Origin of the sequence: Hyphomonas chukchiensis (assembly GCF_000682695.1) — a bacterium.
GTDB classification, from domain to species: domain Bacteria; phylum Pseudomonadota; class Alphaproteobacteria; order Caulobacterales; family Hyphomonadaceae; genus Hyphomonas; species Hyphomonas chukchiensis.
This window is the reverse complement of the sequence record NZ_AWFG01000052.1, coordinates 1-55,934: the sequence shown is the minus strand read 5'-3', so window position 1 is coordinate 55,934 and position 55,934 is coordinate 1. Positions and strand designations below refer to the sequence as shown.

At 57.7% G+C, this 55,934-nt stretch carries 54 protein-coding genes, 2 tRNA genes and 1 pseudogene; 37 read left to right on the top strand and 20 right to left on the bottom strand.

Annotated elements, in window-relative coordinates:
- Positions 1 to 41: 41 nt before the first annotated feature.
- The 4 genes from HY30_RS14400 to HY30_RS14385 all read left to right on the top strand — a co-directional run bounded on the left by HY30_RS14400 (position 42) and on the right by HY30_RS14385 (position 4,537).
- Positions 42 to 332, top strand: a complete 291-nt coding sequence (locus HY30_RS14400) for a putative quinol monooxygenase (RefSeq protein ID WP_034742136.1) — start codon at positions 42 to 44, stop codon at positions 330 to 332.
- Positions 333 to 348: 16 nt separating this feature from the next.
- A complete protein-coding gene (locus tag HY30_RS14395; RefSeq protein ID WP_034742132.1) occupies positions 349 to 1,572 on the top strand; it encodes an acyl-CoA dehydrogenase family protein in 1,224 nt (407 codons plus the stop codon).
- A 27-nt stretch (positions 1,573 to 1,599) separates the two neighbouring features.
- Positions 1,600 to 3,057, top strand: coding sequence for an MFS transporter (locus HY30_RS14390; RefSeq protein WP_034742130.1), 1,458 nt, complete (start codon positions 1,600 to 1,602; stop codon positions 3,055 to 3,057).
- Positions 3,058 to 3,130: 73 nt separating this feature from the next.
- Complete coding sequence (locus tag HY30_RS14385) at positions 3,131 to 4,537, top strand: Do family serine endopeptidase (RefSeq protein WP_034742126.1); 1,407 nt, start codon at positions 3,131 to 3,133, stop codon at positions 4,535 to 4,537.
- Between the two features lie 5 nt (positions 4,538 to 4,542).
- On the opposite strand, the gene HY30_RS14380 is transcribed toward HY30_RS14385, so the two are convergent.
- Positions 4,543 to 5,796, bottom strand: coding sequence for a cytochrome P450 (locus HY30_RS14380; RefSeq protein WP_034742124.1), 1,254 nt, complete (start codon positions 5,794 to 5,796; stop codon positions 4,543 to 4,545).
- Positions 5,797 to 5,866: 70 nt separating this feature from the next.
- Positions 5,867 to 6,709: a TauD/TfdA dioxygenase family protein gene (locus tag HY30_RS14375; protein WP_034742121.1), complete on the bottom strand. Its 843-nt coding sequence runs from the start codon at positions 6,707 to 6,709 to the stop codon at positions 5,867 to 5,869.
- A gap of 57 nt (positions 6,710 to 6,766) precedes the next feature.
- Here HY30_RS14375 and HY30_RS14370 point away from each other — a divergent pair, with 57 nt between their 5' ends.
- The gene (locus HY30_RS14370; RefSeq protein WP_034742120.1) at positions 6,767 to 8,080 is read left to right on the top strand and encodes a replication-associated recombination protein A; all 1,314 of its coding nucleotides are present in this window, start codon (positions 6,767 to 6,769) and stop codon (positions 8,078 to 8,080) included.
- Positions 8,077 to 8,814, top strand: a complete 738-nt coding sequence (locus HY30_RS14365) for an RluA family pseudouridine synthase (protein ID WP_034742118.1) — start codon at positions 8,077 to 8,079, stop codon at positions 8,812 to 8,814. The genes HY30_RS14370 and HY30_RS14365 overlap by 4 nt, the downstream gene beginning before the upstream one ends.
- On the opposite strand, the gene HY30_RS14360 is transcribed toward HY30_RS14365, so the two are convergent.
- Positions 8,799 to 9,803, bottom strand: a complete 1,005-nt coding sequence (locus HY30_RS14360) for an NAD-dependent epimerase/dehydratase family protein (RefSeq protein WP_034742116.1) — start codon at positions 9,801 to 9,803, stop codon at positions 8,799 to 8,801. The two genes, HY30_RS14365 and HY30_RS14360, sit on opposite strands and share 16 nt — an antisense overlap.
- A gap of 159 nt (positions 9,804 to 9,962) precedes the next feature.
- The gene (gene sppA / locus HY30_RS14355) at positions 9,963 to 11,735 is read right to left on the bottom strand and encodes a signal peptide peptidase SppA (RefSeq protein WP_034742114.1); all 1,773 of its coding nucleotides are present in this window, start codon (positions 11,733 to 11,735) and stop codon (positions 9,963 to 9,965) included.
- A 198-nt stretch (positions 11,736 to 11,933) separates the two neighbouring features.
- On the opposite strand from sppA, the gene HY30_RS14350 reads away from it, so the two are divergent.
- The 8 genes from HY30_RS14350 (at position 11,934) to HY30_RS14315 (ending at position 18,556) form a co-directional block, all read left to right on the top strand.
- Positions 11,934 to 12,008 (top strand) — tRNA-Gln (locus HY30_RS14350).
- A 382-nt stretch (positions 12,009 to 12,390) separates the two neighbouring features.
- A complete protein-coding gene (locus HY30_RS14345) occupies positions 12,391 to 13,158 on the top strand; it encodes a DUF3450 domain-containing protein (protein WP_034742112.1) in 768 nt (255 codons plus the stop codon).
- A gap of 33 nt (positions 13,159 to 13,191) precedes the next feature.
- On the top strand, positions 13,192 to 14,592 hold the full coding sequence (locus HY30_RS14340) for a MotA/TolQ/ExbB proton channel family protein (protein ID WP_034742108.1): 1,401 nt from the start codon (positions 13,192 to 13,194) through the stop codon (positions 14,590 to 14,592).
- A gap of 40 nt (positions 14,593 to 14,632) precedes the next feature.
- Entirely contained in the window at positions 14,633 to 15,142 is a 510-nt protein-coding gene (locus HY30_RS14335) for a MotA/TolQ/ExbB proton channel family protein (protein WP_034742104.1), read from the top strand.
- The gene (locus HY30_RS14330) at positions 15,142 to 15,558 is read left to right on the top strand and encodes an ExbD/TolR family protein (protein WP_034742101.1); all 417 of its coding nucleotides are present in this window, start codon (positions 15,142 to 15,144) and stop codon (positions 15,556 to 15,558) included. The genes HY30_RS14335 and HY30_RS14330 overlap by 1 nt, the downstream gene beginning before the upstream one ends.
- A 13-nt stretch (positions 15,559 to 15,571) precedes the next feature.
- A complete protein-coding gene (locus HY30_RS14325; RefSeq protein ID WP_034742098.1) occupies positions 15,572 to 15,991 on the top strand; it encodes an ExbD/TolR family protein in 420 nt (139 codons plus the stop codon).
- An 11-nt stretch (positions 15,992 to 16,002) separates the two neighbouring features.
- Positions 16,003 to 16,626 carry an energy transducer TonB gene (locus HY30_RS14320; RefSeq protein WP_034742096.1) on the top strand — a complete coding sequence of 208 codons (624 nt, stop codon included), beginning with the start codon at positions 16,003 to 16,005 and terminating at the stop codon, positions 16,624 to 16,626.
- A 529-nt stretch (positions 16,627 to 17,155) separates the two neighbouring features.
- Positions 17,156 to 18,556, top strand: a complete 1,401-nt coding sequence (locus tag HY30_RS14315) for a tetratricopeptide repeat protein (RefSeq protein ID WP_034742093.1) — start codon at positions 17,156 to 17,158, stop codon at positions 18,554 to 18,556.
- A 242-nt stretch (positions 18,557 to 18,798) separates the two neighbouring features.
- Here the strand turns inward: HY30_RS14315 and HY30_RS14310 are convergent, their stop codons facing one another.
- The 3 genes from HY30_RS14310 to HY30_RS14300 all read right to left on the bottom strand — a co-directional run bounded on the left by HY30_RS14310 (position 18,799) and on the right by HY30_RS14300 (position 21,203).
- A complete protein-coding gene (locus tag HY30_RS14310; protein ID WP_034742089.1) occupies positions 18,799 to 19,323 on the bottom strand; it encodes a bactofilin family protein in 525 nt (174 codons plus the stop codon).
- Entirely contained in the window at positions 19,313 to 20,530 is a 1,218-nt protein-coding gene (locus HY30_RS14305; protein ID WP_034742086.1) for a M23 family metallopeptidase, read from the bottom strand. The genes HY30_RS14310 and HY30_RS14305 overlap by 11 nt, the downstream gene beginning before the upstream one ends.
- Positions 20,531 to 20,738: 208 nt before the next feature.
- Positions 20,739 to 21,203 carry a peroxiredoxin gene (locus HY30_RS14300; protein ID WP_034742084.1) on the bottom strand — a complete coding sequence of 155 codons (465 nt, stop codon included), beginning with the start codon at positions 21,201 to 21,203 and terminating at the stop codon, positions 20,739 to 20,741.
- A 99-nt stretch (positions 21,204 to 21,302) separates the two neighbouring features.
- Here HY30_RS14300 and HY30_RS14295 point away from each other — a divergent pair, with 99 nt between their 5' ends.
- Positions 21,303 to 24,689: a YhdP family protein gene (locus tag HY30_RS14295; protein WP_034742081.1), complete on the top strand. Its 3,387-nt coding sequence runs from the start codon at positions 21,303 to 21,305 to the stop codon at positions 24,687 to 24,689.
- A 7-nt stretch (positions 24,690 to 24,696) separates the two neighbouring features.
- Here the strand turns inward: HY30_RS14295 and tyrS are convergent, their stop codons facing one another.
- Entirely contained in the window at positions 24,697 to 25,947 is a 1,251-nt protein-coding gene (tyrS, locus tag HY30_RS14290; RefSeq protein WP_034742078.1) for a tyrosine--tRNA ligase, read from the bottom strand.
- 85 nt (positions 25,948 to 26,032) lie between these two features.
- On the opposite strand from tyrS, the gene HY30_RS14285 reads away from it, so the two are divergent.
- Positions 26,033 to 27,127 carry an anhydro-N-acetylmuramic acid kinase gene (locus tag HY30_RS14285; RefSeq protein ID WP_277812982.1) on the top strand — a complete coding sequence of 365 codons (1,095 nt, stop codon included), beginning with the start codon at positions 26,033 to 26,035 and terminating at the stop codon, positions 27,125 to 27,127.
- Here the strand turns inward: HY30_RS14285 and HY30_RS14280 are convergent.
- Positions 27,124 to 27,801 carry an alpha/beta hydrolase gene (locus tag HY30_RS14280; RefSeq protein WP_034742076.1) on the bottom strand — a complete coding sequence of 226 codons (678 nt, stop codon included), beginning with the start codon at positions 27,799 to 27,801 and terminating at the stop codon, positions 27,124 to 27,126. The genes HY30_RS14285 and HY30_RS14280 overlap by 4 nt on opposite strands.
- A 113-nt stretch (positions 27,802 to 27,914) precedes the next feature.
- Here HY30_RS14280 and HY30_RS14275 point away from each other — a divergent pair, with 113 nt between their 5' ends.
- The 8 genes from HY30_RS14275 (at position 27,915) to HY30_RS14240 (ending at position 35,240) form a co-directional block, all read left to right on the top strand.
- Positions 27,915 to 29,060, top strand: a complete 1,146-nt coding sequence (locus tag HY30_RS14275) for a cysteine desulfurase family protein (RefSeq protein ID WP_034742073.1) — start codon at positions 27,915 to 27,917, stop codon at positions 29,058 to 29,060.
- Positions 29,060 to 30,622, top strand: coding sequence for a Fe-S cluster assembly protein SufB (sufB, locus tag HY30_RS14270; protein WP_081812257.1), 1,563 nt, complete (start codon positions 29,060 to 29,062; stop codon positions 30,620 to 30,622). Before HY30_RS14275 ends, sufB begins: the two co-directional genes overlap by 1 nt.
- 99 nt (positions 30,623 to 30,721) lie before the next feature.
- Positions 30,722 to 31,483 (top strand): Fe-S cluster assembly ATPase SufC, encoded by a 762-nt coding sequence (gene sufC / locus HY30_RS14265; protein ID WP_034742071.1) that lies wholly within the window; start codon positions 30,722 to 30,724, stop codon positions 31,481 to 31,483.
- Positions 31,480 to 32,706: a SufB/SufD family protein gene (locus tag HY30_RS14260; protein ID WP_034742067.1), complete on the top strand. Its 1,227-nt coding sequence runs from the start codon at positions 31,480 to 31,482 to the stop codon at positions 32,704 to 32,706. Before sufC ends, HY30_RS14260 begins: the two co-directional genes overlap by 4 nt.
- Positions 32,703 to 33,926, top strand: a complete 1,224-nt coding sequence (locus HY30_RS14255; protein ID WP_034742065.1) for an aminotransferase class V-fold PLP-dependent enzyme — start codon at positions 32,703 to 32,705, stop codon at positions 33,924 to 33,926. Before HY30_RS14260 ends, HY30_RS14255 begins: the two co-directional genes overlap by 4 nt.
- A 10-nt stretch (positions 33,927 to 33,936) precedes the next feature.
- Positions 33,937 to 34,326 carry an SUF system Fe-S cluster assembly protein gene (locus HY30_RS14250; protein WP_034742062.1) on the top strand — a complete coding sequence of 130 codons (390 nt, stop codon included), beginning with the start codon at positions 33,937 to 33,939 and terminating at the stop codon, positions 34,324 to 34,326.
- 35 nt (positions 34,327 to 34,361) lie between these two features.
- Entirely contained in the window at positions 34,362 to 34,721 is a 360-nt protein-coding gene (locus HY30_RS14245; RefSeq protein WP_034742059.1) for a HesB/IscA family protein, read from the top strand.
- Between the two features lie 30 nt (positions 34,722 to 34,751).
- Entirely contained in the window at positions 34,752 to 35,240 is a 489-nt protein-coding gene (locus tag HY30_RS14240) for a DNA-deoxyinosine glycosylase (RefSeq protein WP_034742056.1), read from the top strand.
- An 11-nt stretch (positions 35,241 to 35,251) separates the two neighbouring features.
- Here HY30_RS14240 and HY30_RS14235 read toward each other — a convergent pair whose 3' ends face one another.
- The 5 genes from HY30_RS14235 to purC all read right to left on the bottom strand — a co-directional run bounded on the left by HY30_RS14235 (position 35,252) and on the right by purC (position 38,662).
- A complete protein-coding gene (locus HY30_RS14235; RefSeq protein ID WP_034742052.1) occupies positions 35,252 to 36,058 on the bottom strand; it encodes a lysophospholipid acyltransferase family protein in 807 nt (268 codons plus the stop codon).
- 38 nt (positions 36,059 to 36,096) lie between these two features.
- A complete protein-coding gene (locus HY30_RS14230; protein ID WP_051615514.1) occupies positions 36,097 to 36,705 on the bottom strand; it encodes a TetR/AcrR family transcriptional regulator in 609 nt (202 codons plus the stop codon).
- Positions 36,706 to 36,848: 143 nt separating this feature from the next.
- A complete protein-coding gene (gene purS, locus HY30_RS14225; protein WP_034742049.1) occupies positions 36,849 to 37,094 on the bottom strand; it encodes a phosphoribosylformylglycinamidine synthase subunit PurS in 246 nt (81 codons plus the stop codon).
- 52 nt (positions 37,095 to 37,146) lie between these two features.
- Positions 37,147 to 37,857 (bottom strand): sulfotransferase family protein, encoded by a 711-nt coding sequence (locus tag HY30_RS14220; RefSeq protein WP_034742045.1) that lies wholly within the window; start codon positions 37,855 to 37,857, stop codon positions 37,147 to 37,149.
- A gap of 31 nt (positions 37,858 to 37,888) precedes the next feature.
- Positions 37,889 to 38,662 carry a phosphoribosylaminoimidazolesuccinocarboxamide synthase gene (gene purC, locus HY30_RS14215; protein ID WP_034742042.1) on the bottom strand — a complete coding sequence of 258 codons (774 nt, stop codon included), beginning with the start codon at positions 38,660 to 38,662 and terminating at the stop codon, positions 37,889 to 37,891.
- Positions 38,663 to 38,836: 174 nt separating this feature from the next.
- Here purC and HY30_RS14210 point away from each other — a divergent pair, with 174 nt between their 5' ends.
- A complete protein-coding gene (locus tag HY30_RS14210; RefSeq protein ID WP_034742038.1) occupies positions 38,837 to 39,166 on the top strand; it encodes a DUF1476 domain-containing protein in 330 nt (109 codons plus the stop codon).
- Here the strand turns inward: HY30_RS14210 and HY30_RS14205 are convergent.
- The 4 genes from HY30_RS14205 to HY30_RS14190 form a co-directional block, all read right to left on the bottom strand.
- A complete protein-coding gene (locus HY30_RS14205; RefSeq protein ID WP_034742035.1) occupies positions 39,156 to 39,662 on the bottom strand; it encodes a thioredoxin domain-containing protein in 507 nt (168 codons plus the stop codon). The genes HY30_RS14210 and HY30_RS14205 overlap by 11 nt on opposite strands.
- A gap of 50 nt (positions 39,663 to 39,712) precedes the next feature.
- On the bottom strand, positions 39,713 to 40,711 hold the full coding sequence (locus HY30_RS14200) for a family 16 glycosylhydrolase (RefSeq protein ID WP_051615513.1): 999 nt from the start codon (positions 40,709 to 40,711) through the stop codon (positions 39,713 to 39,715).
- Between the two features lie 136 nt (positions 40,712 to 40,847).
- Positions 40,848 to 41,471: a 5-formyltetrahydrofolate cyclo-ligase gene (locus HY30_RS14195; protein ID WP_034742031.1), complete on the bottom strand. Its 624-nt coding sequence runs from the start codon at positions 41,469 to 41,471 to the stop codon at positions 40,848 to 40,850.
- 257 nt (positions 41,472 to 41,728) lie between these two features.
- The gene (locus tag HY30_RS14190) at positions 41,729 to 42,796 is read right to left on the bottom strand and encodes an esterase-like activity of phytase family protein (RefSeq protein ID WP_162176955.1); all 1,068 of its coding nucleotides are present in this window, start codon (positions 42,794 to 42,796) and stop codon (positions 41,729 to 41,731) included.
- A 142-nt stretch (positions 42,797 to 42,938) separates the two neighbouring features.
- On the opposite strand from HY30_RS14190, the gene HY30_RS14185 reads away from it, so the two are divergent.
- The 11 genes from HY30_RS14185 to HY30_RS14135 all read left to right on the top strand — a co-directional run bounded on the left by HY30_RS14185 (position 42,939) and on the right by HY30_RS14135 (position 52,952).
- The gene (locus tag HY30_RS14185) at positions 42,939 to 43,403 is read left to right on the top strand and encodes a winged helix-turn-helix transcriptional regulator (RefSeq protein ID WP_051615512.1); all 465 of its coding nucleotides are present in this window, start codon (positions 42,939 to 42,941) and stop codon (positions 43,401 to 43,403) included.
- A 171-nt stretch (positions 43,404 to 43,574) separates the two neighbouring features.
- Positions 43,575 to 43,649: transfer RNA gene (locus HY30_RS14180), tRNA-Gly, on the top strand.
- A 125-nt stretch (positions 43,650 to 43,774) separates the two neighbouring features.
- A complete protein-coding gene (locus tag HY30_RS14175) occupies positions 43,775 to 45,172 on the top strand; it encodes an integrase (RefSeq protein WP_034742024.1) in 1,398 nt (465 codons plus the stop codon).
- 477 nt (positions 45,173 to 45,649) lie between these two features.
- Positions 45,650 to 46,651 carry a lipid A deacylase LpxR family protein gene (locus tag HY30_RS14170; protein WP_034742022.1) on the top strand — a complete coding sequence of 334 codons (1,002 nt, stop codon included), beginning with the start codon at positions 45,650 to 45,652 and terminating at the stop codon, positions 46,649 to 46,651.
- Positions 46,652 to 46,685: 34 nt separating this feature from the next.
- A complete protein-coding gene (locus tag HY30_RS14165) occupies positions 46,686 to 47,426 on the top strand; it encodes a TetR/AcrR family transcriptional regulator (protein WP_081812256.1) in 741 nt (246 codons plus the stop codon).
- Positions 47,423 to 48,184, top strand: a complete 762-nt coding sequence (locus tag HY30_RS14160; protein WP_034742017.1) for an outer membrane lipoprotein-sorting protein — start codon at positions 47,423 to 47,425, stop codon at positions 48,182 to 48,184. The genes HY30_RS14165 and HY30_RS14160 overlap by 4 nt, the downstream gene beginning before the upstream one ends.
- A complete protein-coding gene (locus HY30_RS14155; protein WP_034742014.1) occupies positions 48,181 to 49,395 on the top strand; it encodes an ABC transporter permease in 1,215 nt (404 codons plus the stop codon). Before HY30_RS14160 ends, HY30_RS14155 begins: the two co-directional genes overlap by 4 nt.
- A complete protein-coding gene (locus HY30_RS14150; RefSeq protein ID WP_034742012.1) occupies positions 49,395 to 50,624 on the top strand; it encodes an ABC transporter permease in 1,230 nt (409 codons plus the stop codon). The genes HY30_RS14155 and HY30_RS14150 overlap by 1 nt, the downstream gene beginning before the upstream one ends.
- A 9-nt stretch (positions 50,625 to 50,633) precedes the next feature.
- Positions 50,634 to 51,314, top strand: coding sequence for an ABC transporter ATP-binding protein (locus HY30_RS14145; protein ID WP_034742009.1), 681 nt, complete (start codon positions 50,634 to 50,636; stop codon positions 51,312 to 51,314).
- On the top strand, positions 51,289 to 52,509 hold the full coding sequence (locus tag HY30_RS14140) for a hypothetical protein (RefSeq protein ID WP_034742006.1): 1,221 nt from the start codon (positions 51,289 to 51,291) through the stop codon (positions 52,507 to 52,509). Before HY30_RS14145 ends, HY30_RS14140 begins: the two co-directional genes overlap by 26 nt.
- Positions 52,510 to 52,511: 2 nt before the next feature.
- Positions 52,512 to 52,952: a hypothetical protein gene (locus tag HY30_RS14135; protein WP_034742003.1), complete on the top strand. Its 441-nt coding sequence runs from the start codon at positions 52,512 to 52,514 to the stop codon at positions 52,950 to 52,952.
- A gap of 76 nt (positions 52,953 to 53,028) precedes the next feature.
- Here HY30_RS14135 and HY30_RS14130 read toward each other — a convergent pair whose 3' ends face one another.
- Positions 53,029 to 54,216, bottom strand: a complete 1,188-nt coding sequence (locus HY30_RS14130) for an FAD-binding domain (RefSeq protein ID WP_034742000.1) — start codon at positions 54,214 to 54,216, stop codon at positions 53,029 to 53,031.
- 21 nt (positions 54,217 to 54,237) lie between these two features.
- On the opposite strand from HY30_RS14130, the gene HY30_RS14125 reads away from it, so the two are divergent.
- Positions 54,238 to 54,912, top strand: a complete 675-nt coding sequence (locus HY30_RS14125; protein ID WP_034741997.1) for a TetR/AcrR family transcriptional regulator — start codon at positions 54,238 to 54,240, stop codon at positions 54,910 to 54,912.
- A gap of 49 nt (positions 54,913 to 54,961) precedes the next feature.
- Here the strand turns inward: HY30_RS14125 and HY30_RS20690 are convergent.
- Positions 54,962 to 55,198, bottom strand: a pseudogene (locus HY30_RS20690) (IS66 family transposase); the annotation flags it as partial.
- Positions 55,199 to 55,934: the final 736 nt, after the last annotated feature.

Below are 55,934 nucleotides of genomic sequence, written 5' to 3'. Positions count from 1 at the left end.
ATAGTGTGCAGAAAACAAATCGTACTTAAGGGAGAGACCACATGATTGGCGTTGTTGCGAAACTCAAGATTCAGGACGGCAAGCAGGCCGAGTTTGAGCAGGTTGCCAAGGACCTGATGGCCAAGGTCAAGGCGAACGAACCCGGTTGTCTGACCTATCAGCTGTACAAGACCAAGGGCTCTGAAACCGACTATATCTTCATGGAGCAGTATGCTTCTGCCGACGCGCTCAAGTCGCATGGTCAAACGGAATATTTCAAGGCTGCCGGCCCGAAACTGGGTGCCGTCCTCGGCGGAGCTCCTGAAATCCAATATTACGACATCGTCGAATAGGACGGAGTGCCCCAGAATGGACCTGTCATTCACGCCTGAAGATACCGCGTTCCAGAAAGAAGTACGCGACTGGATTGCCGAAGCCTACACGCCTGACCTTCGGGCAAAGATGGCCCTGTCCAAGAATGGTTATCTCGACAAGGAAGGGCAGGTCGCCTGGCAAAAGAAGCTCTATGAAAAGGGCTGGATTGCGCCCAACTGGCCTGAGCAATATGGCGGCCCTGCGCTGACGCCGTCCCAGCGTTACATCCTGAACATGGAACTGTCGTCGGCGGGCACACCCATTGTAAGCCCTATGGGCGTGGCAATGGTTGCCCCTGTGATCATGGCTTTCGGGTCTGAGGCGCAGAAGAAGCAACACCTCCCATCAATTCTTTCGTCCGATGTCTGGTGGTGTCAGGGCTATTCCGAACCCGGCGCGGGATCAGACCTTGCGTCCCTTCAAATGAGCGCAGTGCGCGATGGCGACGACTACGTGCTCAACGGGTCGAAGATTTGGACAACTCTCGCCCAATGGGCAGACTGGATTTTCTGTCTCGTTCGCACGGACAAGACCGGAAAGAATCAGGAAGGCATCAGCTTCATCGTCTTCAGGATGAACCAGCCCGGCATCACGATTTCGGCCCTGCCAACGCTTGATGGCCCGCCGGAAGGCGAGCAGGAAATCAATCAGGTCTTCTTCGAGAACGTGCGGGTTCCGATCGCAGAGTCCCTAATTGGGGAAGAGAACAAGGGCTGGACCTACGCCAAGTACCTTCTCCAGTTCGAGCGTGGCAATGCTTATGCGCCGGGCCTGCGTAACATGCTGAAGAAGGTGCGCAAGCTGGCCAAGGTCGATAGCGTAACGGGCGGTGACCTCCTGAATGATCCGGATTTTGCGCGCAAGCTGACGCAAATGGAAATTGGTATCGAGTCTCTTGATGCCACGGAGCAGCGCATTTTCTCCGCCCTGTCGGCAGGTGAAGCGGTTGGGCCGGAAAGCTCGATGCTGAAATGTGCGGGTTCGGAAATGCAGCAGGCCATCACTGAACTCGCCATCGAGGCGGCGGGCACCTATGGCGCGCCGTTCGTGCGCAATACGCTCGAACTTGCGCGTGACGGTGCAAATGCCGAAACGCCGACGCCCATTGAAGCGGTGACAGCTGTGCCAAGCTATTTCAGCTATCGCAAGACATCGATCTACGCGGGGTCCAACGAAATCCAGCGGAATATCATGTCGAAGATGGTGCTTGGTCTTTAAGCCTACCACACTCATGAGGGGCTAAGCATGGCCATTGGATCCCAAGGCAAGCCAAGTCATCTGACCCGCATCGCATTCGGCGTGGGCGGCATTGCAGATGGCGTCAAGAACAATGGCTTCGATTATTTTCTGCTATTCTATTATAGTCAGGTTCTCGGCGTGTCGGCCTCGCTTGTTGCGGCGGCCCTCTTTATCGCCCTGATTGTTGATGCGGTCTCGGACCCGGTTGTCGGATACTGGTCGGACAATTTCCGGACCCGGCTCGGGCGACGACATCCCTTCATGTACGCATCGATGGTACCTGTCGCGATTGCCTATTTCTTCGCCTGGAATCCGCCTGCCGGAATGGAAGGTAATGATCTCTTTGGCTGGCTTGTTGCCCTGACCATCTGTGTCAGGCTGCTCTTCACGATCTATGAAGTACCCCAGAATGCCCTCGCCGCTGAACTGACCAGTGACTATGACGCGCGCACCTCGCTGATGTCTTATCGGTACTTTTTCGCCTGGGTGGGCGGCCTGAGTATCCAGATTGCGCTTCTGGCGCTGCTGTTGCGGCCAACAGAGGCGGATCCATCCGGCTTTTTCAACAAGGATGGCTGGCATACTTATGGGCTTTGGGCGGCGATCGTCATTTTCCTGGCGGTGCTGGCAACCACGGCAGGGACGCACAGCCATATACCCCATCTCAAATCCCCACCGCCCCAGCGAACATTGACGGTCGGGCGTATTTTCAAGGAAATCCTTGAAACGGTTTCGAACCCATCATTCCGTGCGCTGTTCCTCGCGACCCTCTTCGGCCTGCTGGCCACCGGCATTTCCGCGTCGCTGAACCAGTATATCAATGGGCTCTTCTGGGGCTTCACAACCGACCAGACGGCCCTGCTGACTGTGGCCGTATACATTTCGGCCGTTATTGCCCTCATCGTAGCGCCCCTCGTAGGCAAAACGCTTGGTAAAAAGCGGGGCGCGATCATCGTGGGCCTCTTGGCCTTCACCATTGCGCCGGCGCCGGTCCTGGCGCGGGTGCTTGGCATCATGCCGCCCAATGGGACGGACCTGCTGTTCAATATCGTCATAACCATCACGGTGTTTGACGTTGCCCTGATCATCGCCACGCAGATGCTGATGGGCTCCATGATTGCCGATATTGTTGAGGATAGCGAACTCCAGACCGGTCGGCGGTCGGAAGGCATATTCTTTGCGGGGATCAGCTTTATCCGGAAGCTCGCACAAGGGTCAGGCGTGATGTTGGCCGCGATTGTCTTGTCAGTTGCCTCCATTACGCCGGGCATGCGGCCGGGCAATGTGCCGGAGGCTCAGTTGCAGATGCTTGGCATCGGTTATGCCGTCTCGCTGCTTTCCATCTGGATGCTCATGATCTTCTGCGTCTCGTTCTACCGGATCAGCCGGGAAGGGCATGAGGCCAATCTTCGAGCGTTGGCAGAGCGAGCCGGCACGATTGGGCCGAATCCGCATTCTGACTGAAATGTCATATATTGACGAATTGCCTCCTGCGTGATGCCGCAATAGAGCCATAGTCATGATGCACTCATTACCTATGACGAAACACATCTCGAAACTGTTGGCTGTAGCGGGTCTGGCAGTTCTGGCGCTCCTCATCGTCGCGCTTTTGCCCTTGTTTGCCGAAGCCGAGGAAATCGTCCCGCAGAGCCGCACCGAGATGGAGCTCTCGTTTGCGCCACTGGTGAAGCAGACCTCTCCTTCAGTCGTGAACGTCTATACGCAGAAGCGTGTGACTTCGCGCGTTTCGCCGATGGAGCAGTTCTTCTCCGGGGGCGTGGCACCGCGCGAACGCGTGCAAAACTCCCTCGGATCAGGCGTTATCGTTGGGGCGGATGGGGTTATCGTCACGAACAACCATGTCGTTGAAGGCGCTGAATCGTTTCGCGTCGTGCTCAGTGACCGGCGGGAATATCCGGCCGAACTTGTCCTGGCTGATGAGCGCACCGACTTGGCCGTTCTGAAGATCGACACGGATGGCGCCAAGCTGCCAACCTTGCCCTATGCGGATACGCGCGCGTCGCAGGTCGGTGATCTCGTGCTGGCCATCGGTAACCCGTTCGGCATTGGCCAGACGGTTACGAGCGGCATCCTGTCAGCAACGGCGCGGACGGATGTGGGTATTTCCGACTATGCCTTCTTCCTGCAAACCGATGCGGCCGTGAACCCAGGCAATTCGGGCGGTGCCCTGATCAATACCAAGGGCGAACTCGTTGGCGTGAATACGGCGATCTTCTCACGCTCCGGCGGCTCCAATGGTATCGGGTTCGCCATTCCTGCCGAGATGGTGAAACGCGTTGTGAATGCCGCCATTAATGAGGGCTCATTTGTGCGTCCATGGCTCGGGCTTGCCGGTCAAGCAGTCAGCTATGACATGGCGAAAGCGCAAGGCCTTGACCGCCCCATCGGCGTGATGGTGACGGAAGTCTATGATGATGGTCCGGCAGATCGTGCGGGCCTTCGACGCGGTGATCTCGTGACGGACATCGATGGACGTGAAGTGTTTGACGAGAAAGGCCTGAAGTTCCTGGCCGCGATCAAGAGCCCTGGTGAGACAACCGAGCTGACCTTGCTGCGCGGCGGCAAGCAGATGACCAAGAAGGTGAAACTGGCGCCGCCTCCGGGCGCTACGGAAGCCGATGTTGTATTGCTGGACGGTCAGAACGTGTTCTCGGGCGCGCGCGTCGTTGAGCTTTCGCCACGCCTAGCGGAAGAGAATGGACTCGACCCCTTCCAGAAGGGATCCGGCATCTATGTCCACTCTGTGCTTCGCCGTTCTGTCGCGCGCGGATACTTCCGGCCTGGCGATATCATCCGGTCGGTGAATGGGGTTCAGACCAAGTCGGTGAAAGACCTGAAGGCCTTGCTCAAGCCCGATACCCATACATGGAATATCGAACTTGAGCGGAACGGGCACATGATCCAGGGCACCGTGACCCTCTGATCAGCTTAGCGTGCGTGGACGATCACTGGCACATTCTCGAAGCCGAGCACGAAATTCGACAGGACGCGCTGCGGCTTGCCGACGACTTCGATATGTTCGAAGCGGGCGAGGATTTCTTCCCAGAGAATGCGGAGCTGCATCTCGGCGACGCGGTTGCCCATGCAGCGATGGATTCCGAAACCGAACGAGAGGTGCCGGCGCGCGTTCGGGCGGTCGATCATGAACTGGTCAGGGTTTTCTATGACAGTGCCGTCCCGGTTGCCTGAAACGTACCACATGACGACTTTATCGCCCTTGCGCATCTGCTTGCCCTGAAACTCCACATCCTCAAGCACAGTGCGGCGCATGTGGGCCAGTGGCGTTTGCCAGCGGATGATTTCAGACACCATATTGGGGACAAGGGAAGGATCTGCCTTCAGCTTCGCGTATTGCTCCGGGAAATCGTTGAGAGCAACAACCCCGCCAGAGATGGAATTACGGGTCGTATCATTGCCGCCAACGATGAGCAGCATGAGATTGCCCAGAAGCTCCATCGGATTGTTGATCATGTCCTTAGTCTTAGGATCGTGCGCAAACAGGGAGATGAAGTCGAACTTGCGCGGCTGGGCAGCGCGTTCCTTCCAGAGACCCATGAAATAGGCGAGGCATTTATGGAGTTCGGCCTCGCGATGTTTCATGTCGACTTCAATGCCCACGGTTTCAGACGTCGTTGTGACATCGGACCAGTAGGGCAGGAGGTGACGGTCTTCGAACGGGAAATCGAAAAGCGTTGCGAGCATCTGGGTGGTCAGCTCCTTCGAGACATGCTCGACCCAGTTGATCTCTTCACCGACTGGCAGTGCATCCAGAATGGTGCAGACGCGCTGGCGTATCAGGGCTTCGATGTCGCCAAGCTGCGTCGGTGCGACGGCGGGCTGGACCGCCTTGCGCTGGACATCATGCACTGGCGGATCCTGCGCAATGAACATGGGCGTGTCGAAATCGTCCGGGGCGTCGCCAATCACGATATCCCGCTTGGATGAGAACACGCGGTGGTTTGAGTCCACGGCCATGATGTCTTCATACCGGGTTATCGACCAGAAGGGGCCGAACTGGCTTTTCTCGCAGAAGTGAACGGGGTCTTCTTCACGGAGGCGCCGGAAGTAGTCGCCATGGCGATTGTGGAGAAAGAGCTCCGCTCTCGACACATCGAGTGTCTCGAGTGGGATATCCCACGGATTAGGTATGTCAGGTCCCACCTGATGCAGGGTGTCCGCCATAGTATCCTCCCATGTTATTTTTATTCTTATGGGAGGCACGCTACGCCTGATTGCGCGTACAGGGAAGACGTCACGCCGAACCGATTGTTGTGCGATGCAACAGACGATCGTGGCCCTTGTAGCCACCGGTGGCCATATGGAGCAGGCTGCGATTGTCCCACATCAGCAGCATGTCGGCTTGCCACTTATGCCGGTACTGGAATTGCGGCCGGGTTTGCCAGCGGTAGATTTCGGTCAGCAAGTCCCAGGATTCGGCCTGATCCATATCCTCGATGCCGATGATATAGCCGGCGCAGCCGAAGAGGGCTTCGCGTCCTGTTTCAGGGTGGCGGATAATAAGGGGGTGGCGCTGGGTGGCGTCTGCATCCTCGGACGGGCGGATATCCATTGAACGACCAGCGGCCCGGTCAGATTCGCCGTAAAAGCCGGAGGGGGCGTAGGCGTTGCGGGCAGAGTGGATGGCATAGCGGCCTTCGATCTTCCGGCGCAACGCACCGGGCATTTGTTCAAGCGCCAGATGCTGGTTTGCGAAGAGTGTGTCACCGCCTTCAGGCGGAATCGTGATGCCGTAAAGGCAGGTCCCGGCTGGGGGCGTTTCCTGGAAACTCCAGTCGGTGTGCCAGCTTTCGGCGAATATGGGGGCTGTTTCATCCGCGGCGCGTTTCACGGCGATAATGTGTTTTCGGCCCGGTATGGGGGCGATGAAGGGGTCGTCGCCGAAAGGGCCGAACAGGAGTGTGAACCGTTCAAGGTCATCATCGCTCATCGACTGGCGCGGGAAGGCGAGAACATGATGTTCAAGCCATGCATTGCGTAGCTCCTGCACCAGATCGCTCGATACGGGCCGGGACAAGTCGATCCCTGTGACGGATGCGGCGAACGGCTGCCCTGACGGGCTAATCTCTATCGGCATGTTATTTTCCTCCATGGTCATCTTATCACGCGGGCCGATCCCGCATAGGAGTGCTTTATGTCCGACCTGTTTGCTGCTTCTGGCCTTTCCGAGTCCGCTCCGCGACCACTCGCGGACCGTTTACGGCCCGCGCGTCTCGCCGATGTGGTCGGCCAGGATCATTTGATTGGTGCCGATGCGCCCCTGAGCCGGATGTTGGAGGCGGGGCGCCTGTCTTCCATCATTCTGTGGGGGCCGCCTGGCGTGGGGAAGACCACGATTGCCCGCCTGCTGGCAGCAGAGACGGATTTGGAGTTTGAGGCGATCAGCGCGATCTTTTCGGGCGTGAAGGATCTGCGCGCCGTATTCGACAAGGCGCAGGCGCGGCGCGATATGGGCAAAGGTACGCTGCTCTTCGTTGACGAGATCCACCGGTTCAACCGGGCCCAGCAGGACGGGTTCCTGCCTTATGTGGAAAGCGGAGCTGTTACCCTTGTCGGCGCAACGACGGAGAATCCGAGTTTTGAGATCAATGGGGCGCTCCTGTCGCGCTGCGCTGTCCTCACGCTGAAGCGGCTGGAGCCGGAGGCAATGGAGACGTTGCTGCAACGGGCCGAAGCGCTGGAGGGGCGGCCGCTGCCTGTTGTTGATCGCGCGCGGCAGGCGGTGATCGACATGGCGGACGGCGATGGTCGCTACCTGCTGAACTTGGCCGAGCAGGCTTTCATGATGGCAAACGCGCCGCGTCTCCTGTCCCTGGAGGAATTGAGCGCGGCGGTCCAGAAGCGCGCGCCGGCCTATGACAAGGACCGGGAAGAGCATTATAATCTCATCTCGGCCTTGCATAAATCCATTCGCGGGTCTGACCCGGATGCGGCGCTGTACTGGTTCGCACGGATGCTGGAAGGCGGCGAGGACCCACTCTTCCTCGCGCGTCGCCTGATCCGAATGGCAAGCGAGGATATAGGCCTGTCCGATCCGACATCCCTTATGGTTTGCGGCGAGGCCGCGCGGACCTATGAGCGGCTGGGGAGCCCTGAGGGTGAGCTGGCGCTTGCCCATGCCGTGATCCACCTTGCAACGGCGCCGAAGTCGAATGCCGCTTATGTGGCCTATAAGGCAGCCCGCCGCGCGGCAGCCCAGACAGGCAGCCGCATGCCACCCAAACATATTCTGAATGCGCCGACGGCCATGATGAAAGACCAGGGCTATGGCGATGGCTACCAGTATGATCATGATACGGAAGAGGGTGTTTCTGGGCAGAATTATTTCCCGGACGGGATGGAAAGCGAGCGCTACTACCAGCCGAAAGGTGAGGGACGGGAGCGCCCCATCGCTGAGCGCCTGAAAGAGATCGCTGCGATCCGCGCGCGCAAGCAGGGTGGCAAATGACGCGTAACAAGCCGGTGCCCGATATTTCGCCTGAAGATGTGGCGTTCATGCGTGGGCTAATCATTTATCAGGATTTCGACCTGATTGGCTTTGACAAACCCTCTGGCCTGCCTGTGCAGGATGGTCGGGGAATTGACCGCTCTCTGGATTCTCTTCTGGTCGCCTTTGCGCGATCCAACGGCAAAAGACCAAAGCTGGTGCACAGGCTGGACGCTGGCACATCGGGTGTCATCATCGTGGCGAAGACACAGCCGGCCGCTGCTTTCTTTTCTGCCGAGTTCGCGGAGCGGCGGACGCGGAAAACCTATGTTGCAATGGTCAGCGGCGCGATCCCATCCGAACGTGAGGGCGTGATTGATGCGCCACTCGTTAAGGTACAGGAAGGCGGGCGGGCGCGCATGATTGTGGCCAAGGCGGGCCGCAAAGGCGCACAATCCGCTCGCACGGGGTGGAAGGTGCTGGCCGCGTCCGACACCCATGCGCTGATGCAGCTAAGTCCGGAAACAGGCCGCATGCACCAGATACGCATTCACCTGGCGCATCTGGGCTGCCCGATTCTCGGCGATACAATATACGGCACAGGAGCGCAGAGCGCGCCGCGTCTGATGCTGCATGCCTCGAAGCTGGAGATCAGTCGGCCCTCAGGTGTGACCGCGACTCTTGAAGCGCCGCTGCCCGACATATTCGGCGAACTCGCGGAAGCCCACGGGCTCAAGGATTATTCGGGTTTATAATACGCGCGATACCATTCGACGAATGCGGTGACGCCCGTACGGACATCCGTTGTCGGAACATATCCGGTGAGCGCTTTCAGTAGGCTTGCGTCGGCATAGGTCTGCTTCACGTCGCCCGGTTGCATGCCGATCATGTTCTTGACGGCCTTGCGACCAATCGCGTCCTCAATGGCTTCGATATAGTCCATAAGGCGCACGGGCGTTTCGTTGCCTATGTTGACGAGGCGGTAGGGCGCAACGGGGCTCAGGGAATCATTCTGGCTGACGGGAGCGCCCATTTCAGGCGGCGTATCCATCAAGCGGCGGATCGCTTCGACGAGGTCTTCAACATAGGTGAAGTCGCGCAGCAGATCGCCGTGATTGAAGACGTCAATCGGGATGCCCTTGAAGATTTTGTCGGTGAACAGGAAGAAGGCCATGTCCGGCCGACCCCATGGTCCATACACGCTGAAAAAGCGGAGCATGGTGGTTGGGGTGCCATAGAGATGGGAATGGCTGTGCGCGATCAGTTCGCTGGCAAGCTTTGTCGCCGCATAGATGGTGAGGGGATGCGGCGCGGCATCCGTTTCCTCGAACGGGAATTTCTGGTTCGCGCCATAGGCCGAGCTGGTCGACGCCATGACGAGATGCTTGGCGCCCGTCTGACGGGAAAGCTCGATTACATTGAATGAGCCGACGACATTCGCGTCAATGTATTCGCGCGGATGGTCGAGACTGTAGCGAACGCCAGCCTGCGCTGCGAGATGTACGACAATCTCCGGCATGAAGTCGTGAAACACCTTCTTCATTGCGTCGTCGTCTTCGACTCGGATCGGGTGCATCTCGAACGATGGGAAAGGCGTCAGGCGTGCGACGCGGTCATGTTTCAGCTGCACGTCATAATAAGGTGTAAAACAGTCAACGCCGCAGACTTCGTGGCCTTCAGAGAGAAGGCGGTGCGCCAGTTCACTTCCAATAAATCCGGCAGCACCGGTCAGCAGGACTTTCATGGGTAAACTCGTATCTCTCTATCTGGCCCAGAGTGGGCCGGGTAACAGGGGCAGGGCCGCTATTGCACACTATAGCGGTCTAGCGAAGGCTCGGGGGCCCGGTGTGCAAAAGGCCTGCCAGTTTCCCGGCAGGCCTTAAGGTAAAGATCGATTGAATTATCAGTGCTCGCGAATGCGCGGGCCGACGGCCATCATCTGCCCTGCATTGGCGGCGTCCGCAGCCGTCAGCTCTTCGAGGAGTACCTGCATGCGGTCGTCATTCGCGACAGTACCGAGCATGTAGGCGACCTTCGCGCTTTCCTCGGACACACCGAAGATGCTCTCTAGAGCTTCAAAGCCGGTCTTGCGGCGGGGGTAGTAGGTCAGCCGCGGTGTCACGTCGGCTTCGACGCCGCCAAGTTCCTTGGCCTTTTCGATAGCATCCATGAAGCCGCCGATCTCATCGACCAGGCCCTTGTCGATGGCATCTTCGCCACTCCACACGCGGCCGCGGGCAACTTCGTTGACCTGATCATAGGTCATGCCGCGCCCGTCGCCGACAATACCGAGGAAACGGTCGTAGCCGCGCTTGAGCCACGCTTTCACTTCGGCCTCCTGGCTCTCCGTGAATTTGCCGGTGCCATAGGCATCTGCGAAATCGCCGCCAACACTGACCGTGTCGAAGGTGACGCCGATCTTGTTGAAGGCGCCTTCAAGGGCGAACTTGCCACCGAAGATGCCGATCGAGCCAGTGATCGTGGAGCGATCCGCCATGATATAGTCAGCGCCAGCGGAGACATAATAGCCGCCTGATGCCGCAAGCGAGCCCATCGAGACGACGACCGGCTTTCCTTTTTCCTGAACACGCTTGATGGCGCGCCAGATCTGATCCGAGGCTGTGGGCGAACCGCCGGGGCTGTCCACCCTGAATACAATGGCCTTCACTTTCTCATTGTCGCCGGCATCCAGGATGGCACGGGCGATGGCGTCCGAGGCAAAGGCCGGTGGGCTCGAGAAGGGGGATCCGCCTTCGGCACCGCCTGTAACAATGGCGCCTTCACCGCCGACGACGGCAATGAGCGGTGCCTTCAAGCTGATCGAGGGTGGGATGTAACCGGCGAGTTCAACGAGCTCGGCGTCCTTGCCGGCGCGTTCCTTGGCGGCGTCTTCAGCTTCTTCGGGCCAGCCGAGCTTGTCCATGATCTTCAGATCGATGACCTGCTGCGCTGTCTTGGGGCCGCTCTCGAGGGCCTCCCGGAGGGTTTCGACTGGCATGCCGCGGTCTGCCGCCATCTCACTCAGCGATACATTCCAGATGGATTCCGCAAGAGCCGTCATCGCTTCGCGGTGCGGCTCTGTGTACGCGGTCTCATTATATGTGTTGGGCGCGTTCTTGTATTCGTAGAACGGATAGATCTCCGAGGTCACGTCGATCTTGTCGAACAGGCCTTTGAGAAATTCGGTCTCAAATGTGACGCCCGTGGCGAACAGATCGGTTCCCGGCTGGATCCAGATCTCGTCGGCGGCGGTGAGCGAGCGAAGCGCGGATGGTCCGCTCATGCCGTAGGTGCCCTGCGTGTGCGCAATGATAAACTTTCCCGAGTCGCGGAAACTGTGGAACGCTTGGCTCAATTCCTCCGCCCGGGAGCTCCCGACCCCTGTCATGGCCCCCCTGACATAGAGGCCTTTGACCGAGTCATCGGTCTCAGCTGCCTTAAGTTTGGTCAGCAGGTCTATAAAACCGGGCGTTTGCGAAAAAGCTGCCAATCCGCCAACAGGGCTCTGATCGGGGTATTCCTGATTGAGATCGAGACTCAGAACAATGTTATCCGGCTTGGGCGGAGCGGAGTTTGCTGCTCCCGCAATCAGCAACCCGATAAATGAAACCATCAGAAGGATGAAAACGAGCATGGCAGCAAATGCGCCCGCCATGGAGAGAAAGAATGTTTTCATAAGGGTTCGAACTCCGTTCGGTGTGATCAATGACCGTCTCGTAGACGTTGCCGATTATCGATAAAAATGTAAAGGCCTGGCAGCATGTGACAAAGAAACATGCGCCTTGTCACAAGGTTTGATGGGGGGTGACAGCTCAAACCGTGTGATCGGGTGTTGCCAGCGTGTGCAAGAGTGGCTATCTCGCCTGCTTCGCGTTGGGGTGTCGCCAAGCGGTAAGGCACCGGTTTTTGGTACCGGCATTCCCAGGTTCGAATCCTGGCACCCCAGCCATCCATTTTGCTGCTCTGCAACATAGCAATCGTATGCATTACTGTGTTGAGAGTGTTGCGTTCAAATGGGACGCGGATATTTTCTAAACGAATCGTAAAGCCTTGTTGATCCCGTCGTTCAGGGTTGTTAGCGTCGGATTTCGCAAATTAGGGCGTTGCGGACTTGTTGCCAGAATGGCAAGGGTCAGAGCGAGAGAGCGAGCAGCGCTCCAGAACAAATGGGTAGGTGTCGGGCGTCTAAGCCTTGCGACTTCCAACTAACTCGGCCGGTGTGTTTTTTGGCCAGGCATTGAAACCGGGACATCTTCGCTAGCAGGATGCCTGATTGTCGAATTTTCCGCGCAATAAATGCGCGACCGTTTGGAGAGTGAGAGGCAAACCTCATGAAGAAACTTCTGTCACCAGCTCGTAGCGTTATTGCTGCGGCGCTGATTGCTGGACTGGCCATCCCGGCCCAGGCTCAGTTGCGCGAAGCGCTTAACACGGGCGAGCAGGCCACACGGCAGGCTGAAAAAGTCCAAGAACAAATCAACCAGCTTGATGATGAGCGTACCGACATGGTTCGCGAATATCGTACGCTGCTTCAGCGTCGCGACGCTGCGGAGCTCTACTCCAAGCAACAAGAGCTGGTCGTTAAGAGCCAGCGCGAAGAGATTGTCTCACTGACCGAGCAGCTTGGCTCGATCGACGACATCACCGCCCAGACGGTTCCGATGCTTCTGAGCATGGTCGAAGACCTTCAGAATTTTGTCGCAGCTGATCTGCCTTTCAAAAAGACGGAGCGTGAAGCTCGCCTTGATGGCCTCGTGGGCATCATGCAGCAGCCCGACGTGACCGCCGCTGAGCAGTATCGCCTGATCATGGACGCCTATCAGGCCGAAATGGAATACGGTCGTACGATCAGCACATGGCAGGAAGAAATCGACATCGACGGCAAGCCGACGACTGTTGACATGTTCCTCTATGGTCGCGTCGCACTCGTTTACCTGACGCCGAATGGCAAGGCTTCTCGCTACAACCGGGCAACCGGCGCGTGGGAACCACTGAGCGGCAAGTATGTGCCCGATATCGCCAAGGCGATCCGGGTCGCGCAGGGCAAGGCACAACAAGACGTGCTGTTTGCTCCGGTCCAGAAATTCTCGGTCGAATAGTCGGCGCGATCCAGGGAAGAAGAGGTATAGAAGATGTTTAAGTTTAAATCCTCGCTGAAGGCTCTGGGCGCGGCAACGCTGCTCGGTCTCAGCTCAGTAACACTCGCGGCTCCTGCAGATGCACAGGCGACTTTGAAGTCGGTTCTGGACAGCATCCGCAAGGACTCCAATGAAATGTCCGCCGCTGACCAGGCTCGCCTCCGCGAGTTCCAGCAGGACAAGAATGCCCAGGAAGCCAAGATGACCCAAGCGCGTAACGCGCTTGCGACCGTCGAAGCCAGGGGCAAGGCTCTCGGCGCTGAATTCGATGCGAACGAAGCCGAGCTTGGCGCTCTTGAAGCCCAGGTTTCCGCACAGGCGGGTGACTTCCAGGAGCTGCTTGGTCAGTTCCGTACGGCTGCCGGTGAAACGATGCCAGAGATTTCGAACTCGTTCGCGAACTTTGACTATCCAGACCGCGTTGAAGGCATTGCAGAAATTGCAGAGGCCCGCACGCTGCCTAACCGTTCGCAACTTGAGCGTCTGCCAAAGGCAATGCTGCAAGAGATGATCGCGCAGTCCGAAGTGAAAACGTTCAACGCCGTTGTTGACGGCATTGGTCCTGATGGGTCGAACGCTGAAGCTGAATTGCTCCGTATTGGCGTCTTCACCGCCGCAACGACGCAAGGCAAGAAATTCGTCGAAGTCAAAAAAGGCGATGATGGCGACACATTCCTTCAGGCCTTCACGCAACAGCCTGCAGGCGCCTACGCTTCGGCCATGGGCTCGGTCATCAATGCTGGACCGGACCAACTCGTCCGCGCGCCGGTCGATCCGTCCAAAGGTAACCTGTTCGGCATTCTGGGCGACCTTCCGAAATTCGGTGATCGTCTGAAACAAGGTGGCTCGGTTGGTGCAGTTATTGCTGTGCTCGCTGTCATCGGTATCCTGATCGGTCTCTATAAAATCTTCACGCTCTTCACGATGGGCGGCGCCATGCGCAAGACGGCGAAAACCCGTCAGGCCGGCACCGGCAACCCGCTGGCTCGCGTGTTTGAAGCTTATGAGACGAACAAGGGCGCCGACATCGAGACGCTCGAACTCAAGCTTGACGAGCAGATCCTCCGTGAATCTCCACGCATCGAACGCTTCAACGACATCATCAAGGTGTTCGCTGCTGTGGCTCCTCTGCTCGGCCTTCTCGGTACCGTTATCGGTATGATCATCACCTTCACCACGATCACGATCTACGGTGCAGGCGATCCGAAACTGATGGCTGGTGGTATCTCGGTTGCTCTTATGACAACGGTGTTTGGCCTTGTGGCCGCCATTCCGCTCTTGCTGATCCACGCTGTCGCTTCGTCGATGGCCCGTGGCAACCAGCAGATCCTCGACGAACAGGCTGCTGGCCTGGTTGCCGAGAAAGCGGAATCCACGCGCGGGGTGATGGCGTAAGCCATCCCCCTCGTTTCACTCGAGGAGGAGGAACCCGATCATGGGTTTTGCAGATCTACAAGCTTTCCTCGATCGTGGCGGTCCCGTGTTGATTGTCATCATGGCAGCAACATTCTTCATGTGGGCACTTATCCTGGAACGTCTGTTCTATTTCAGGTTCGCTCACAAGCAGGTGGCCGCGGAAGCGATCGCGGAGTGGCGTTCGCGCTCCGATCGGAAGTCGACACTCGCGCACTGGGTGCGTGACAAGCTGGTCTCGGAAGTTCGTGCGAAAGCCGAACAGAATGTCCAGCTCACGAAGGCCATGGTGGCACTTGCGCCACTGCTTGGTCTGCTCGGAACGGTGACGGGGATGGTGGCGGTTTTCGACGTCATGGCCATCACCAACGGTGCCGATGCTAAGGCAATGTCTGCGGGTGTGTCCCGTGCGACAATCCCGACAATGGCCGGCATGGTCGCGTCGCTCTCTGGCATTCTGTTCACATCCGGCATGGACCGTACTGTGAATCGGTCTGTCCAGTGGGTCGAAGACGAGATGGAGATCGGCTGATGCGTGGACGTAAGGTAAGAAATCCTGACGAGGCCAACGTTGACCTCACGCCGATGCTGGATGTGGTTTTCATCCTGCTCATCTTCTTCATCGTGACGGCGACGTTCGCACAGGAAGATGCGCTGGGTCTTGAGCCACCGCCACCACCGGCTCCGGATACGGAGCAACAGGAACAGGTGCCAGCCATTCTGATCCTTATTGATGAGACAAATCTCATCACTGTGAACGGGCGTCCAACGGATATCGGTTCAGTACGTGCGAACATCGAACGTGTGCGTGCCGAGACTCCCGAGAGTGCTGTTGTGATCCAGGCGCACCCCAAGGCGAAGAGCGGCGTGATCGTTCTGATCCGGGATGCGGCGTACAATGCAGGCTATAAGGACCGGGTAAACCTCGTCCTTACGGCCGTAGAATAGAGGAGCGACACACATGGCACGCAGAAAACGCCAAAGCGTCGGCGGCGGGGGAGGAGCGGAAGACGATGTCAACCTGACGCCCATGCTGGACGTTGTGTTCATCCTTCTGATCTTCTTCATTGTGACGGCGCAGTTCATCAAGGAACCAGGTGTCCCCATCGTTCGTCCTGAAGTGGACAACAAGGCCCAGGTCAAGCCACTCGCGATTCTGATCGCGATCGACAAGAACAGCGATATCTACATCGACAAGAAGAAGGTTTCGCCCGACGAGATCGGCTTCACGTTCAAGCAATTGCGTGAAGACAATCCAAAGGGTGAAGTCGTTGTCCAAGCTGATGTGGATGCTGAAGCCGAGGTGCTGGTCGACGTCATGGAAACGATCAACAAGATCGATGCCGCGACTGTGATCAATATTTCGGCCAAGCGAGAATAGGAGACCCAGACATGTTCAACAGTCCGTTTCTGAGATTGGGAGTTGCGCTCGTTATCTCGATTCCGATCGTCTATTTCCTGTTCATCCTGATGAGCTCGCTGATCAACGTCACCGAGATCAAGGTAGACAAAGGTGAGCAACGCGTTCTGGCTGCTATCACGCCTCAAAAGCAGGATAGTGAAGTTCGCACGCGTCAGCGGTCCAAGCCCAAGCGGTTGGATTCGGCTGCCAAGCCGCCTCCACCGCCAAAAGTGTCGGCAACGAAATCGCAGATCAACCTGCCGACACCGAAGATCGAAGGGGCCGCTCCGACTGAGCTTAACCTCGGCCGTATGCAATCGCTTGCGATTGATCCGGTTGCCATTTCGGACCGTGATGCTCAGCCGATCCGCCCGCCTACGCCATCGTTCCCGCAACGCGCTGCTGAACGCGGCATTGAGGGCAGCTGTGACGTGCGTTTCGATGTGGATACACGCGGTCGCCCGTACAATGTTTCCGCCACCTGCACGAACGACATGTTCAAGTCGGAAGCAGAACGTGCCGTTGCGCGAGTTGAATTTGCTCCGAAGATCATTCGTGGCAAGGCAGCTGAGCGCAAGAACGTTGTGTATCCGCTGGAATTCAAGTTGCAGTAGGTGATGAACATTGAGTGTGCACTGACATCAAAGGAGCGCCCCGGAATGGGCGCTCCTTTTTTTCAGAGTGCCTTGGTGACAGCTGGAAGGTTCTGCAGCGTGGTGTCAATTGCGCAGCAGGGCAAAAAATGATACTGTGTAACAAATGGAGTCGCGTCGGAATCGCATGAATGCCGCTCATTCCTTCACTCATTGGAATGGCTGGGCAGGTTTTTCGGGAGCCAAAAAATGGTCAGCCCAATACCTTCATGCCTCATTACCGGCACGGTCTTCGGAAGGTTGAGCAAAGCGTGATTTAGGTCCTGGATTCCGAATGGGAAACGCTATGATCGAATGAAGAATTGATGATGATTGGCATTGACGAATTGGGTCGCTGAGACCCATACAGGAAGTGAATAAGTAACAGTCTTTTAATGGGCAGAAGCGCGCTACGAATTACGTCATGTAATGCGCGGAAGTTATTGATCCCGCCCAACAATTCCGGTTGATTGGGCCAAACCCCGCGAGCTGCGCGGAGAGGAGAGGAAACATGGGAATTAGAGCAACTCTCAAGGGCGCCGTGCTCGTTGGCCTTATGGCAACGATGGGTGCTGGCGCCGCAATGGCGCAGGCTTGTACCGAAACCGAGTTCAGCTCGAAAACGGGGCAGACCTATCTCGAGGCCGAACAGGCCGCGATGGTCAAAAAGGACTTCAACACGGCAATTGCGAAGCTCAACTCGCTGCGTTCAACCGAGTTGAACTGCTATGAAGAAGGCGCAGTCATCAAACTGTCTGCCTATATCAAAATCGAAAATGGCGATCGGGCCGGCGCTGTTCAGGATCTTCTTACCGCGCTCAACAAGGGTTATATCCCAGCGGCTGACGCAGCTCAGACTTACTACAATATTGCCCAGATCTATCTTCAGGAAGAGGATCTTGGCAAAGCGCTTGATTACATGACCAAGTGGCAGCAAGCGGGCGGCAAGCCCGACCGCACACAGAAGTGGCAGCTCGCCGTGCTCAACCAGCGCGCCGACAATTACAAGGAAGCCGTTCGTTGGGCTGAGGAAGTGCGCGCTGAAGATGGCGCGAACTACAAGCAGGAAGTCTATGACCTGCTCCTCTATCTCTACAACCAGACAGGCCAGAAGGCGAAACTCGCTGAAGTGCTTGAAGTTCTGGTCGAGCGTAACCCGACTGAGCGGAAATACTGGGATGCCATTGCCGGCAACTATTTTGCTGACAATGAAGAGCGCAAGGCATTCGAAGTTCAGAAGGCCATGTACCTTGGCGGCTTGCTGAAAACCGAAGACGAGCTGATGCGGGTCGTGAACTTCTACAACCGCTTCAACGCGCCTTACCATGCTGCACGTGTTCTCGAAAAAGAGATGAATGCGGGCCGTATCTCCAAGAACCTCGATCACCTCGAGCTGCTTGCCAACCTGTACCAGGTGGCACGTGAGCACGAGAAAGCGATTCCGGTGATCAAGCAGGCTGCTGATGCCGGCGGTGGCGGCGCCATGTACGAGCGTCTCGGCCGGTCATATGCTGACCTCCAGAAATGGAAAGAAACCGAAGATGCCCTTAACAAGGCGATCAGCATGGGTGGCATCAAGGACCGTGGAAACGCTTACGTCCTGATTGGTCAGTCGCGCTATGAGCGTGGTGATCGGGCTGGAGCACGGGAATCGTTCAAGCAGGCCGGAAACAATGCTGGCCGCAGCTGGATCGATTTCATGAACTCCGAGGAAAATACCAAGCGTGCGCTGGTCTGCTTCGAAGTTCAGTCTGCATGGATGAACGTCGAGAACGAAGCCAAGATCTGTAAGCGCCTGGCGGTTCTGGGTGAGGAGAACATCCCCGAGAATTGCAAGACGATCAAGGAACGCCTGTCCGAGGCTGAGGCCAAGTATAACGCGACACCAGAGTGCAAGGGTCAGGCAACCTGATTTGGAAATGTAGGGCGGTTTAAAGCGCCTCCGTTCCTCTAATAGCAAAAGCCCCGGACAGTTCGTCCGGGGCTTTTATTTTGTGCGGGGGTGTATGGCCAGGACGATGGAGCTGAGGTGAGAGCAGCAGATCCCGCCCATGCCTCAATCCGTTTCTCGTTGCGCTGAGACAAAAGAAAGCCGCCGACATTTCTCAATGTCGGCGGCTTGGCTTATGCGTGAGATTAAAGTCGAGCGCGCCGTCAGGACGCGGTTGTTGAAATCCCGAACGCCGTTGGGCTGGAGCTTGCCATCGGGGTTGAGGAATCGTTAGAGGCTGAAGCTGACGCGCCCTTTGGGCCTGTCTCTTTCAGCGGATCGTCTGCATGCTTCACCTGGCCTTCGAACACGGCGTTCGATTGGATCTGCAGCGAAGAATGCACGATGTCACCCTTCACATGCGCGCCGGATTCCAGTTCGACCTTACGCGCGCGGATGGATCCACGGATCTTGCCCTTGACCTTCACGACTTCGGCTTTTACTTCGCCCGTGATGTGGCCGGAGGCACCAATCGTAATGTCCGTTGCGCTCACGTCGCCATCGACAACACCGTCGATCTGAAGAGCGCCTTCGGAGATAACCGAACCGTTGATCTTCATGTCAGCGCAGATGATGGATGCGGCGCGCGCCGCAGGCTTCATCGCAGCGCCGCGGATTGCATCCTGCGCTGTGCCAGCTTTGACGGGTTCAGGTGTGGTGGTTTCTGGGGTTTTGTTTTTAGTGAACATGTCGGCCTGCTTTCAAGAATTTCGCTGGATCATAAGGTTTGCCGTTGAACCAGACTTCATAATGAAGATGGTCGCCCGTGCTTCGTCCGGTGGTCCCCATCTTGCCGACCAAGTCTCCGATTTCCACGGTATCCCCCTTTGATACCGTAATTGCGCTCAAGTGACCATAGCGTGACTTGAATCCATGCCCATGGTCGATCTCGACCAGGCGCCCATAACCGGAACTGGCGCCTGCAAAAGATACTTTGCCTGGTCCGGCCGCAACAATGGGAGCGGCGTGATAGGCTGCAAGGTCAAGGCCGTTGTGCCAGCCTGGCCGCTTGCGGAATGGATCAATGCGCATGCCATAGTCGCTGGTCTGGCGGAACGGAACGCCGACTGGCCGACCGAGCGGCAAGCTCGCAACGATCTGTTCGTAATAGCGCATCTCTTCAACACGTGCGCGTGTCTGATTGAGGCGGTTGTAAAACGACGCTTCGTCACTTGTCAGGTTGGATGCGCTGGATGTGAGTGTCGCGATTGGAACAAGCGGGCCGCCCATCTCAGCGCCGGACATGATCCTGTCGCTGCCAACGGACGTCAACTGCAGTACGCCGCGTGCGCGCTCTGCGCGATCAATGGCGAGGTCTTCTGCTTCATCCAGGATGCGCTCCTGGTCATATTTCAAATTCTTGAGGCTGACGCGCGTACCGCTCGTGTCAAAGGCCGCAGTGATGGGTTCAAAATGGCGTGACTGGCGATTGTCTGCTTCTTCGATCGAAGCCTTGACCAAAAGGCCTGTACCGTCACCCTTCAGCGCCGACACTTCGAGATTATCGTCGCCTTTGAGTTTGTCGAAAAGATCTTCCAGGGCTTTCTGACGATCTTCCCACTCAGCCGTCTCTTTCTGGAAGGCGTCAGTACGTTCCTCGAGGAGCGAGCGGGAGAGGGCGTCCTTGGCGCGGAGTTCCTGGACCCAGCGCTCATACTTGGCGAGTTCGCGATCGTCTGGCGTGCCTGCGATTGTGCTGCTCGGACCGCCCAGAACGTAACTGCCTGTGACGAAAAGGGTCCAGCCGGCCAGAGCCGCCGCTCCAGCGGCAATGATGGCCTGCTGCCAGGGTGAGACCGAAATATAGCGAACCGTGCCACCGCTGCGATGATAGATCTGACGTTCAGGAAACGCCCGATCAAACGTCGCTTTTACGCTTGCACTCCACTTTGCCATGCACGCCACCTGTCGACTGGAAATCTCACCCCGTAACTGCAGCAATCACTACAGCACGTTTCCCAAACCCGTGGACCCATAAATACCCATTTCGAACGGGGGTGAAAGCCCTACAGAGCACAATTCATGCGATTTTTCGCCTATTTGGGTAAATCCCCTGTTAACGCTAAGGAAATTGGATGAAAAGTGCGTAATGAATAGGCGTCCGTCACCTCTTCACTGAAGCCAGCACTTCCTCAGCGTGCCCCTTCACCCGAACCTTCGGCCAGATTCGTTTTATCTTGCCGTCAGGCCCGATCAGAAATGTCGAACGGGCGATGCCCATATAGATGCGACCGTACATGTTCTTCTCGACCCAGACGCCGAAAGCTTCGCAGACGCTGCCGTCTTCGTCCGCCCCCAGCGGAATTTTAAGATCATGCTTCTCCGTAAACTTGCCGTGCTTTGCCAATGTGTCGCGCGAGACGCCAAGTATTTCAGCGCCGGCAGAAGCGAAGTCCGGGGCGAGGGCGGAGAAGTCTTTTGCTTCGTTCGTGCATCCGGGCGTATCGTCTTTCGGGTAGAAGTAGAGAACGAGGTCCTTGCCCTTGTACGATGACAGCTGCTTTTTGCCATCTGTCGTCTCGATGGAAAAGGCGGGTGCCTTTGCACCTTCAACCAGTGGTTTGCTCATGTAATGCTCCTATGGTGCACATTAAGGACTGTGCTTATATCAAAGGCTCTGCAGCCAGGCTGTTCGATATGAGTCGCATGAAGCTTAAGGAGCGTGCCCTTGGTTCGCCAGACCGCCTCGACGGTTATTCTGGAAATACTTGGCGGATTGATCCTGCTCATCATGGTCGTCGCCGGGCTGCTGGCATTCCGACTCGCAAGCGGGCCTTTGCCGCTCGGCATCTTCAAGGATGATATCGAGCGCGCGCTGAAGCAGGCCCGAAACGGGCATACTGTCCGGATCGGTGATGTTTACCTGGAATGGTCGCAGGCCGACCGTAGAATTCTGGTCAACGCACACGATGTCCAACTGTATGACGGCAAGGACGAACTCAGCGCCCAGGCGGCACATGCGGAACTCGTCTTGTCCGGTTCCTCCCTCGTGCTTGGGAAAGTCGAAGTCCTGGCCATGGATCTGGACCAGGGCTGGATCAATGTCGATCAGGTCACCGACACCAAATGGAAGATTGCCGGGGACCCGCTACCGGAGATACCGACCGGGCAATTGCCGACGACGCCCGCCGAGTGGCTGGCCCGCGCCAACGAGGTTCTGCCGCAGCTGCTGGTGGCACTTCAGCAGACCGAGCCGACTGTCGATCTTGAGCGCGCATCGTTCGATCAGTTCGAGGTGCGCGTCCGGGGACGCGACGGGGCCACTCTGCTGACATTGAAAGCAGCCAAAGGCCAGGTTGCGCGCCGGGCGGGCGGCATCGTGCTGTCGGTTTCCGGAAGCGGTGTCGGCGAAGGTCTGCCGGCAGGGCTCGCGGCTACCCTTGAGACCTCCAATTCGGGCCAGCAGCTAAAGGCTGAGTTCGCGGTGGCGAAATGGCCATTGGCAGACCTGGCGATCCGTTTCGGGATGAGTAACGAACGCTTTGAAGGCCTTCCGGCCAATGTTGTCGTTTCATTCGATGTCTCCAGGGCCTCTGGCGTGGAGCAGATCATCATCGATGTGGATTCGGGCGCAGGGCGCTTGCCGATGGGCAGTGACGGGCTCGCGGTTGATGATCTGAAGCTGAAGGCCGCCTATGCTGCCTCGACTGACACCCTCTCCATCGATGCTCAAACAAACGGCGCCGGGCCCCTGAAAGGGACCGCCGTATTGACGCTTCAGGATGCGATGAAAGGAGATGGATTCAGGAAGTTCAACTTCGCAAGCCCTGACCTCGTCCTCGATCTAACGCCTCGTTTCGAACACCCGATCTCGATCTCCAGCCTGAATCTCGCCGGTGAAGTTGATCTTGCAAACTACGCATTCCGGGGTGCGGAATTGGTTTTGAAAACGGGCACCGACACGCTCAAGGCTTCCGGGGCGTTCCAACTGACACCGGACAAGAAGCCCGGCGAACCACCAATCATTGGCAATCTCGATTTTGCCTCCGAGGGTGATTTGAGCCGGGAGACCGTGCTGGCTTTCTGGCCGGTTCAACTGGGCGATGGCGCCCGCCGCTTCGCTGTGAATCGGGTAACAGCTGGTGTCGTTACGTCTGCTCAGGGGCATATCGACTTGCTGCGCGACAGCCTTGCCGAAGGGTACCTGCGAGACGAGAACCTGCAGCTGGATTTCACTGTGCGCGATGCGGCGGTGAGGTTCCTCGATGACCTGCCGGCTGTGGAGAATGCCACAGGCAAGGGCCAGCTCACGGGCAACGGATTCAAGGTCATTGTCGAGAGCGGCGATTATGGTGGCTGGGTGCTGGATGATGGCGTGGTGGATTTCCCCGCTTTCAATCCGAAAGGTGTGCCCTTCAGAGTGTTCGCCAAGGGCCACGGCCCGGCGACCAATGTAATGAAGACGCTGGCGGAATCGCGCCTGCAATCCAAATTCGATCCCGCGCGCCTGACCGGCGATGCGGAAATGACGTTCGAAATGTTCCGTCCGGCCCTGGATGATGTGCCTTATGAACAGGTGCGGTTCTCGGTCCTGGGGACCGTCACGAAGGGTGGTCTAAAGAATGCGGCGCTCGGATTCGATCTCACAAATGGCAAGTTCAACATCAACGGTAATCAGGCCGGGATTACGGTAAGCGGATTTGGCGACCTTGGTCCGTCGCCCGTTCAGTTTACCTGGCGCGATGCGTTTAACGACGGCGAGGCACCGTCGAACCTTTCCGCGACCGCCGTCGTCACGCCGGATGTCCTGAACCGGTTCGGCTTGCTAGGCCGGGCTTACCTCACAGGTGAAGTGCCGCTGGAAGTGCAGGCACGCCTGAATGATGAAAACCTGGTTTCCGCGGATACGTCGCTCGACCTTGGTGAAGCGCGTATCGATCTGTCGGAAATCGGCTGGGTGAAACCAAAGGGGGTGCCCGCCAAGGCATCGGTCCGCTACGAGAAACTTGGAGACGACACCAAATCGACCATCCTGTTCACCACTGAAGACGCGCGCGTCGATGGCGAATATTCGCTCGGGCCGGACTCCAAGCTCGTTTCGGCGACATTGCGGCGCGCTTACCTGAAGAACAAGGCCGATCTCAGCGGCGATGTTGCGCGGGCTGCGGGTGGCGGATTGGCCCTATCGCTGAAAGGGACTTATCTCGATCTCTCCGGCGCCATGTCGGGCCTTGGAGCAGCAGGCGACACGGCCAATAACAGCACAACACCGCTGACGATTGATGCCGAACTGGACACGCTGACCCTGAGGCCGGGTCTGGACATGCGCGATGCCATCCTGAAGGCGAAGACGGGTGCAAATGGTCTCGCCTTCTTCGAAGCCTCCGGGAAAGCGGATGACGGCTCGCCGCTGGTCGCGAGGTATGATGCCACTGTGCCGGGCGGCGCGACCGTTGATGTCGAGAGCGGCAATGCCGGCTTCATGGCCCAGGCGCTGCTCGGGGCCGACTTTCTGGAAGGTGGCAAGCTGGAGCTGAAAGGTAAGTTCACCAAGGATTCCTCACCCGCCAATTTCGACATCGCGCTGACAAATGTGCGCATGCGGAATGCGCCATTCCTGACGCAGATCCTGTCGCTCGCTTCACTCAGGGGGCTCGCCGATACGCTGAGCGGCGAAGGGGTGCTTTTCTCGCGTATAGATATCCCACTCAAAATCGCTGACGGCCGGTATATCGTGACAGGTGCCAAGGCTCAGGGACCAGCACTCGGGCTCACCTCCAGCGGTTATGTCGAGAGCAAGACCGGCGGCATCGAGTTTGACGGCGTCCTGGTGCCGAGTTTCGGTTTGAACTCGGCCCTCGGCCAGATCCCCATCATTGGTGACCTCGTCGTGGGGCGTGACGGGGAGGGTGTTTTCTCGCTGACCTATTCCATCAACGGCACGCTTGAAAAAGCCAACGTCTCCGTGAATCCGTTGTCGGCCCTCGCGCCGGGTGTCATCCGCCGGATTTTCGAAAATCCAGCGGACACGAGCATACCCGAGGCCAAGCCGCGCACGCCGGACGAGCCCATTCCGTCAGAACTGCCGCCGATCCCCGAAGAGAGCTTCAAATAATCGAAGCCTAGCTGATCTTCAGCAGGGCGTGACGTTTCTTGCCGGCCGATAGCTTGATGGCGCCATCAACCAGATCGGCCGCGCTGAGCGTACCGTTCTGGTCGTTGACCAGGACGTCATTCACCTTTGCGGCCCCCTGCTTGATAAGACGGCGTGCCTCCCCGTTCGACCCAGCGAGACCGGCTGCGGCGAATGCGGCGGCCACGAGCATGCCCGCTTCCAGTTCGGCCTTTGGCACTTCGACTGTTGGCAGCGCGTCCGCCGAGGCGCCCTCTCCAAAAACGGCTGCTGCGGCGGCTTCAGATTCTGCCGCAATTTCTGCACCGTGGAGCAGGGTTGTTGCGGCATTGGCGAGCGCGATCTTGGCCGTATTGATATCTGCACCCTCGAGTCTTTCGAGTTCTGCAATCTCAGCCACATCGAGATCGGTGAACAGTCGCAGGAACCGGCCGACATCGGCGTCTTCGGTATTGCGCCAGAACTGCCAGTATTCGTACGGGCTCTTCCGCTCGGCATTCAGCCAGACCGCGCCATCCGCCGTCTTGCCCATCTTGCCGCCGGATGCCGTGGTGATCAGGTGAGAGGTCAGGCCATAGGCTTCTCCGCCCGCGACGCGCCGGGTGAGCTCGACACCATTGATGATGTTGCCCCACTGGTCCGATCCGCCGAGTTGGAGGCGGACGCCGTGACGCCGGTACAGCTCAAGGAAGTCGTAGGCCTGGAGCAGCATGTAGTTGAACTCGAGAAATGTGTACGGCTGTTCGTTGCGCAGGCGCCGGTCGACGGTTTCCTGCTTGATCATCGTGTTGATGGTGAAGTGCACGCCATAGTCACGCAGGAACTCGACATAGCCAATCTTCGACAGCCAGTCGTCATTGTTGACCATGATGGCGTCGGTCGGGCCGTCACCGAATGTGAGGAAGGGTTCGAACGCCTTCTTGATGCCTGCCATGTTGGACGCGATCTGCTCGTCCGTCAGGAGGGGACGCGATTTTTCCTTGTCGGTCGGGTCTCCCACTTTCGTCGTTCCTCCGCCCATCAGGACGACGGGCTTGCCGCCGCAGCGCTGGAAGTGGTGCAGCATCATGATCTGGAGGAGGGAACCGACGTGGAGGCTGTCAGCCGTCGCATCGAAGCCGATATAGCAGACCGGTACGCCTGAAGCGCAATAGGCGTCGAGTTCAGCCGGGTGTGTCATCTGCTTGATGAAGCCGCGTGAATCGAGGGTTTTCAGGAATTCCGACTTGTATTCGGTCATTGTCTCGTGTCTCCGTAAGCGCAGGCGCGTAACACGGAAAGCGGGACTCTTGAACCATCCAATTCACGATCAGACGCCGCAATGGGTGGCGGGGTTCATGTCGGGAACCTCACTGGATGCAACAGATGCGGCGCTGATCCTGACGGATGGAGAGCGCGTGCTCGAGTTCGGGCCAGTCGCCGAGCGCAAATACACGGCGCGCGAGCGGCAGGCCCTGCAGGAGGCAACGGATGCCGCGCGGGCGTGGAACTGGCTGGGGACGGCGCCGGAAGAGGCCTTTGAAGGGGCCCGGAAGGTGATTACCGAGACTCATGCTGAGGCTTTCGAGATGCTGCGCGATGGGCTCGGTTCGGGCATTCCGGGATCGTTGGCGGGTGTTCACGGGCAAACCGTGCTCCATCGGCGGCCCAGGCCGGGACAAATTGGGGCGACGCTACAACTGATTGATGCCGCGGCGCTGCAGAAGGCGCTGGGTGTCACGCTGGCCTATGATTTCCGGACGGCGGATGTGGCTGCAGGCGGGCAGGGCGCGCCGCTCGCGCCGGCCTATCATGGCGCGCTGCTGGAACGGGCCGGGGACGGGGCGAGCGCGGTGCTCAACCTTGGCGGGGTGGCGAACATCACCGCGCGGATGGCGGATGGGACGCTGTTTGCGTTCGATACGGGGCCAGCGAACGGGCCAATCGACGAGTGGGTCGAAGGACATGGCAAAGGCACGCATGACCTAGGCGGGGCCTATGCGGCGGCAGGGCGGGTTCATGAGGGGCTTTTGGTGCAGCTGATGGACCATGACTGGTTCCAGGAACTGCCGCCAAAATCGCTGGATCGCTATGACTTCAATGCGAGCATGGCGCGGGGCCTGTCTCTTGAGGACGGCGCAGCAACACTGACGGTCTTTTCAGCCCGCGCAGTCGCGGCAGGCGTCGCGCAGCTGCCTGACATGCCCGAGCGGGTGATCGCGTGTGGGGGAGGGCGACACAATCCCGCGCTGATGGCGGCGCTGGCGGCGGCGTTGCCATGCCCTGTTCTCAGTGCAGAGGAGGCTGGCTGGCGCGGGGATTCGATCGAGGCGGAGGCTTTTGCCTTCCTGGCGGCGCGGACCGTGCGCGGCTTGCCGATCAGCTGGCCGACAACAACGGGCGTTCCGGCCGCCATGACGGGCGGCCGGGTGCTCGGCTAGTCTTTTTCAGCTTCGATGCGCAGTTTTTCTTCAGCATCTTCGAGGCGCTGCAACAGGTATTGCTCGCACAGGCCGATCAGCTCGTCACGCTTGTCGACATAGAAGTGGTTGGCGCCTTTGACGCGGGCGCGCTCGATGACTTCGCCCTTCTGGACGCGCACCTTGGTGAGGGCGCGTTCAATGTCTTCCGGGCTGGCGATGGCGTCATTGTCGCCATTGACGATCAGGCCGGACGCCGGGCAGGGCGCGAGGAATGACAGGTCGTAGTGGTTGGCCGGTGGCGAGATGGCGAGGAAGCCATCGATTTCCGGGCGGCGCATCAGCAGCTGGAGCGTAATCCAGGCGCCGAAGCTGTAGCCGGCACACCAGACATAGCGCGGGCTCTCGCTGAGATTCTCGATATAGTCGAGCACGTAAGCAGCGTCTTCAAGCTCGCCAATGCCCTGGTCGTAGACACCCTGGCTGCGGCCGACGCCGCGGGAATTGTAGCGCAGGACGCCGAATCCGTGACGTTCGAACATCTGGTACAGCATGATCGAGATGGGATCCTGCATCGTGCCGCCCGCCTTGGGGTGGGGATGAAGGACAAGCGCAATCGGGGCGCCAGGAAGCGGCGGCTCGGTATAACGCGCTTCGATACGGCCCTGTGGGCCCGGAATGATCAGTTCTGCCATGACACCCTCGGTTTAAAATCTCTTGTAAGGGCGCGGTCATAAGCCAAATGGACTGCGAAATGCAAATTTTTCTGCAGGTGCACTGTGGGGCTGGAGCGAGTATACCTGAATCCATGATTTATGCTGACCACAATGCGACGGCCCCGATGCGACCAGAAGCGCGGGAAGCCATGCTGTCGGCGCTTGATCTGGGCGCGACGAACCCATCCTCGGTACATACCAAGGGTCGGGCGGCGCGCGGCGTGGTGGAAACAGCGCGTATGCAGGTGGGCGGCGCCATCGGTAGCCGGGCTGCTGATGTGATTTTTACCGGGGGCGGCACGGAATCCGATGCGCTGGCGGTTCAGGGCGTGGTCGACGCTCTGGACGGGCGCTGTACGTTGATTGTGTCGGCGATTGAGCATGAGGCGATTGCCAAGTCTGCGGCTCATTCCGGTGCGCCTGTTCAGACGGCGTATGTGACGGCGGCCGGGATTGTGGATCTGGAAGACCTGCGCACGCGCATGGCAAACTGGGATTCTGAAGCCCATGGCACGCCTGTTCTGTGCCTGATGCTTGCCAATAACGAGACGGGGATCATCCAGCCGGTTGCCGAAGCGGCAGCCATTGTGCGTGACGCTGGCGGCTTGACGATCTGCGATGCCGTGCAGGCCTTGGGCAAGATTCCGGTCAATGTGGGCTTGCTAGGCGTCGATTACCTGTCGGTTTCGGCGCACAAGATTGGCGGACCTCAAGGCGTTGGCGCCTTGTGGCATCGGGCCGGGGCGCCGCTGAAAGCCATTCTCTATGGGGGCGGGCAGGAGCGATCCTTGCGGTCAGGCACGGAGAATGTAGCTGGAATTGCGGGTTTTGGCGCGGCGGTTGAGGCCGCAGTTCGGGATTTGCCGAAATACGCGGCGCTGGCGAAGTATCGGGATGCCATGGAAGCGCGATTGAAAGCTGAGGGCGATGTGGTCGTGATTGGCGAAGACAGCCCGCGCCTGGCGGGAACGTCGAACTTCGCGCGGGCGGGCTTCCGGGCCGAAACACAGGTCATGGCGCTGGACCTGGCGGGCATATGCGTCTCTGCAGGTTCTGCTTGCTCTTCAGGCAAGGTCAAGCGATCCCTCGTTCTGATGGCCATGGGTGCATCTGACGCCCTTGCGGAATCAGCGATACGCACCAGCTTTGGATGGAATAGTGAACCCGCCGATTTTGACGGTGTGGCGAATGCCTGGCTGGAAGCAGCCCGGCGGACGGTTTTGAAGGAGAAGGTGTGATGGACTGCTGCGGCGGCACCACCGAGCACGAAGACGACTGTGGAGAAGTCAAGGTCAAGGATAGCATCGACGCGAAAACCGTCGAGGCGGCCAAAGCCTTGGAATCCGAGAACTATTCGGCGGGTTTCTCCACCACGATCGATACCGATTTTGCGCCAAAAGGCCTGTCGGAAGACACGATCCGCTATATCTCGGCTGCGAAGAACGAGCCCGAATGGCTGCTCGAGTGGCGCCTGAAAGCCTATGAGCGCTGGCTGACCATGGAAGAGCCGAGCTGGGCGATGGTGCGCTATCCCAAGATCGACTACCAAGCCTATTACTATTACGCTGCGCCGAAAGCCGGGGCGAAATATGCCTCGATTGACGATGTGCCGAAGGAAATTCTCGAAACATACGAGAAACTGGGCATCCCGCTTCGCGAGGCAGAAGTGCTGCTGGGCGTGGAAGGCGCGGTCGAGACCGCTGCCGAGGGGCGCGAGAAGCCGCGCGTGGCGGTGGATGCCGTGTTTGACTCCGTGTCCGTGGCGACGACGTTCCGCAAGGAGCTGGAGAAGGCCGGCGTGATCTTCATGTCGATCTCCGAGGCAGTGCATGAGTATCCGGACCTCGTTAAGAAGTATCTGGGCACGGTCGTGCCACAGTCCGATAATTTCTTCGCGACCCTGAACAGCGCCGTGTTTTCGGACGGGACCTTTGTCTACATTCCGAAGGGTGTGCGCTGCCCAATGGAGTTGTCGACCTATTTCCGGATGAATGCCGAGAATACGGGCCAGTTCGAGCGGACGCTGATCATTGCCGATGAATCCGCCTATGTGTCCTACCTTGAAGGCTGTACGGCGCCGATGCGCGACGAGAACCAGCTGCATGCGGCGGTCGTCGAGCTGGTGGCGTTGGAAGACGCCGAGATCAAGTATTCGACCGTGCAGAACTGGTGGCCGGGTGACGAGGACGGCAAAGGCGGCATTTTCAATTTCGTGACCAAGCGCGGCGATTGCCGGGGTGATCGGTCGAAAATCTCATGGACGCAAGTCGAGACCGGCTCGGCCGTAACGTGGAAATACCCGTCCTGCATCCTTCGCGGCGATGATAGCGTGGGCGAGTTCTACTCGATTGCCGTCACCAATGGTCGCCAGCAGGCCGACACCGGCACGAAGATGATCCATCTGGGCAAGCGCACGAAGAGCCGGATCATTTCCAAGGGCATTTCGGCGGGCAAGTCTGACAACACCTATCGTGGGCTCGTTTCCGTGAACCGCAAGGCTGTGAATGCGCGCAATTTCACCCAGTGCGACTCGTTGCTGATCGGCGACAAGTGCGGCGCACATACGATTCCCTATGTGGAGAACCGGTGCGCGAGCGCGCAGCTGGAGCATGAGGCGACAACGACGAAACTGTCGGAAGACCAGCTGTTTTATGCCCGCCAGCGCGGGATTGCCGAGGAAGACGCGGTCGCCCTGCTGGTGAATGGCTTCGTGCGTGATGTGCTGCAGCACCTGCCGATGGAATTCGCGGTTGAGGCGCAAAGCCTGCTGAAAGTGAGCCTGGAAGGCAGTGTCGGCTAGGGATTCCAGCTGGAATCCCCGACTTTGCGGGAATTTCGGCTGCGGGTTTCTCTGTCGCGGGGGCTTTCCCTTGGGGGCCGGGCAGCTTACATGCGCCCTATGTTGAAGATTACAGACCTGAGCGCCACGGTAGGCGAAGATTCCGAAGCCAAGACCATCCTCAATGGCCTGTCGCTGGACGTGCCTGCGGGCGAGGTTCACGCGATCATGGGGCCGAACGGGGCGGGCAAGTCGACCTTGTCTTACGTGCTGACTGGCCGGAGCGGCTATGAAGTGACCGGTGGCGGCGCCACGCTCAATGGCGAGGACATTCTGGGCATGGACCCGGAGGATCGGGCAGCCAAGGGCATGTTCCTGTCATTCCAGTATCCGGTGGAGATTCCCGGCGTGCCGGTGATGACCTTCGTGCGCACCGCCATGAATGCCCAGCGCAAGGCGCGCGGGGAGGCCGAGATATCCGCGCCCGACTTCATCAAGAAGTCCCGCGAAGTGGCGGGCATGCTGAACCTTGATGCCGAGATGCTTAAGCGGCCGGTGAATGTCGGCTTCTCGGGCGGCGAGAAGAAACGGCTCGAGATTTACCAGATGATGATGCTGGAACCGAAATTCCTGATCCTCGACGAGACGGACAGCGGCCTCGACATCGATGCGCTGAAGACGGTGGCCGATGGGGTGAACGCGATGCGCGACCCGTCGCGTGGCATGCTGGTGATCACGCACTACCAGCGCCTGCTCGACTATATCAAGCCGGACAAGGTGCACGTGCTGGCCAAGGGGCGCATCATCAAGACGGGCGAAGCCGACCTTGCGCTGCGCCTTGAAAAAGAAGGCTATGACGGAGTTCTGGGAGAGGCGGCGTGAGCACCGCCCTTCGCGACTTCATCAAGAACCCGACGGCGGCCGAGCTGGAACTGGTTGCGCGCTATGGCATGCAGCCGGAAGACGCGCGGCGGGAGCGGGCTTTCCTGGCGTTTGCCGAAACGGGCCTGCCGCACCGGCGGATGGAGGCCTGGAAGTGGACCGACTTCAAGGCGGCGCTGAAAGTGCTTGAGACGCCTGCTGCGGTTTCCGCGAAGGACCCCTTGCCGCATGACGGAGCGCTCGTGTTTCGTTTTACGCCCAAGGGTTTTGAGGCGCCTGCCAAACTGCCGGACGGCATACGCATGGTGGCGCAGCCGAGCGTTCAGGCTTTTCCCGGAGCGGAAGATGTGCCGATGGGCGCGTTGGCGGCAGCGCTGGCGGGGAGCGGCAAGCGCCCAGCAACATTGACCTTTGAAATTACGTCAGGCGATGCGCCGCGTTTGCACTTTGTGTTTGAGGGCGCGGGCGAAGCCAGCTTTGCACGGATTATCTTCCTCGTCAGGTCGGGCGCATCCCTGACTTTGACAGAGAGCTATCTTGGTGGGTCGGGGCTGACTTCGGCTGTGCTGGAATTCGACATGGAGAAGGACGCCAAGCTCAATCGCACCATCTTCCAGCGAGGTGCATCGGACGAAGCGCTGGCGGTGACGGCCATCGCGCACCTTGGCGCAGAAGCTGAGATGACGCAGACGACGTTGGCATTTGGCGCGAAAGTGGCGCGCATGGAAACGCGCGTTGTCCATCAGGCATCCGGCTCGAAACTCAATCTCAATGCGGCCTATCTTTCCGGCATGGGATTCCATGCTGATATCACGACCAATGTGCGCCACGGTGCGCCATCGTGCGTGACGCGACAACTGACCAAGGGCGCTGTGCTTGATGGCGGCACGGGTGTGTTTCAGGGCAAGTTCTTCGTGCCCCGCAAGACGGGCCAGCACACGGACGCCGACATGCAGCACCAGGCGCTCTTGCTGGAAGACGGCGCACAAGTGTTCGCGAAGCCGGAACTTGAAATCTATGCCGATGATGTCGAATGCGCGCATGGGAATACGTGCGGCGCGCTGGATGATGCGCAGATGTTCTACCTGCGCCAGCGCGGCATTCCTGAGACGCAAGCGCGTGCCATGCTAACGGAAGCGTTCATCGCCGAGGCGCTGGGCATGGCTGACGAAGCCGTGCGCGATGTCTTGCTGGCTGAGGCGCAGACCTGGCTGTCGTCATGACGCGGGCGTTTGATGTTTCAGAGATCAGGAAGGAATTTCCGATCCTTGCGCGGCAGGTGAACGGCAAGCCGCTGGTCTATCTGGACAATGCTGCGAGCGCGCAGAAGCCGAACGCTGTGATCGACGCGATCGCGAACCAGAGCCGCACGGCTTATGCGAATGTGCACCGCGGCATCCACACGCTCTCGAACGAGACGACTGAAGCCTATGAGGCGGGGCGCGAGGCCGCGCGCGGTTTCCTGAACGCACCCGACACGCATGGTGTTATCTTCACGAAAGGCGCGACCGAGGGGATCAACCTCGTGGCCTCATCGCTGGCGGGTACGATCCAGCCGGGCGACGAGATCGTTCTGTCGGTGATGGAGCACCATTCGAATATCGTGCCGTGGCACTTCCTGCGAGAGCGGCACGGCGCTGTTCTGCGCTGGGTGGGCCTTCATGAGGATGGCTCGCTGGACATGGATGGTCTTCGAGAAGCCGTAGGCCCGAGGACGCGCATGGTGGCGATCAGCCATATGAGCAATGTGCTGGGCACTGTGAACGATGTCGCGGAAGTCGGCCGTATCGCGCATGCGGCCGGGGCGCGCGTTCTGGTCGATGGCTGCCAGTCTGCCGTGCACATGAGCGTTGATGTGCAGGTGCTGGATTGCGACTGGTTCGTCTTTTCGGGACACAAGCTGTACGGTCCGACCGGGATCGGCATTCTCTACGGCAAGGCCGATGCGCTGGCCGAGGCGCGGCCCTATCAGGGCGGCGGCGAGATGATCGAGACGGTCAGCATGGACCGGATCACCTACAATGAGGCGCCGCACAAGTTTGAAGCCGGCACGCCGCCGATTCTCGAGGCGATCGGGCTTGGCGCCGCTATTGGCTGGTATCGGCAGTTTGATCAGGCCGAGATCGAGGCGCATGAGCATGCATTGTATAACCGTGCGCTTGAGGGCCTTCGGGGCATCAATGGATTGCGAATCCATGGTGAGGCGCCGGGCAAGGGGGCTGTGCTGGCCTTCAGTCTGGAGGGCGCGCATCCGCATGATCTGGCGCAGATCCTCGACCGCTACGGTGTGGCGATACGTGCAGGCCACCATTGCGCCCAGCCGTTAATGACCCATCTAGGTGTTAGTGCTACGGCACGTGCGAGCTTTGGCATCTACAACACGGAGGCCGAAGTGGACGTGTTCATAGAGGCGCTGGAAAAAGCGCGCGGAATGCTGGTATAGAAGGTCAGATATGGCAGACGACATGACCTCTCGCGACATGGTTGACGTATCCGAAGGCGCGGATGCGGCCCCTTCGGCGATTCCGCAGGATGAACTCAACCGCATCACGGACGCGCTGATTGCGTCGTTCAAGACCGTGTTCGACCCGGAAATCCCGGTGGATATCTACGAACTGGGCCTGATTTATAAAGTCGACATCGATGACGACCGCAAAGTGGACGTGGACATGACGCTGACGGCGCCAGGTTGCCCCGTGGCGGGCGACATGCCGGGCTGGGTCGAAACGGCCGCCAGAACCGTTGAAGGCGTGACGGATGTTGAGGTGCGCCTCACGTTCGATCCTCCATGGGATCCCTCGCGGATGTCGGACGAAGCGCGCCTCGCCCTGAACATGCTTTGATTGAATCACAACCTAACGGACCCTATCTGTAGCCTATGGCCAGAAGACCACGCCCCAAACCCGTGACCCTGACTGACGCCGCTGCGGTGCGCGTCAAGGAAATCATGAATGAACGCGGCGCAGGATTCCTGCGTGTTGGCGTGAAGAATGGTGGCTGTGCTGGCATGGAATATGTCATGGACTATGCCATGGCACCGGAACCGCTCGACGAAGTGGTCGAGGAAAATGGCGTGACGATCCTGATTGACGGCAAGGCCGTCCTGTTCCTGCTGGGAAGTCAGATCGACTACGAAACCACGCTTCTCCACGAGAAATTCGTGTTCAGGAATCCGAACCAGACGGATGCCTGCGGCTGCGGCGAAAGTGTGACGATCGTGCCGGCGGTAGACGCCTAGATTCCTGATCCCGCCTTGTGGGGCGCTGAGATGATCATCCAGAGCTTTGATCCCATAGTGGCCGCTGATGCGGAAATCCTTATTCTAGGGAGTATGCCGGGTATCGCCTCGCTGGAGGCAAACCAGTATTACGCGCACCCTCGAAATGCCTTTTGGCGCATCATGGGCGAGCTGTTTGGGGCCGGTATTGAATTGCCCTATGCCGAACGCCAGCGCATCCTGAAATCCCGGCGCATTGCTGTGTGGGACGTGCTCCAATTCTGCAAGCGGGAGGGCAGCCTCGACTCGAACATCAAGGACGAGGTGCCGAATGACTTTGCAACCTTCTTCGCAGCACATCCGCACATCCGGCGGGTGGGACTCAATGGCGGCAAGGCGACAAAGAGTTTCGAGACGTATGCGCGGCCTCATTTGCCGCCGTCGGCGGTGGCTCTGACCCTACCATCCACAAGCCCGGCGCATGCTGCCAAGACTTTCGAGCAGAAATGTGCGGAGTGGAAGGCGGCCTTAATAGGCTGATCGAGTATGCCTCAGGGCTTCTGGAAGGCGGCCGGATTATCCGGTGTCGGCTTGGCTTCCATTCCCTTGGGTGGATCGGGGATCAGGGTGGCGCGGAGGACGGGGCCGCCCCGCACTTCTGCCACGAGCTCGGCTGTACGCGTTTCCACAGCATCGGTAAGGCGGGCCATGAATTCGTCCTTGGTCAGGCCGGGCGGGATCGGCTCCAGAAACTCGATTGTTGCCGTCCCCGGCGTTTTCTGCGTTTCCTGCTGTCGCCAGAACAGACCAATATTGGTCGCAACGGGCACAACCGGCACCCCCATTGCCTCCGCCATGTGCCAGACACCGGGCTTGTAACGGAAATGATAGTCGACGGGGGCAAGGTGGCCTTCAGGATAAATCAGGACCCGGCGGCCTTCGTTGCGGGCTGTCTCCATGCCTTCACGCAATGACTCTGCCTTACGCTCACCGCCTCCGCAGGTGTCGATAACAATGGCGCCCAGCTTACGCAGGATGCCGCCGACGAGCGGGAATTTCTCGAGATGATCGCCGGTGACGAAGGCGAGATTATTCACTTCCGGATAGATCAAGTAGCCGTCGCCCCAGCTCTGGTGCTTTGCGGCGATCACAAAGGCGCCCTCGGGGAGTCGATCCCGCCCGCGCACTTGCTTTCGGATGCCGCCGAAAATGCGCAGGTTCCAGTTCATCGCGCGCGTATAGCTGCGGATGATGATCCTGACTGGGCTGCGGCCTGGCAGGGCGAGGAAGGGCAAGGACACCAGGACGTAGAGGACCGAGAGCAGGTAGTAGGTGACCGTAAACAGGAAGCCGCGCATGAGCCTGAGCCTTCTTGAAGGGGCGGTGTCGTTTTCGCCTAGCCGGAATAGAGCACGGCGAGGATGCCCTTCGTGAAGGCGTCCTTGTGCTGCGAGAGAGGGCCGGGCAGGCGGTTGTAGATCTTGTTCTGACCAGCCTGCATGATTACGCCGAGCGCCATGGCGGCTTTCACGGCGGGGTCGCCCTTGGGGAGGGTTCCGTCCTGCATCAGGCCCGCAATGACGCGTTCAGTGATCGAGACGGGGTCGTCTTCGCGGCGTTTGTCATAAGGCAGGTAGCGGTTGAGGGAGACGAGGTGGAAGGAGAAGAGCAGGAAGTCTTCGTCGGCAAGCTGGCAATAGGCTGAGACGGCTGCGCCGACTTTCTCATCGAGGCTGCCTTCTGCTGCCAGCGCCTCCATCATCATCTTGCCGAGACGGTTATGGGTCTCCATAAACAGGGCCAGTGCGAGCTCGTCCTTGCCTTTGTAATGCCGATAAAGCGCGCCCTCAGAGACGCCGGCCTGTTCGGCGATTTCGCGGGTCGTGGCGGCGTCGACGCCTTCATGGATGAAGAGTTTGAGCGCGGCGCGTTCGATCTTGGGCCGTGCATTGCGGGCACGGGGTTTCTTGGCAGCCTCGCGGGCAGGTGCGGGTGAACGCGGCATCTAGTCGGTCCTCATCATTGCCTGAAATATAGCAGGTTGCGAAAATGCGCGCAAGTGAATAATCGCTCACTAGACGGCTGTGGCGTGTACTGCGCGTGGTAAAGCCCAGCTGCTACAGGCTTTTGAAGAGGAATCGCGCCTTACTACGAGGCGAATTCGACCCGGTAGCTTTCAATAACGGTGTTGGCGAGCAGCTTTTCGCACATTTCCTTCACGCGCTTCTCGGCCGCGTCGGAATCAAGCGTGTCATCGATATCAAGCTCGATGACGCGGCCAATGCGTGCGGCTTCGACTTCCTTGTATCCCATACGGGTGAGCGTGTCGGCCACGGCCTTGCCTTGAGGGTCAAGAACGCCAGATTTCAGGGCGACGTGGACAATGGCTTTCATCAGGCAGGGCTCCGTAAGGGTGAGTCGCGCATCGTGTAGCGCACTCTGCTGCTTAATGGAACGCGTAGAAGGCCAAAGCAGCAGCAAGAATTACGAAGGTGCCAGCAAAATAAGGAACAGTTTGCATCCGCTTCAACATGGCAATGTTCTTGTGGAACTCTGCCGTATCATTTACGTGCGGAAAGGCTTCTTCGGGGACATCTTTGCCGAGGAAGGCGCACAGCGGCCCCCAGCCCTGCTTGGGCTCAAAGACCAGCAAGCGTTCGGGCGGAAAGGCGGCTTTCACATCAGCCTCATGCTGATCGAAAATTTGCCTTGTGTATTCCTTATCTTCGAATTTGCCGTGAAACACGCGCTGCCAGACATTGCGGCCAACGATCCCGTCGATTTTCTTCCCGCGTGGCACAAGTTTTATCCAGGCCGGCATGGCTATCGACACAGCGTAGATCGTTTCTGAAGCGCTTTTATACCAGCTATCGAAACTGCGTGTTGTAAGGATCACCTTGGCGTCGGGATAGTGCGCGGCGAGTTCGCGCCAGTAGGCCGAGGATGGAAAGTCGACGCTGGCCTCGAAGCCCTGGAAGACAGCGTCCCAGTCTGGCGTTGTGCCCTCGGCGATCCTGTCCCAGTGGTTGATCTGAGCGCCATTGCCGAGGACTTCGACCATATGATGGCACTTGGTATAACCAAGACGCTCAAGAGCCGCCTTCATGGACAGGGTGCCTGTACGGCCAAACCCTGCGCCAATCACCTTCAGTGCCATCGTATCTCCCTCCCAAGAGATATCCGGCTGCCTACTTACCGCCGGTGAAGCTTACCACATTGTCCGTTTCACCGGATTCCTTGATGATTCCGAGGCGGCGCGCGACTTCAGCATAGGCTTCGGTTACACCGCCGAGGTCGCGGCGGAACCGATCCTTATCGAGCTTTTCGCCGGTGTCGAAATCCCAGAGTCGGCAGCTGTCAGGGCTGATCTCGTCAGCAAGCAGGATGCGGGGCATCTCGCTGTCGCCTTCGAAATAGCGGCCGAACTCGAGTTTGAAGTCCACGAGGCGGATGCCGACGGCAGCAAATAGTCCGGACATGAAATCGTTCACGCGCAGGGCGAGGGAGATGAGGTCATCATATTCCTGTGGCCCGGCCCAGCCGAAGGCCGCGATGTGCTCTTCGGTCACCAGCGGGTCACCGAGGGCGTCGTCCTTGAAGTAAAACTCAACCATCGGGCGGGGGAGGACCTGGCCTTCCTCGATCCCGAGGCGCTTGGACAGGGTGCCGGCGGCGATGTTGCGCACCACAACCTCGAGCGGAATGATCTCGACTTTCTTGATCAATTGCTCGCGCATGTTGAGGCGGCGGATGAAGTGGGTCGGAATGCCAACGGCGCCAAGACGGGTCATCATGAACTCGCTGATGCGATTGTTCAGGACGCCTTTGCCATCAAGGACGGCCTTCTTCTGAGCGTTGAAGGCGGTGGCGTCGTCCTTGAAATACTGGATCAGGGTGCCCGGCTCAGGTCCTTCGTACAGGATCTTGGCCTTACCCTCATAAACGACGCGCTTTTTCGACATTCGACAGAGCCCTTCCATGGGTGATCAAGGGCCCCCAGCGGCTTGGAATCGCCATCATACCCTCTAGCCCGCGACTGTTACGCCAAGTCGCACCGATAAACAATTATTGCGCACACCTCTTGTGGCACCCTATATGGGCCCAAATCCGGAAATTCTCGCTGAAAGGCCCCTTCCATGAGCTCATTTGACGATCGCGAACGCGCAGAAGAGGCGAAATACGCTCTCGACCAGGAAACGCATTTCAAAGTCCTCGCCCGCCGCAACAAGCTGCTGGGCCTTTGGGCGGCAGACCTGATGGGGCTTATGGGCGATGATGCCGAAGCTTATGCCAAGACCGTTGTCCTGTCCGATCTGGAAGAAGCCGGCGAAGAGGACGTGTTCCGCAAGGTGCGCGGCGATTTTGATACGGCCGGTATCGATCGTACCGACGCCCGCATTCGTGAGCAGATGGCGCAGCTGATGCCTGTTGCCCGTGAGCAGGTGATGAAAGACGTCAAGGGATAAGGGCGTCCATTGTCCCTGCCTTTCTGGGCGGGGGGCAATTCGTTCCTTTCGGTCTTCTGGCCCCCGCACGTACGCGGGTGGCTAGGACGACGCTTTCCTGCAGTAAATCGGCAATCTGATTCGTGCTCAGGGCTGAAGTGATACAGGTCAGGGGTTCGCCATTGTCCGCCGCGACGATGACCGCGATACCAGCATGTCCGCCATACCAATCCCAGAGATAGGCCACGTTATGTGATGCCGTAAGCTGATGGAGGCGCTCCATGAGGGCATCATTGGCTGTTTCATTGCGGCGGCTAAGGCGTGTTTGATCCAGATTGACCAGAATCGCGCCGCGATCCTCGAAGCGTTCCACCGCGTCGTGCAGACGTGGGTCGAGCATTCGACAGACTGGACACCAGTTTGCGGTGAAATTGATGACCTTGATCGTTGCATCAGCGGCAGCTGGCAAGGCGCAGGCCAGCGTAACCAAGATGATTGTGAGCAGTCTTTCCCGCATGCCCCGAAAATAGCCCGTTCTGGCGTCGGCTGAATAGCCGAAAGCTCAGACTAGCGCGTCAGTTGGGCCGTCACGAGACCGGCATGCTTTGGGCGATGCGGCAGGAAAAGGTCGCTGCAGGCGCGCGTGTCATCGCCCAGTGGGGCAAAGGATACGCAGGAATAATGGGCCGCCGCGCCTGACTTAAAGGTAGGCTTGCCAGTCCAGCCCGTGATGAAGGGCTTGCCAGCCCAATTGTTGAAAATGATGCTGCCGGGTGTTTTGGGCACGAACACGTCGCCTTCGACCGTCTTGTAGTAAGGCTTGCCGTCAACGTACCACGTGATCCCTTCCGGGCTCCATTCAAAGGCATAGAGGTGGTCGGCTTCCGAGGCGTCGAAGGGCAGGTCGAAGGTTGCTGAAGCGCCTGTCTTGCCTTTCCGGAAGTAATTGAAATGGATACGCGACGTGTCGAGACCGAGAAATTCGATATCGATTTCATCATGAGCCGTACCTTCATAAGACCCCGTATAGGTGAAGAATGAAGAGACAAGGCCAGAGCCCTTCGACGGACGCATGACAACTTCATAGCGGCCATATCCATAGGTGTTGACCGTCTTCATCTCGGCGCCCGTGAAGGGACCGGAGCGGGATTGTTCATGACGGACTTCCAGGTCCGCGCCTTCAGCGGTCTGCTTGATGTTCTTTGGCGACCAGTCCCCACCATAGTGGCCATCCGGGTTTGCAAAGTCCGAGCGATAGAAGAAGGCATCATTTTGCGCATCTCCCAGCAGGGAGATGAAACCCGGCGATGACGGTATGAGCGCGGCACGCTTGGCCGGAACCGGGGCAGGGCGCGTTGGTGGAGCGACAGGTGTCTCCGGTGTGGGAGCAGGTGAAGTCTCTTTCGTCTCTGCCTGGTCGAGCGGTGCCGGAGCCGGCGCTTGCGGTCCGACGGCATCGATCTGGGCCACAGGTGATTCCATGACCGCGCGCGGCGTGACGGCATTCAGGGTTAAAATGCCAAAACTGCACACTGCAACGAGCATGGACACGATGAAAATGTCCATTTGCGAGGAGTTGCTTGCACCTGTTTGATTTTGTTCGGAATTATTCAACTTATCGCTGCGCTATTCAGGTTAATCATTCCCTAAAATAGCAAGAATTGCGCCAAGTCGTATGATTAACAACCCCTGGAGCTGAGGTTCAGGCCGCGCCGGGGCCTGCGCCGTTGGAATTCAACGCTTTCATGTTGCGCATCATGAACAGGGGCACCGAGCCGATCGGCGTCAGGGCCCAATCAAGAGGCTGATCGTGGGGTTCGGAAGGGACTGAGTCGATCTGTTGAGCAGGGTAGGCGAGCGCGCAGGCGAATGCGCGGCCGGCAGAGCGCAGGGAGCTGATTGCCCGGTCATAATGGCCTTTGCCATAGCCGAGGCGGTTGCCCATGGCATCGAAGGCCAAGAGGGGGGTGAGGATCAGTGTCGGGCTCACCTCCGGCGCATCCACCCCTGGTTCTGACAGGCCGAAGGGGCGGCGTTCCAGCGGCTCACCAATGGACCAGAGACGCCATGTCATGCGACCATCATCTTCGATACGGGGCAGGCAGAGCTCGGCGCCTGCGCGGCTGAGACGTTGCATCAGGGGCGCCGGGTCAATCTCTTCATTGATGGCGATATAGCCAGCCACGACAGGCCCATAGCGTTCCAGCAATTTCATGGGAAACAGGTCAGAGAGCTTTTCGGCGGCGTCGGGATCACGCGCAGCGGCTTCCGCGCGCAAGGTGCGCATGCGGTGACGGAGTTGTGTCTTGTCGGGAGCCTGGGACATGATCAGAGCCTTAACGCGGGTATCTGCTCACGTCACCCAGCAATAATAGCGCACAAGAACCGCAGTCGTCGCTGGGCATATTCACTCCCGTCAACCTAGAGACTAGGTGGGCGCCGGGTGAGCCCGGACCAGGGTCCGAACCAGAATGCCAGCTCCCTGACGATGAGTAAGGTCGCCGGAGATCAGTCCCATTGCGGGCGCCGCAGCCCTTGTGCAGCGACAGATGTAGGCCTCAACTGCGTCGAATGTAAGAGCGTTTATTCGGCGGATATGTCGACATCGAAGGCGTAAAGCAGCGTTTGCTGCTTGCCGGAGAAATTATTGTCGGAAATCATCCAGATGCGAAGCGTGCCATCTGCGCGAATTTCGCCGGCAACGCCTTCGAAATTATCAACCAGCATGGGGCGTTTCAGCTCAATCCTGTCGTTTGAATTCGACCATGTGATGATGTTTCTGTTGCCCCGAATGGGGTCATAACTGCGAAAGAGTGTGATGATGATGGGCGATTGGGATGAAGACGGCACTTCATCACGGCCCACAAAGGAATATCCGCGTGGATTGTCGGCATCCTGGCCAGTCAGTTTGCTAGTGCCATTCCCGAACACCTCGCCCATGGGAGATGGCCCGCCAAACAGGCTTTCCAGACCGAAGGTCAGCATGCCGTCAGGAGAGATCGAGAGCGCCTCGGCGCCCTGATTCTCGTCAATCGGTTTGCCGCCAGCTTCGGCCGGAAGTTTGGCGACAAGCGCTGCTCGCGCGGCTGCGCCGCAGTTTTCCAGATCAAAAGCCTCAAGGCGGTGATTGCGCTCGAAACTGACTATGGCGAGACCATCGCGAAAGGCGAGGCCTTCGGAATCGCCTTCTGCCTTGCCTGACAATTGGCCGCCATCCTGCCCCAGCATATAGGCGAGTTTGCCCTTACCGTCCGGCTGGCCTTCAGCCATGCCTAGCCATACAAAAGCGCCGACATCCGAGATCGAGAGAAGATTGCCGTCTGTCAGGGTCTCGAGGCCCGAGAGGCCACCAAAATTGGCATTGTCAGAAGTCAGGCTCCATCCGCCAGCAAAAGTCGCCGAGTCCGGCAGTGGCGGATTTGCGCCTTCATCGTTCAGCGAAACGGGTGTCGCGGTAATGTCGAGCGAAAGAGGCGCTACGTACGCTGTGCCCGCCGGACAGGACTCTGCGTGCAGGGTTCGGGAGGCTGCCTCGAAGCTCCACAGGGCTGTCGCAGGCGAAGGCTTCGTCGCGGCCGGTTCTGCTATTTCGGGCGCGGCGCAGGCGCCTATCGAAAAGAGCAGGAGCGTGATGAGGCACGATTTGTTCATCTGAAAAGCCATTGGCAAAAAGGTGATCCTGATGCTGCCTCTCCCATCCGAAGGCGGCAAATACAAGGCGCAAATCGCGAAATTTGCGTGACGGCCACGTGAGGTCTGGATTTAGAAAGCGAACCCATACAAGAGAGTCTCAATGACGCAGATTCCTCTCGCCCGCCGCTCACCGATTCCACCGGAAAGCTGTAATCTCGCCAGTGCCATTGAGGTAGTGGGCGACCGCTGGACGTTATTGATTCTTCGCGCTGCGCTGTATGGTGTGCGCCGGTTCGATGACTTTCAGGCAGAACTCAAATGCCCCCGGACAGTCCTGTCCGGCCGTTTGAAAGGGTTGGTTGATGCCGGCCTGCTGGTGAAACGGCCCTACAAGGCCCCGGGCAAGCGCGCCCGGCCGGAATACACGCTTTCGGCCATGGGATTATCTCTGCGGCCCATCCTGATCGGTCTGACTCAATGGGGCGATGCGTGGCTGGGCGCGGGGGAATCACCTCCGATAAGCTTCACCAAGGCGGGCACCAAGGTGGCTATCCGGGCCGCTTTTGTTGATGCGGATGGCAGGGAAGTCCGTCCTGACCAGATTCGGACCGTGATCAGGGGCTGAATCTCGTCGATCTGGGCGTGCCTTGCCCGAGGCGTATCGTCTGTTTCAGGCCAAGGCGGGAGAAGTCCACAAATTGTGCAGCGCTGGCCCAACTAACCGCTTGCAAAGGCCCGCATGATGCGCTTTATCACGCCTCTCGGCGGGGGTTCCTGCCGAGTACCAATTCAGGACGCGGGCGTAGCTCAGTGGTAGAGCACAACCTTGCCAAGGTTGGGGTCGAGAGTTCGAATCTCTTCGCCCGCTCCAAACATTCTCTCAAAAATATCAATTAAATCAGCGCAGTAAGGCATGAGCGCAAGCCCATCGCTTGACGTTTGCTCAATCTTTCCCTACAAATTTCCCTACTATTGTTCCTACAAAGCGATTGGGTTGTGGATCAGGATAACCGTCATCTCAAGCGCAAGCGGGCGTACTGGCACTATCAGCGCCGCGTGCCGAAGCGCTATGAGAGCATCGATGATCGTGGCGTCGTGGAGTGTTCGCTTCGCACGAAATCGATCGAGATCGCACGGTTGCGGCGCGACGCGATGGAAGAGTCCGACAACCTGTTCTGGGCGTCTCTCGTCGGGATGGATGGCGAGACGGAAACAGGCGAAGCGCAGGCCAGAAAGCGGCAAGTCGCCGAGAGACGCTACAAGGCCGCAACCGTCCGGGCGCTGGCGCGCGGCTTCGTCTATACACCCATCGATCAGCTCGCCGAGACGCCTGATCTCGGTGATATTCTCGACAGAATTAAAGTCATCAAAAGCGCCGATAAGGGTGCGCCAAGCCAGTCTGAAGAGGTGGAAGCTGAGGCGCTTCTGGGCACAGTTTCATCGCCGCCTGTAACGGTCAGCTCCGCGTTTGAACTCTATTGCGAAGAGATCGCCGCTGACGAATTGATTGGAAAGTCCGAGGCTCAGAAGGCGGCGTGGAAGAAGACCAAGAACCGTGGCGTCCAGTATTTCATCGACGTGGTCGGTGACAAATCCATGCGGGAAATCACGCGGCAGGATGCGCAGCAATACTACAATTGGTGGAAGGATCGCGTCGTCCCGAAGCCGGGAAAAAAGGCGCTCAGCACCAAAACCGCCAATCGCGATCTTGGCAATATGCGCAAACTCTACGGCGAACATTTCAAATATGTCGGGGAAGAAGACCGCCCCAATCCATTCAGAAATCTCTCATTCAAGGACAAAAAATCCGCCGACGTACCGCCCTTTGAAGACAAGTGGGTTCGCGAAAAAATCCTTGTTCCCGGCATCTTCAAGGGTCTTCGGGGTGATGCTGATTTGATCCTTTATGCGCTGATCGAAACCGGATGCCGGCCTGGTGAAATCGCCAACCTCTTCGCCGAAGACATCAATCTCGATGGCGATGCGCCATACATATCCATCCGCCCTAAGAAGGACCGGGAGATTAAAACAGCGTCGTCCATCCGGGAAATTCCGCTCGTTGGCGTGTCACTTGAAGCCATGCGGCGGGCTCCGAACGGCTTCCCGCACTACCGAGACAAACCTGATTTGCTGTCTGCAAATCTCATGACAGCGATGAAGTCGCGGAACCTGTTTCCGACCCCCGATCATAAGGTCTATTCGTTCCGGCATTCGTTTGAAAAACGCATGCAGGAAGCGGAACTCGACTACGGTTTCCGCTGCATGATTATGGGCCACCGCAATTCACGCCCAGCCTATGGCGACGGCGGCTCTATGGCGTATCGTAGGGATCAAATTCGTAAAATTGCACATCCCATGTCGGATAAATTGATCGAGTTTTTGCGCGCTCGGTGAAGTCGAACTGGTCCGCTGACCATATTCCATATGGCTACGCGTTGTCATTTTAGCACGGCAACTCAAGACACTATTTGCAACATTTCGCCCTCATTGATTGCCCAAGAGGCAACGCTCACGCAACCTCTTCCACCATTCATCGATATCGCGCGCCGCAATGCCTTCCTATTGCCGCGCATCATCATTCAACAATACATCCGCATGCGTAGCGTTGAAGGGGTGGGAGCAGTTGGGCGCATCAATTCAGTAAACCTCGCTCAAAGCATGTCTCTGCCGTCCCATCCTCTGCCTTTTTAGTTTTCCGCCTGCGCTATGCCCCATGATCGGCTCTGCCGTCTGCGCTGACCCGCTCGGACGCCCCCTTGACTTCTTCGGATTGTGGACTACTGGTTCACATATCGGTTCACGAGAGAGTGCTTACGAATTGGGGGCTTTTGATAGTCGAGCTGAACTGAACTCGGCTCCTGTATACGGTGTATGGAATTAACAAATCGAATTGCGCTAGGCGCACTGCTCGCTGCCGCTTTGATCACTCCATCAACTGCGGCCCACGCACAGAATCGTGGGCAACTGGATCGCGGTGTTTGGACGTTCATTTTAGAGAACGACCTTTTTTACGCTCAAGACAGAAACTATACGAACGGCATTCGCCTTGAGTACGCTAGACCGCCAGACAAGGCGCCGGCCTGGATGCCTCCCGCCTCTAAACTCTATGTATTGTTTTCTGATGAGGCAGAATTTCGCGAAACTTTTTCGCTGGGGCAAAACATGTATACCCCGCGGGATATCGACATATATCCCGCCCCCTCGGATCAGCGTCCCTATGCAGGCTGGCTTTATGGAGAGGTATCGCTGATCGGTGAAACTGAAGATCGGCAGGATTCATTATCGGTCAGCCTTGGGGTAGTCGGTCCAGCTTCACTCGCAGCTCCGACGCAAAAGTTTGTACACAAATTGATAGGAGCGCAGAAACCGTTAGGCTGGGAAAACCAATTGCGCAACGAACCGGCGCTGATGATCGCGTATCGGCGGAGTTGGCGGATTGTCCAAAAACCGGTCGGCCCATTTGAACTTGAAGTTATTTCCAGAGCAGGCGTTAACCTAGGCAATGTCTTCACCTATGGCGCGGTTGGCGGCGCTGTACGATTTGGCTTGAGGATACCCGAAAGCTTTGGCGCACCTCGAATTCAACCGAGCTTGCCAGGCCCCTCGTACTTCAAGGCGTCACAATTTGGCGTCTATGCTTTCGCCGGCATAGAAGGGCGAGCGGTTGCGCGAAATATTTTCCTCGATGGCAATAGTTTCCGTGACGGCCCATCCATCGAAAAGCGACACTTTGTTAGCGACGCCCAATTTGGCGTTACGTTTGTATGGCCGCGCGTCAGCTTAACGTTGACAGATGTTTTCCGGACAAACGAGTTCTATGGGCAAGAGGACAGTTCGCTTTTTGGAGCCGTTTCTCTGTCTGTCATTTTCTAGAGGCTAAACTTGCTTTGTACCGGGGGCTGGACTGATGGTCCATATTGCGGTACAAGCAACAAATAAATGGATGGATGTGCAAATGAGTCGCCCACGTTTTGAGAATCTTGATCCAGAGCGACAGCGCGTTTTGTTCGAAGTTGCATCAGAAGAATTTGCTGCAAACGGATTTGACGGAGCTTCGCTTAATCGCATCCTCGAAAAAACAGGGATGAGCAAAAGCTCGCTCTACTACTATTTTGACGATAAGGCGGATTTGTTCACTACACTGATCGAACGGTCCATTTCTGTCCTGATGAGGAGGGTTGGTGATTTTGATCCCGAGGCTCTCACGGCGGAGACATTTTGGGACGACTTTGAAGACCGCTACGAAAAGGCGGTCACTCTCGCACACGGCAATGGATGGCTAATTAAGTTCGGGGCCATCTTCTATAGCCTTCGATCTAATCCGAACACCGGTGCGCCAACCGGGCGGCTGTTTCAGGCTGTTCGTTACTGGGTTGGCGTCATCATCGAGCGGGGACAAAAGCTTGGCGTGATCAGGCAGGACATTCCCAACAGTTTGTTGATAGATTCGACCATGGGACTTTTTGAGTCTCTAGACCGGTGGGTCGTCACCCATTGGGATGATTTGTCAGACGATGAACGCAACGCATTGCCCGCGACGCATATCAGCCTCTTCCGTGACCTGCTTGAGAGTCGCGAAAGCAGTCGGCTCAACAAACGTTCCACATCAATCATATCGGTTTCCTCTGCGAAACGGAGGAGAGCATGAAAAAGCTTGCCTGTTTAATTCTATTCGGTGCTCTGTCGGCGTCGCCCGCCTTGGCGGACCCTGATCCTGCTGAAATCGTCCGCGACGCCATCGACAATTGGCGGGGGACGAGTTCCTACATTGAACAAACCATGATTGTTCATCGTCCCGAGTGGGAGCGCTCATCAGCCATGGTCAGCATCACGCGTGGAAACAAGGACGCTCTCGTTCGCTTCACAGCGCCGGCACGCGATGAAGGCAATGCAACGCTGAAGCTCGATCGCGATATGTGGGTATTCACACCACGCCTCAATCGAGTGATCAAGCTACCCGCCAGCATGATGGCCCAATCGTGGATGGGTAGTGACTTTTCATATGATGACCTATCGAAAACCGACGCGCTTTTAACTGACTACGAACTTTCTATTCAAACCACCGAAGAAGCGGATGGCCACGAGATCTACGTTATTGAAGCTGTGCCTCATGACGATGCGCCAGTGGTGTGGGGAAGAGAGGTGTTGCGAATTCGCGATGATAGCGTGTTTCTTGAGCGGGACTACTACGACCAAACAGATCAGCTCGTGAAGCGCATGATAGCGGATCGCATTGGCCCGCTGGATGGTCGCCCTTACCCTCAAGAAATGCGTATGGTGGATGTGGAAGAGGAGGATCACTGGACGCTTGTCGTTACGCAGTCCGGTAAATTTGACGTCGAGCCGCCGTCCTTTCTCTTCACACAGTCCAACCTGCGCAATCCGAGAGACTGGTCGCCTCGATGATGCTCACCTTAGCATGGCGAAACTTATGGCGACGTCGGCGGCGGACCCTGTTCAGTATCGTAGCAATAGCAATCACTGCTGCCGTGGTCGTTTTTTTGCCATCCTTACAGGCCGGCAGCTATTCCAGCATGGTGCGAACCTATATCGGATTTACCGATGGCTACGCGCAGGTGCAGCATAAGGACTATCTTTCAACGCCGGCGATGCGGGATTCCTTTCAAGTCACCGAGGCCCTCCGCACCGCGCTCAAGGACCTGCCGCCGGATGTCAGCGTCGGGCAACGCGGCGTCGCGTATGTGCTCCTTTCATCCGATACCCGTAGCATTGGGGCGCAGATCCTCGGCGTTGAGCCCGAAGCCGAACCGTCGATTTCGACAATCCCTTCCAACATCGTGCAGGGCGATTATCTCTCCAAGAACGATCAGGTCGTTCTCGGAGAAGTGTTGGCGCGTAATCTTCAGGTGGGCATTGGCGACAGTATAACACTCTTGGGCGTCGGTCATGACGCCTCTCTCGCTGCCGATGTGCTTACAGTCGCAGGCGTGTTCCGTACGGGAATCACTGACATCGACCGAACGCTTGCTGAGATTCCGCTCAAACGATTCGACGCGACCTTCGCCATGGATGGCGAGCGCCACTCCATTGTGCTGAACGGGGGCGATATGGCTGCGCTTCGACATGAGGTTCGCGGTCTTCGTCCCCTGGTTGAGGAAGAAGGGCTTGCCCTTCGCGATTGGACCGAGCTGCAACCAAGCCTCGACGCCGCGATCCGTCTCGATGCGACCAGCGCTGTCCTGATCTATGCAGTTCTGATCGTCGTAGTGGTCATCTCCTTGCTGAATACGCTGCTTATCTCCGTGCTGGAGCGCACGCGGGAGTTCGGCATGATGTTGGCGCTCGGAGTGAAGCCGGGTCTGCTTGGGCGTATTGTTTGGGTGGAAATCGGTCTTCTGTCTTTGCTCGGCGTTCTGGCCGGCATGCTTGGCGGCGTCATTCTAACGTTCTGGCTAGGGCGGCAGGGAATTGAATTCGAATCCGCGCAAGCCGTCTTCGAGCAATATGGCATGTCCGGTACGCTGTATCCGGAATTGACGTCTCTCACTCTGTTCGCGGGGCCCGCCGTTATCGTTCTTGCGCTGTTGCTCGCGGGAACCTATCCGGCGTTCAGAATCCAGGGCCTGCGGATTATTGAAGCCATGAGGGCGGCGTGATGGGCGGATTGAAAATCATGGCGCCGATCGCCTGGCGCAATCTGTGGCGCCGCAAATCGCGTACTTTGCTCACCATCACAGCAATCGCCATGGCGGTGGCATCCCTGATCATACTTGGCGCCTTCATGCGCGCCTGGGGCGGCAGCGCCTTTGATCGAACCGTCGAAGCGCTGACCGCTCACGGACAGATTCATGCGGAAGGATTTTTAGATGACCCCACGGTCGAACACGCGATGCCGCAGCCGGCGGGAGTGCTTCTGGATGTGCTCTCAGGACAAAGCGTTGCTGCTTGGACGCCAAGAATCGTCGCGCTTGCCTTGATCCGGTCCGAACGGGAGAGTGCGCCGATTATGATTTACGGCATCGACCCTAAACGCGAGTCGGCGGTTTCATTTTTGAAGCCAAACGCCATCGACGGTGCGCCTCTTACCAGCGCCACGTCGAAAGGTCTGATCATGGGCAGATCCCTCGCTGATCGGCTACAGGTCGAACGAGGGCGCCGTGTCGTGATTTCCGCCCAAGACGAAAATGGCGACATCGCCGAAATTGGCGTCCGTGTCACAGGGTTTTACAAGGGCCAGCCGGATCTTCAAAAATACGCCGTCTTTGTCTCGCTTAAGGAAGCGCAGGCACTCCTCGGCCTCGAAGGTGAGGTTTCCGAAATCGCCTTCCTGGCGCCGCAAAGAGACGGCATCAATGTCGCCATCGAGGATTTGAAACAGGCTGCACCTGATCTCGATATCCGCCGCTGGGACGAGCTTCAACCGTTCGCCAAGGCGATGATCGATCTGGCCGAGGGCGCGAATCTCATCTGGATATTCGTCTCCTTCGTCCTTGTAGCTTTCGGTCTCGTCAATACACTGATGATGGCAGTTTACGAGCGGATGCGAGAGTTTGGATTGCTGCAAGCGCTTGGGATGAAGCCCGTACTGCTGCTTGTCCAAATACTCGTGGAATCCGTTTACCTTGTTGTATTCGGTGCTTTGGCTGGAGCGATCGCCGGTGCCGTAACGGTAAACGCCTTTTCCGGCGGACTAGATTTCGGACATCTCGGTATCGGGGCGGAAATGTTCGGTGTCTCTCAAGTTCTTTATCCGAAAGTGAGCGCGGCCGAGATCACCGTTGCCTGCTCCATTGTTATCGGGCTTTCCATTTTAGCCAGCCTTTATCCTGCATTGCAGGCGTCCCGGCGTGTGCCAGTCGACGTGCTGACTCGTGCGCAAACCTGAGGAGCGACCATGACCGCCGTCATCGAATGCAAGGACGTCAAAAGAACCTATGTCAGCGGTAAGATCGAGGTCCAAGCGCTGCAGGGCGTCAGTCTCAATGTCAGCGCTGGAGAGTTCGTCAGTCTCTCCGGGCCTTCAGGTTGCGGAAAAACTACTCTTCTAAACATTATCGGCGGGCTTGATCGACCTAATGGAGGAGACGTTCGCGTTGAGGACCAATGGCTGAACGAATTATCAAATTCTCAGCTTGCTGATCTTCGGATGAATCGCATTGGGTTTGTTTTTCAAGCTTACAATCTCATACCAGTTCTTTCAGCCGCAGAGAATGTTGGATTTATCATGCAATTACAGGGCAAGTCGACTGGGGAACGACGGCGCCGCGCCAAACAGGTTCTGGACTCTGTCGGTCTCTCTGGCATGGAGAATAGACGACCAGCCGAGCTGTCAGGCGGCCAGCAGCAGCGCGTAGCCGTCGCGCGAGCTATTGCATCAAGCCCCGCAATTGTGCTGGCGGATGAGCCAACTGCAAATCTCGACAGCAAAGCCTCGGACGCTCTCCTTCAACTCTTGCGTCAGCTTAATGAAGAGGAAGGGGTAACGATCGTGATCGCGAGCCATGACCCCAAAGCGCTCGAATACGCTCGCCGGCATGTGAGGCTTGTTGATGGCCAGATTCATTCTGACGCTTAGCCTTCTTTCGGCCGTCAGCATGCCGGCTTTTGCCGAGCCTGATCTGGGGGCCGAAATCAAGCTTCAACAACAAGTGTTGATTACTCGCAATGGCGATCAGCTCGAACACATCGCCGACGATACGCTCGGAATTTCGGGTGCCAACGTTCGTTTAAAGGCGTCAGATGTCTCCGGCCCATGGTCTTATGACGTCAACTACCTCATGGAGGCGGCATACAGCAGCCGGTTTGAAGAGCTTAACTCATTGACGCCGCCACAACGAGCGGAGAGTCCCATCGATCTTGAAGACAGTTTCGTCGAAGGCCCTGACGGACTGGTCGCGCATCGGCTCGATCGTTTCTGGATCGCGCATTCGACCCCGAAGACGGTCGTTCGCATTGGACGCCAAGCCTTAAGTTGGGGCCATGGCCAAGTCTTTCAGCCGCTCGATCTGTTCAATCCCTTCGCGCCCGATGCGCAGGATACGAGCTACAAACCCGGTGCCGATATGGTCTACGGACAATATCTCTTCGACACCGGTGCGGACATTCAAGCGATCATTGTACCGCGAAAGCGCTCCGGTGGCGGACTTTCCTCTGAAGAAAGTTCCTTCGCTGTTAAGGGCTTCTGGATGACAGGGAGCGTGGAGCTGGAAGTCGTCGCAGCGAGCGACTATGGCGACGGCATCCTCGCCATCGGGGGTGCGAGCCCCTTAGGCGATGCAGTCTGGAAGTTCGACGTCGTCTCCACCTTCAAGGATGGAAGCGACGCTTCTGTCTCAGCCGTAACTTCGCTTCAAAACAGCTGGGATTGGGGTGGGCGCCCGGTGACGGGCTTTGTCGAGTATTACCGGAACGGATTTGGCGTCGCCGATCGGCGAGCTTCTACAGAGTTGCCGGAAGATCTGACTAATCGTGTTGCTCGCGGCCAGCTATTCAATACAGGACGGGACTATCTTGCAGTCGGCGCAAGCATCGACTGGACACCTCTTCTCACTCTCACTCCGACGATGATTGTCAATTTAAATGACGCCAGCACGCTTGCGATCATCGACGCCAGTTACAACCTTTCAGACAATGTCAGCTTGATAGCCGGCGCGCAGCTTCCACTGGGGCATCGTCGAACGGAATTTGGCGGTCGTGCCGTTTCGCCTAGCAGTTCCACATACGATAAACGTCCCCACACACTATTCTTCCGTATAGAGAGATATTTTTAAAAATGGGGTTAAACGACAACAAGATGGGAGGTGTAACTCCCACAATTCGACAGTCTGTCCGGATTTCTGATTGCGGACTGATTTTCTTGAGTGGAAACAACAAATCAGTAGAACTGAAGGAGGCGACAGCAACGCTCGATGAACTTGCCCCAACTCCAGTTTTGGATTTTACCGATGACCAACTGCTTCCTTGGGAAGAAGACATACTGAAACAGTTTGTAGCGGAGCAGTCTGTCCACCAAGCTGTGGTCATCGGTGATATGCTGGAACCGCGATACGTTCTCCTTTCACTTCATCTTCTGGAGGCGGGCTTTCATGTTTTCTGTATCGATACGGAATTACAGCAAGAGAGCCCCGAGCGTTTCACTAACCTTCAAAGGCTCACTCAGGCTGGGGTAACGCCTCTAACGTTACAGCAGTTCCACGTCGAAGTTTTAATCTGAGCCCCAAGCCAAGGCCAAAGACTCCGAGATAGAATGAGCGGCGGAAAGGCTCGGCTCACAATTTATCGCAGAAATTTCATTCAAAACCATAGTCTGGCAACTCAAAATCATCTTTCACCGTATTACCCATGAGGAGGTCTGCAATGGGAGGCACGATCATGAAGTGCGTGGCGAGATTTCGCAGCCAGATGCCAAATTCGGTTTTAGGCGTGAAGGAAGATGCAAAGTCTCGCGCCGATTGCTGCTTCTCTTCCAGAAACTCGCGCAGGCGTGCCTCGTAAGCTTTTCCAGCCTCCAACACATCCCCACCGTTACTGTGCAATTCACCAGCCAACACATAGCTTTCCGTCATTGCCAAGCCGGTCCCTTCGCCGGCCAGCAATGAAGCGCACGCAGCCGCATCGCCAACCAGGGCAACACGACCTTTGCTCCAGGATGGCACTTCGATCTGACTGACCCGATCAAAATAGATGTCCCCAGCGGCATCTAGCCGCTTCAAGATTTGCGGGACTTCCCATTCGCTTTCGGCGTAGATCTCGTGCAATACAGATATTCGTGATGTGTTGCTTTCCGGCTCTTTCCCCCCAGGCAATTGGTCTGCCGAAAACACAAATAAGATCAGGCTTCTGTTGCCACGCAGGGCATATCGCGAAACACTTCGCCCTGGCTCGGCATAATTAAGATATACATTCTCATCTCTATGAGGGTAATTATCACATTCGAACGCAGCAACATAATATCCAAGTTTGCGCTCATAAGGACCAGCGCCCCATACCAGTCGCCGGACATTGGAATGCAAGCCGTCGGCACCGACTAGCATATCGAAAGTTTGAGACTGGCCGTTTGAAAATTCTGCGCTTACAGCCTCGTCTGTTTGCTCAATCGCCGTGATGGTCTGGCCGAAACGCGTATCTACCCTATCTGCTACCGTTTCAAACACAATCCGGGCAAGATCTCCTCGCGCCAGACTGGTATATCTGTTGCGTGTCATTCGGCGAAATACATCCGTGGAGAACCCGCCGCGGGTTCGGCCACCATCATTCACCATTCGTATGGATTCCACGTCATATCCTACGTCGTGAATGGTCTCGCGAATGCCCATCTTTTCGGCAACATCGTAGCCCACGCCCCAAAAATCGATGACATACCCGCCTGTCCGCAATTTTGGCGCTTCTTCAATAATCGTTACTTCATGCCCATCTTTTAGCAGCCAATACGCAAGGGTGGGGCCAGCAACTCCAGCGCCGCTAATGCAGATTTTCATAGAATACTCCTTGTGGACCACATGGTCCGCACCGTTGGTTCTAACCTTCCAGTCCGTTACAATCAAGCCATGAGCCGCCCCAGATTCGAAAATCTCGACCCATCGAAACAGCGCCTCCTGATGGATGCAGCTGCCGCAGAATTTGGGACTAGGGGATTTGAAGGCGCTTCACTGAACCGCATTCTTGAAGTGGCGGGCATCAGCAAGAGTTCGCTATATTACTACTTTGATGACAAGGCCGACCTATTCCGCACTCTTTTAGAGAAGTCCCTTCTAAAAATGCAGGACGAGATTGGACCGTTCGACCCACTGGACTTAGACCGATCTTCCTTCTGGCCTGAATGCGAGCGCTTTTATGGCAAGTGCGTGGACATGCTCGGAAGGGATGAATGGTTCGTGCGACTTGGACGAATGTTTTACCAGTTCCAGAACAGCCAAAGCCTTGCAGAGAGTGCGGAAGAAATGTTTTCCATCGCCCGACAATGGGCAAAAGTATTACTTGAGCACGGCCAAGCACTCGGCCAGGTGCGCACAGATCTGCCAATTGATTTGCTTGTTACCTGTACACTAGGTCTTGCCCAGGCCCTGGATGAGTGGGTCTTTTTGAACTGGGAAAAAATCGAAGGCAAAGACCGCAAGGAAATGACGTCGTCTCATATCGGCATGTTCCGTAGACTTCTTTATCCAGAAAACTGAATTCGTTTCTTTTGCTTCGCACCCATCCGGTGATGTCGCCCCGCTCAGAGTCGGCGAACAAATAGTTCTTCCGGCCGACAGGAATACAACGCATGTTGAGTTCGGCGTCATTGTTATCAAGTTCCAGTTCGCCGTGTTCCAAATTGACCTTCAGCTTGGTCAGCAGGATAAGTGCAAAGCTGATCGCCTTACCAAGAGCATGCTTGGTAGAGACCTGCAAAACTTGGTTGCGCAGCCAGTCTTCAAAGTCGTCTAGCGTTAGTTTTGATTGTTCCTGGCACACCATCTGTTTCTCGATGGCGAAAAAGCTCAGAAATCTTTTCTGACAGCTTCTTCGGCCATAACCGAGCCCGAGCCTTTGACGAGATCAACAGATTTGCGCCGGATAGGCACCTACAGGCAACCTCCATGATATCCGGAGTCTCATACAGAGGATTGAAGCTGACATAGCCATCAGCATGGATATAGCCGGCTAGAAACGATGAGGATCCATAATGAGAATCAACATGAACATGTGAAATTACCATCCTGGTTGATTTTGTTGGGACCGGATCGGGGCGCCTCCGGCTGCGCCGGACCGCGCTCGCGTGAATGGAGCCGCCCAAGCGGGCGTCTCCACCCTTCGGGCTTTGATCGCTGGCGCATCTTGATCGTTTCAAACAGCGGACGGGTCGCGGAACGCGCCCCGGCTTTTTTGGTGTTTCCCCTGAAGACGGGGGTGGGCGGTCGGCGCGTATGGCGCCGGGCGGTCCCGGCCGCAAGGGCCTTGGATTTTAGTCCGTCTAGGTCGCTTTTCTCCTCCTACCAAAACCCTTGCGCCCGCGCCCTCATGCCCGGCGCCTGACGGCCTCTCACCGCCCACCCCCGCCTTCCGGGGAAATGTGTGACAGGGCGGAGAAGGAGGCTGATGCCATGACCACACCTGCGAACACCGCACCCCTTGAAACGCCTGCCGGGCGAAGCTGCGAAACACCCCAGCGGGATGATTGCCGCATCTATGTGGCCTTCTCTAATCGGACATG

What these genes read in the sequence shown, in the direction of transcription:
- HY30_RS14190 (WP_162176955.1), bottom strand. Translation starts at nt 42,796, where the DNA reads ATGAACAAATCGTGCCTCATCACGCTCCTGCTCTTTTCGATAGGCGCC.
- HY30_RS14385 (WP_034742126.1), top strand. Translation starts at nt 3,131, where the DNA reads ATGACGAAACACATCTCGAAACTGTTGGCTGTAGCGGGTCTGGCAGTT.
- HY30_RS14195 (WP_034742031.1), bottom strand. Translation starts at nt 41,471, where the DNA reads ATGTCCCAGGCTCCCGACAAGACACAACTCCGTCACCGCATGCGCACC.
- HY30_RS14150 (WP_034742012.1), top strand. Translation starts at nt 49,395, where the DNA reads ATGGGCGGATTGAAAATCATGGCGCCGATCGCCTGGCGCAATCTGTGG.
- HY30_RS14170 (WP_034742022.1), top strand. Translation starts at nt 45,650, where the DNA reads ATGGAATTAACAAATCGAATTGCGCTAGGCGCACTGCTCGCTGCCGCT.
- purC (WP_034742042.1), bottom strand. Translation starts at nt 38,662, where the DNA reads ATGTCGAAAAAGCGCGTCGTTTATGAGGGTAAGGCCAAGATCCTGTAC.
- HY30_RS14125 (WP_034741997.1), top strand. Translation starts at nt 54,238, where the DNA reads ATGGTCCGCACCGTTGGTTCTAACCTTCCAGTCCGTTACAATCAAGCC.
- HY30_RS14250 (WP_034742062.1), top strand. Translation starts at nt 33,937, where the DNA reads ATGGCAGACGACATGACCTCTCGCGACATGGTTGACGTATCCGAAGGC.
- sufB (WP_081812257.1), top strand. Translation starts at nt 29,060, where the DNA reads ATGGACTGCTGCGGCGGCACCACCGAGCACGAAGACGACTGTGGAGAA.
- HY30_RS14200 (WP_051615513.1), bottom strand. Translation starts at nt 40,711, where the DNA reads ATGGACATTTTCATCGTGTCCATGCTCGTTGCAGTGTGCAGTTTTGGC.
- HY30_RS14130 (WP_034742000.1), bottom strand. Translation starts at nt 54,216, where the DNA reads ATGAAAATCTGCATTAGCGGCGCTGGAGTTGCTGGCCCCACCCTTGCG.
- HY30_RS14275 (WP_034742073.1), top strand. Translation starts at nt 27,915, where the DNA reads ATGATTTATGCTGACCACAATGCGACGGCCCCGATGCGACCAGAAGCG.
- HY30_RS14305 (WP_034742086.1), bottom strand. Translation starts at nt 20,530, where the DNA reads ATGGCAAAGTGGAGTGCAAGCGTAAAAGCGACGTTTGATCGGGCGTTT.
- HY30_RS14240 (WP_034742056.1), top strand. Translation starts at nt 34,752, where the DNA reads ATGATCATCCAGAGCTTTGATCCCATAGTGGCCGCTGATGCGGAAATC.
- HY30_RS14210 (WP_034742038.1), top strand. Translation starts at nt 38,837, where the DNA reads ATGAGCTCATTTGACGATCGCGAACGCGCAGAAGAGGCGAAATACGCT.
- sppA (WP_034742114.1), bottom strand. Translation starts at nt 11,735, where the DNA reads ATGAAAACATTCTTTCTCTCCATGGCGGGCGCATTTGCTGCCATGCTC.
- HY30_RS14395 (WP_034742132.1), top strand. Translation starts at nt 349, where the DNA reads ATGGACCTGTCATTCACGCCTGAAGATACCGCGTTCCAGAAAGAAGTA.
- HY30_RS14320 (WP_034742096.1), top strand. Translation starts at nt 16,003, where the DNA reads ATGTTCAACAGTCCGTTTCTGAGATTGGGAGTTGCGCTCGTTATCTCG.
- HY30_RS14340 (WP_034742108.1), top strand. Translation starts at nt 13,192, where the DNA reads ATGTTTAAGTTTAAATCCTCGCTGAAGGCTCTGGGCGCGGCAACGCTG.
- HY30_RS14245 (WP_034742059.1), top strand. Translation starts at nt 34,362, where the DNA reads ATGGCCAGAAGACCACGCCCCAAACCCGTGACCCTGACTGACGCCGCT.
- HY30_RS14300 (WP_034742084.1), bottom strand. Translation starts at nt 21,203, where the DNA reads ATGAGCAAACCACTGGTTGAAGGTGCAAAGGCACCCGCCTTTTCCATC.
- HY30_RS14160 (WP_034742017.1), top strand. Translation starts at nt 47,423, where the DNA reads ATGAAAAAGCTTGCCTGTTTAATTCTATTCGGTGCTCTGTCGGCGTCG.
- HY30_RS14230 (WP_051615514.1), bottom strand. Translation starts at nt 36,705, where the DNA reads ATGCCGCGTTCACCCGCACCTGCCCGCGAGGCTGCCAAGAAACCCCGT.
- HY30_RS14235 (WP_034742052.1), bottom strand. Translation starts at nt 36,058, where the DNA reads ATGCGCGGCTTCCTGTTTACGGTCACCTACTACCTGCTCTCGGTCCTC.
- HY30_RS14280 (WP_034742076.1), bottom strand. Translation starts at nt 27,801, where the DNA reads ATGGCAGAACTGATCATTCCGGGCCCACAGGGCCGTATCGAAGCGCGT.
- HY30_RS14390 (WP_034742130.1), top strand. Translation starts at nt 1,600, where the DNA reads ATGGCCATTGGATCCCAAGGCAAGCCAAGTCATCTGACCCGCATCGCA.
- HY30_RS14315 (WP_034742093.1), top strand. Translation starts at nt 17,156, where the DNA reads ATGGGAATTAGAGCAACTCTCAAGGGCGCCGTGCTCGTTGGCCTTATG.
- HY30_RS14360 (WP_034742116.1), bottom strand. Translation starts at nt 9,803, where the DNA reads ATGAAAGTCCTGCTGACCGGTGCTGCCGGATTTATTGGAAGTGAACTG.
- HY30_RS14375 (WP_034742121.1), bottom strand. Translation starts at nt 6,709, where the DNA reads ATGCCGATAGAGATTAGCCCGTCAGGGCAGCCGTTCGCCGCATCCGTC.
- tyrS (WP_034742078.1), bottom strand. Translation starts at nt 25,947, where the DNA reads ATGACCGAATACAAGTCGGAATTCCTGAAAACCCTCGATTCACGCGGC.
- HY30_RS14345 (WP_034742112.1), top strand. Translation starts at nt 12,391, where the DNA reads ATGAAGAAACTTCTGTCACCAGCTCGTAGCGTTATTGCTGCGGCGCTG.
- HY30_RS14365 (WP_034742118.1), top strand. Translation starts at nt 8,077, where the DNA reads ATGACGCGTAACAAGCCGGTGCCCGATATTTCGCCTGAAGATGTGGCG.
- HY30_RS14380 (WP_034742124.1), bottom strand. Translation starts at nt 5,796, where the DNA reads ATGGCGGACACCCTGCATCAGGTGGGACCTGACATACCTAATCCGTGG.
- HY30_RS14220 (WP_034742045.1), bottom strand. Translation starts at nt 37,857, where the DNA reads ATGGCACTGAAGGTGATTGGCGCAGGGTTTGGCCGTACAGGCACCCTG.
- purS (WP_034742049.1), bottom strand. Translation starts at nt 37,094, where the DNA reads ATGAAAGCCATTGTCCACGTCGCCCTGAAATCTGGCGTTCTTGACCCT.
- HY30_RS14165 (WP_081812256.1), top strand. Translation starts at nt 46,686, where the DNA reads ATGGTCCATATTGCGGTACAAGCAACAAATAAATGGATGGATGTGCAA.
- HY30_RS14330 (WP_034742101.1), top strand. Translation starts at nt 15,142, where the DNA reads ATGCGTGGACGTAAGGTAAGAAATCCTGACGAGGCCAACGTTGACCTC.
- sufC (WP_034742071.1), top strand. Translation starts at nt 30,722, where the DNA reads ATGTTGAAGATTACAGACCTGAGCGCCACGGTAGGCGAAGATTCCGAA.
- HY30_RS14155 (WP_034742014.1), top strand. Translation starts at nt 48,181, where the DNA reads ATGATGCTCACCTTAGCATGGCGAAACTTATGGCGACGTCGGCGGCGG.
- HY30_RS14205 (WP_034742035.1), bottom strand. Translation starts at nt 39,662, where the DNA reads ATGCGGGAAAGACTGCTCACAATCATCTTGGTTACGCTGGCCTGCGCC.
- HY30_RS14370 (WP_034742120.1), top strand. Translation starts at nt 6,767, where the DNA reads ATGTCCGACCTGTTTGCTGCTTCTGGCCTTTCCGAGTCCGCTCCGCGA.
- HY30_RS14185 (WP_051615512.1), top strand. Translation starts at nt 42,939, where the DNA reads ATGACGCAGATTCCTCTCGCCCGCCGCTCACCGATTCCACCGGAAAGC.
- HY30_RS14325 (WP_034742098.1), top strand. Translation starts at nt 15,572, where the DNA reads ATGGCACGCAGAAAACGCCAAAGCGTCGGCGGCGGGGGAGGAGCGGAA.
- HY30_RS14135 (WP_034742003.1), top strand. Translation starts at nt 52,512, where the DNA reads ATGGGGTTAAACGACAACAAGATGGGAGGTGTAACTCCCACAATTCGA.
- HY30_RS14255 (WP_034742065.1), top strand. Translation starts at nt 32,703, where the DNA reads ATGACGCGGGCGTTTGATGTTTCAGAGATCAGGAAGGAATTTCCGATC.
- HY30_RS14400 (WP_034742136.1), top strand. Translation starts at nt 42, where the DNA reads ATGATTGGCGTTGTTGCGAAACTCAAGATTCAGGACGGCAAGCAGGCC.
- HY30_RS14140 (WP_034742006.1), top strand. Translation starts at nt 51,289, where the DNA reads ATGGCCAGATTCATTCTGACGCTTAGCCTTCTTTCGGCCGTCAGCATG.
- HY30_RS14310 (WP_034742089.1), bottom strand. Translation starts at nt 19,323, where the DNA reads ATGTTCACTAAAAACAAAACCCCAGAAACCACCACACCTGAACCCGTC.
- HY30_RS14145 (WP_034742009.1), top strand. Translation starts at nt 50,634, where the DNA reads ATGACCGCCGTCATCGAATGCAAGGACGTCAAAAGAACCTATGTCAGC.
- HY30_RS14335 (WP_034742104.1), top strand. Translation starts at nt 14,633, where the DNA reads ATGGGTTTTGCAGATCTACAAGCTTTCCTCGATCGTGGCGGTCCCGTG.